Here is a 56117-nt window from a genome sequence, read left to right on the forward strand (position 1 = left end):
GATGCACGCATGGTAGACACGCCCGCTGCGGCGGGGCGGTTCGCCAGGGGCGCATCACGGTGTAGGACACAGCCGGCCTGACGGCGTTGCGCCGGCGCCTGCTTCCGCGCTGTCAGGCGCCCTTGGCCGCCCCGCTGACCCGGTACGGCGTAAAGCCCGCCATATCCTCGTTCACCTCCAGCGGCCGGCCCACCGGCGGAAACGCGCGCTGCGGGCATGCGGTGCGCTCGCACACCTTGCAGCCCATGCCGATGGGCACCGGCGCCTCGGGGTCGGCCAGGTCCAGCCCGCGCGCATAGACCAGTTGGCCCGCGTGCTGCACGTCGCAGCCCAGCGCCACCGAGAAGGTCTTGCCCGGCGCGCCCCAACCGCCGGTGCTGCGCGTGACGGTGCGCGCGATCCACAGGTACACGCGCCCATCGGGCATGCGCGCCAGCTGCCGCACGATGCGCCCGGGCTGGGCAAAGGCCTCGTACACGTTCCACAGCGGGCAGGTGCCGCCGATCTTGCTGAAGTGAAAGTGCGTGGCCGACTGGCGCTTGCTGATGTTGCCCGCCCGGTCCACGCGGATGAAGAAGAACGGCACGCCGCGCGCGCCGGGGCGCTGCAGGGTGGACAGGCGGTGGCACACCGTTTCGAAGCCCACGCCCCAGTGCTGGCCCAGGCGCTCGATGTCGTAGTGCAGCGCCTCGGCCGTCCGCAAGAAGGCGCCGTAGGGCAGCAGCAGCGCGCCCGCGAAGTAGTTGGCCAGGCCGATGCGCGCCAGCGTGCGCGCCGCCTCGCCCGACAGCGCCGCGCCCTGCACGCTGTGCTGCAGCAGGTGCGGCACTTCCAGAAAGGCCAGTTGCGTCGCCATCTGGAAAGCGCGCTGCGCGCCCTGCAGCGTGGGCGACAGGTACAGCACGCGTGCGGCGGCATCGAAGCGCCGCTGCACGGCGGCGCCCTCGCCTGCCTCATCGCCGTCGCCGCCCTGCAGCAGCGCGACACGCACACCGTGGGCCTGCTCCAGCCGCGCCTGCAGCGCGGCGCCGGCCGCGCCAGGCACCAGCCGCCACTGGGCGGCCAGGTGCTCGGCAGCGTCATCCAGCTCGGCGATGTGGTTGTGGCGCGCGAAGAAGAAGTCGCGCACCTCCTCATACGCCATGGGCGGGGTCTGCGCCGTGCTGGCCGCGCCGCCGCGCTCGTCGCCGTAGTGCGCGGCCAGCGCCTCCAGGCGCTCGCGCGCCTCGGCGCGGCCGCGGTGCAGCGCCAGCAGCACGCGCGCCACGGCGGGCATGTTGGCGGCCAGTTCGCGCACCTCGGCCAGCGAGACGGCATCGGCCGGCGCGCCGGGCGGCAGGTCGGCCAGCACGTCGCGCAACCCGGCGATCAGGCGCGCCTCGTCGCCCTCTGAAAAGTGCTGCACGTCCACGCCGAACACGGCGTTGATCTTGAGCAGCACCGGCACCGTCAGCGGGCGCTGGTTCTGCTCGATCTGGTTCAGGTAGCTGGCGGAAATCTCCAGCGCCCGCGCCAGCGCCACCTGGGTCAGGCCCCTCTCCTCGCGCAGGCGGCGCAAGCGCACACCCATGAAGGTTTTTTTCATTCCAATCTTTCGCAAACTTTGCAAAACACTCCGCAAGCCTTCGCAATCGTTCGCCAATTCAGGGCTTACGAGGGGCATCCATTGTGCGTAGATTGCGAAGCATGACAAGCCCCGCAGGCACCCTCGAAACCCGCGACATGGTCTTTCCCGCCCATGCCAACCACCACGGCACACTGTTCGCCGGCCAGGGGCTGGAGCGCATGGCGCGCGCCGCGTTCCTGGCCGCGCGCGCCGCCGCCGGCTGCGACGTGGTGATGGCCGCCGTCACCGGCGTGCAGTTCTGCGCCCCCGTGCCCGTGGGGCGGGCGCTGGCGCTGCGCGCCTGGGTCAGCCGCGTGGGGCGCAGCTCGCTCACCGTGTGCGTGCACGGCCTGGCCCAGGCACCGGGCTGCCCCGACGAGCTGGCCCTGCAGGGCGTCTTCGAGATGGTGGCCGTGAACGCCCACGGGCGGCCCACAGCCATCGCGCATACCTACCTGAACACCCCGCCACACCCCTTCCGACAGGAGACTCCATGAGCACCACCGACACCGCAACCGCCCTCCCGCGGGCCAAGAAATCCGTCGCCCTCTCGGGCGTGGCCGCCGGCAACACCGCGCTGTGCACCGTGGGCAGGAGCGGCAACGATCTGCACTACCGCGGTTACGACATCCTGGACATCGCCGAGGTCTGCGAGTTCGAGGAGATCGCCCACCTGCTGGTGCACGGCAAGCTGCCCACGCGCGCCGAACTGCGCGCCTACAAGGCCCGGCTGCGTGCGCTGCGCGGCCTGCCCGGCAGCGTGAAGGCCGCTCTGGAGCAACTGCCCGCGGCCAGCCACCCCATGGACGTGATGCGCACCGGCGTATCCGCCCTGGGCTGCGCCCTGCCCGAGAAAGACGACCACAGCCTGGCCGGCAGCCGCGACATCGCGGACCGGCTGCTGGCATCGCTGGGCAGCATGCTGCTGTACTGGTACCACTTCAGCAACTCGGGCCGGCGCATCGCGGTGGAGACACAGGACGACTCCATCGGCGGGCATTTCCTGCACCTGCTGCACGGCGACAAGCCCTCGGACGGCTGGGTGCGCGCCATGCACACGTCGCTGAACCTGTATGCCGAGCACGAGTTCAACGCCAGCACCTTCGCCGCGCGCGTGATCGCCGGCACGGGCAGCGACCTGTATTCCTGCATCGCCGGCGCCATCGGGGCGCTGCGCGGGCCCAAGCACGGCGGCGCGAACGAAGTGGCCTTCGAGATCCAGAAGCGCTACGACACGCCCGACGCGGCCGAGGCCGACATCCGCCGCCGCGTGCAGGCCAAGGAGGTGGTGATCGGCTTCGGCCACCCGGTCTACACCGTGAGCGACCCGCGCAACGGGGTCATCAAGGCCGTCGCCAAGCGCCTGTCGGATGCCGCCGGCTCGACCAAGATGTACGACATCGCCGAGCGGCTGGAGCGCGTGATGTGGCAGGAAAAGCAGATGTTCCCCAACCTGGACTGGTTCAGCGCCGTGAGCTACCACATGATGCAGGTGCCCACCGCCATGTTCACGCCGCTGTTCGTCATTGCCCGCACCAGCGGCTGGGCGGCGCACGTGATCGAGCAGCGCGCGGACAACAAGATCATCCGCCCCAGCGCCCACTACACCGGCCCCGTCGACCAGAAGTTCGTGCCCATCGAGGAACGCGTTTGACAAAAACCATAGCTGGCAGCGCTTGTCTTTACTAGATTTCCAGCACTTTTTGCATGAAATCTGTTGACAGGCAAGCGCCAGCAGCTATCACAACAAGAGCACCACGATGACCACGAACACCGCCCACCGCAAACCCCTGCCCGGCACGGCGCTGCAGTTCTACGACGCGCGCGAGGCCGTCGAGCGGCTCAGCCCCGGCGCCTGGGCCACGCTGCCCTACACCGCCCGCGTGCACGCCGAGAACCTGGTGCGCCGCGCCGACCCGGCGCAGTTGCCGGACTACCTGCGCCAGCTGATCGAACGCCGGCGCGACCTGGACTTTCCCTGGTATCCCGTGCGCGTGGTGTGCCACGACATCCTGGGCCAGACCGCGCTGGTCGATCTGGCGGGCCTGCGCGACGCGATCGCCCAGCAAGGAGGCGACCCGGCGGCCGTGAACCCCGTGGTGCCCGTGCAGCTCATCGTGGACCACTCGCTGGCCGTGGAGTGCGGTGGCCATGACCCCGACGCGTTCACCAAGAACCGCGCCATCGAGGACCGCCGCAATGAGGACCGCTTTCACTTCATCGAGTGGACGAAGAAGGCCTTCGCCAACGTGCAGGTCATCCCGGCGGGCAACGGGATCATGCACCAGATCAATCTGGAAAAAATGTCGCCCGTCGTGCACGTGCAGGACGATGAACAGGGCAAGGCCGCCTTTCCCGACACCTGCGTGGGCACCGACAGCCACACGCCCCATGTGGACGCGCTGGGCGTGATCGCCGTGGGCGTGGGCGGGCTGGAGGCCGAGGCCGTGATGCTGGGCCGCGCCAGCTGGATGCGCCTGCCCGACATCGTAGGCGTGCAACTGCGCGGCAAACGCCAGCCGGGGATTACCGCGACCGACATCGCGCTGGCGCTGACCGAGTTCCTGCGCCAGCAAAAGGTGGTGGGCGCCTATGTGGAATTCTTCGGCGAGGGCGCGGACAGCCTCTCGATCGGCGACCGCGCCACCATCAGCAACATGTGCCCCGAATACGGCGCCACCGCCGCGCTGTTCTACATCGACGCGCAGACCACCGATTACCTGCGCCTGACGGACCGCGCGCAAGACCAGGTGCGGCTGGTGGAGACCTACGCCCGCGCCGCCGGCCTGTGGGCCGATACCCTGCGCGAGGCGCGGTACGAGCGCACGCTGCACTTCGACCTGTCCAGCGTGGTGCGCAACATGGCCGGTCCCAGCAACCCGCACCGGCGCCTGCCGACCACCGCGCTGGTGGAGCGCGGCATTGCCGACGCCAGCAAACTGGAGAGGGCCCGCGCCGAGGAAGCCAGGGGCCTGCTGCCCGACGGTGCCGTCGTCATCGCCGCCATCACCAGTTGCACCAACACCAGCAACCCGCGCAACGTGATCGCCGCCGGCCTGCTGGCGCGCAACGCCCGCCGCCTGGGCCTGCGGCGCAAGCCCTGGGTCAAGACCTCGCTCGCGCCCGGCTCCAAGGCGGTGGAGCTGTACCTGCAGGAGGCCGACCTGCTCTCTGATCTGCAGGCGCTGGGCTTTGGCATCGTGGGCTTTGCCTGCACCACCTGCAACGGCATGAGCGGCGCGCTGGACCCGCGCATCCAGCAGGAGATCCTTGACCGCAAGCTCTACGCCACCGCCGTGCTCTCGGGCAACCGCAACTTCGACGGGCGCATCCACCCCTATGCGAGCCAAGCCTTCCTGGCATCGCCGCCGCTGGTGGTGGCCTACGCGATCGCGGGCACGGTGCGCTTCGACATCGAGCGCGACGTGCTGGCCGTGGTGGAGGGCCGCGAAATCCGCCTGAACGACCTGTGGCCCAGCGACGAGGAGATCGACGCCATCGTCGCCAGCGCCGTGAAGCCCGCACAGTTCCGCGCCGTGTACCAACCCATGTTCGCCCTGCGCAAGGGCGATGGCGAGCGCGCCGCGCCGCAGTACGACTGGCGCCCGCAGTCCACCTACATCCGCCGCCCGCCCTACTGGGACGCCGAAGGCGTGGGCGCGCTGGCCGCCTACCCGCGCACCCTCCAGGGCATGCGCCCGCTGGCGCTGCTGGGCGACAACATCACCACCGATCACCTCTCGCCGTCCAACGCCATCCTGCCCGCCAGCGCGGCGGGCGAATACCTGGCCCGCATGGGCGTGCCCGAGGAGGACTTCAACTCCTACGCCACGCACCGGGGCGACCACCTCACGGCGATGCGCGCCACGTTCGCCAACCCGCAACTCGTCAACGAGATGGCGGTGGTGAACGGCCAGGTGCAAAAGGGCTCGCTCGCCCGCATCGAGCCCGAGGGCCGCGTGACGCGCATGTGGGAGGCCATCGAGACCTACCTGCACCGCCGCCAGCCGCTGGTCATCATTGCCGGGGCCGACTACGGCCAGGGATCGAGCCGCGACTGGGCCGCCAAGGGCGTGCGGCTGGCGGGGGTGGAGGCGGTGGTGGCCGAGGGCTTCGAGCGCATCCACCGCACCAACCTCATCGGCATGGGGGTGCTGCCGCTGGAGTTCCCGCCCGGCACCAACCGCCACACGCTGCAGTTGGACGGCACCGAAACCTACGACGTGGCCGGCGCCCTCACGCCGCGCGCCACCGTCATCCTTGCCATCCGCCGCGCGCAGGGCGAGACGCAGCAGGTGCCCGTCACCTGCCGGCTGGACACGGCCGAGGAAGTCTCGGTCTACGAAGCGGGGGGCGTGCTGCAGCGCTTCGCCCAGGACTTTCTGGCCCAATCAGCCTCCAGCGCCCGTCTGGAAAGCGCAACCAGCTATTGAGACAAGAGCAAACATGGCACCACAGATCAGGATCCCCGCCACCTACCTGCGCGGCGGCACCAGCAAGGGCGTGTTCTTTCGCCTGCAGGATTTGCCCGCGGCGGCGCAGCAGCCCGGCGCAGCGCGCGACGCGCTGCTACTGCGCGTGACCGGCAGCCCCGACCCCTACGGCAAACAGATCGACGGCATGGGCGGCGCCACCTCGTCCACGTCCAAGGCGGTGATCGTCTCACCCTCCACCCGGCCCGGGCATGACGTGGACTATCTGTTCGGCCAGGTCGCCATCGACAGCCCCTTCGTGGACTGGAGCGGCAACTGCGGCAACCTGTCGGCCGCCGTGGGGCCGTTCGCCATCGCCAGCGGCCTGGTCGCGCCCGGGCGCATTCCGCACGACGGCGTGTGCACCGTGCGCATCTGGCAGGCCAACATCGGCAAGACCATCGTCGCCCACGTACCCGTCGTAGGTGGCCAGGTGCAGGAGACGGGCGACTTTGCGCTGGACGGCGTGGCCTTCCCCGCCGCCGAGGTGTTGCTCGAATTCCTCGACCCGGCCGATGGCGGTGAAGGAGGCGAAGGCGGCGGCAGTGCCCTGTTCCCCACCGGACAGCTGGTCGATACGCTGGACGTGCCAGGCGTGGGCCGCTTGCAGGCCACGCTCATCAACGCGGGCATCCCGACCATCTTCCTGAACGCCAGGGACGTCGGCTGCACCGGCACCGAGCTGCAGGACGCGATCAATGGCGATGCCGCGGCCCTGGCCCGCTTCGAGGCCATTCGCGCCTGGGGCGCAGTCAAGATGGGCCTGGTCCACGACGTGGCAGAGGCCGCCACGCGCCAGCACACGCCCAAACTCGCCTTCGTCGCGCCGCCGGCGGACTACGTCGCCTCCAGCGGCAAGGCGGTGCGCGCGGCCGACATCGACCTGCTGGTGCGCGCACTGTCCATGGGCAAGCTGCACCACGCCATGATGGGCACGGCGGCCGTGGCCATCGGCGCCGCTGCCGCCGTCCCCGGCACGCTGGTCCACCAGGCGGCCGGCGGGGGCCGGCGCACCGCCGTGCCGGGATCGGTGCGGTTCGGCCACCCCTCGGGCACGCTGCGCGTGGGGGCCGAGGCCGCGCTGGTGAACGGCCAGTGGCGCGTCACCAAGGCCCTCATGAGCCGCAGCGCCCGCACCCTGATGGAAGGCTGGGTGAGAGTGCCGCCAACCCCGTGAGCAACTTCGTCATGTCCCCCTTCTCCCCCGCTTCGCGCGGCAAGGGAGACGCCGCCAGCGCGGCAGCGCGGCGCGGCCGGCACAGGCCCCCGCGCCGCGGCCGCTAGCCCCGGCCGGGGGCGCACCCTATTTCAGCAATGCGTTCCATGCGCGCGCAGAGCACCCTCCCTGAAGGAAACAGCCATGCAGTCCACCAAGCAACAACTCAAGGCCCTGGCCGAAGCCCGGCGCGGCGTCATCGTGCCGGGCGCGTTCAACGCACTGTCGGCCAAGGTCATCGAAGATCTGGGCTACGAGGCCCTCTACATCACCGGCGCGGGCGTCACCAATATGGGGTTCGGCCTGCCCGACCAGGGCTTCATGGGACTGACCGACATCGCCAACCACACGGCCCGCATCCGCGACGCGGTGGAGCTGCCGCTGATCGTGGACGCGGACACGGGCTTCGGCAACGCCCTCAACACCTACCACGCCGTGCGCACGCTGGAGCGTGCCGGCGCCGACTGCATCCAGCTCGAAGACCAGGTGAGCCCCAAGCGCTGCGGCCACTTCAGCGGCAAGGCCGTGATCGAGACCAGCGAGATGGTGGGCAAGATCCGCGCCGCTGTGGATGCGCGGCGCGACGGCCTGCTGGTCATGGCGCGCACCGACGCCGCCGCCGTACACGGCTTCGACGCCGCCGTGGAGCGCGCGCAGGCGTACGCCGAGGCGGGCGCCGACATCCTGTTCGTCGAGGCCGTCACCACGGCCGAGCATGTGCGCGCCCTGCCCCAGCGCCTGCAAGTGCCCCAGCTCATGAACATGGTGATCGGCGGCAAGACGCCCATCGTGGGTGCCGACGAACTGGGCCGGCTCGGCTACGGCTTCGTGCTGTACGCCAACGCCGCGCTGCAAGGCGCCGTGGCCGGCATGCAAAAAGTGCTGGCCCAGTTGCGCGACGCGCGCGAGGTGCGCGAAGACCCCACGCTGGTCGCCCCGTTCGCCGAGCGCCAGCGGCTGGTGGGCAAACCGTTCTGGGATGCGCTCGAAAAGAAATACGCATGAAATCAGGCGCTAGCGCTTACCTGACAAGCGCAAGCAGCTATCAAAACTACAGCAACTCCACCCCCTTGAGCGTGACGAAACTCGTCTCGCGCGTCACCCGCACGAAGTCCTGCAGGAAGGGCCTGGGCGAGAGCTGCGGCAGGCAGGCCGCGTGCAGTTCGCCGCGCAGGCCCCGCGCGCCGATGGGGCGCGCGGCCACGTAGCCCCGGTCCAGGTAGCCTTGCACCGCCCACAGTGGCAGTGCGGCCACGCCCCGGCCGCTGGCCACGAGCTGCAGCATGGCCACCGTCAGCTCGGTGGTGCGCCGGGGCGGGCGCACGCCGGCGGGCTCCAGCACCTGGCGCACGAGGTCCAGCATCTCGTCGGGTACCGGATAGGTGATGAGGGTCTGGTCCGCGAAGTCCTGGGCCTGCAGAAAGGGCTTGTCCAGCAACGGGTGGCCGTGGGCCAGCAACGCGCGGATCTCGAAGCCGAACAGGGGGTGGTAGTCCACGGCGCCCGCCTCCCCGGCGTCCAGCTCGGAGACGATGGCCAGGTCCGCCCGGCCCTGGTGCAGCAGGCCCACGGGGTCGGCGTGGAAGCCGCTCACGATGTCCAGTTCCACCTCGGGCCAGCGTGCGCGGAAGGCGTCCATGGCGGGCATCAGCCAGTCGAAACAGGTATGGCATTCCACGGCGATGCGCATCTGCCCGCCCTGCCCTTGGGACAGGCGCGCCACGTCACGCTCAGCCGTTTCCACCTGCGGCAGCACGGCATCGGCCAGTTGCAGCAGCCGCGCGCCGGTGGCGCTGAACTGCGGCGGCACGGACTTGCGCTCAAACAGCGGCGTGCCGTAGCGGTCCTCCAGCAGCTTGATTTGGTGCGACAGCGCCGATTGCGTGAGGTTGAGCAGCTGCGCCGCCCGCACCAGGCTGCCGCTATCACGCAGGGCCTGCAGCGTGCGCAGATGGCGGATCTCCAGGATGGATTGCATCATTAAAACTATTCAAGTTGAAAAGACAAAACTTTCGTTTGAATCATAAACACGCTTAGCCGACCATCGCGTTTTTCTCTTGCACAAGGACTTCCGCACCATGGCCGCCTCCCCCATCCTCACCCATACGCTGGGCTTTCCCCGCATGGGCGCGCAGCGCGAACTGAAACTGGCGCTGGAGCGCCATTGGCGCGGCGAGATCGACGCCGCCGCGCTCGAAGCCGTGGGCGCCCAGCTGCGCGCACGCCACTGGCGGGCCCAGCGCGACGCGGGCCTGGCCTTCGCGACCGTGGGCGACTTCGCCTACTACGACCACATGGCCCACCACATCCAACTGCTGGGTTGCGAAAGCCCGCGGTTTGGCTTCACCCCCGGCACGCCGGAGCTGGCACGCTACTTCGCCATGGCGCGGGGCGTGCAGACGCTGTCGGGCCATGGCGACCACGCCCCCGGTAGCACCTGCGGCGCAGGCTGTGCGCACGCGCCGCATCCCGGCGAAGGCCAGCCCGCGCTGGAGATGACGAAGTGGTTCGACACCAACTACCACTACCTCGTGCCCGAACTGCACGCCGACACTGCGTTCCGCCTGGGCAGCGAGCGCCTGTTCGCCGAAGTGGCCGAAGCCCAGGCGCTGGGCCACCGCGTAAACGCGCAGCTTGTGGGGCCGCTCACTTTCCTCTGGCTGTCCAAGGAGAAAGGCGAAGCCCCATTCGACCGGTTGGACCTGCTGGACCGCCTGCTGCCCGTGTACGCGCAGATACTCGCGCGCCTGAAGGCCGAGGGCGTGGAGTGGGTGCAGATCGACGAGCCCATCCTGGGCCTGGACCTGCCTGCCAGCTGGACGCAGGCCTTCGAGCCCGCGTACTGGCAGCTCGGCAAGGCCGGCCCACAGGTGCTGCTGGCCACCTACTTCTCGCCCCTGGAGAACCATCTGCGCCTGGCCTGCCAGTTGCCCGTGGCCGGCCTGCACGTGGACGCCGTGCGCGCCCCGCAGGAGCTGACGGGCGTGGCCGACTGGTTGCCGGCCTACAAGGTGCTGTCGGTGGGCGTGGTGGACGGTCGCAACATCTGGCGTACCGACCCCGACGCGGCCCTGGCGCTGCTGCGCCCCGTGGCCGCCAAACACACCGGACCGCTGTGGGTGGCGCCCTCGTGCTCGCTGCTGCATGTGCCCGTCAGCCTGGCGGGCGAGGATGCGCTGGACCCCGAGCTGCGCGGCTGGCTCGCCTTCGCCACCGAGAAGCTGGACGAGGTGGCCCTGATCGCCGGCCTGCTGGACGGCCGCGTAGCCGACAGCGACCCGCGCCTGGCCGCCGCGCGCGCCGCCATCGCCAGCCGCCGTGCCAGCCCGCGCGTGCACCGCCCCGCCGTGGCCGCCCGCCTGGAGGCGGCACCCGAGGGCTGCGACCGGCGCCGCTCGCCCTTCCCCATACGCCAGCAGGCGCAGCGCGCGCGCCTGCGTCTGCCGCCGCTGCCCACCACCACCATCGGATCCTTCCCGCAGACCCCGGCCATCCGCGCCGCACGTGCAGCCCACCGCCGTGGCGTACTGGGTGAGCCCGAATACCAGGCACAGATGCGCGCCGAGATCGAACACGCCGTGCGCAAGCAGGAGGAACTGGGCCTGGACGTGCTGGTGCACGGCGAGGCCGAGCGTAACGACATGGTGGAGTACTTCGGCGAGCAGCTGGACGGCTTCGCCTTCACGGCCAATGGCTGGGTGCAGAGCTACGGCTCGCGCTGCGTCAAGCCCCCGGTGCTTTACGGCGACGTGGCCCGCCCGCATGCCATGACGGTCGACTGGACCGTCTACGCCCAAAGCCTCACGGACAAACCCCTGAAAGGCATGCTCACGGGGCCGGTGACCATCCTGCAATGGTCCTTCGTGCGCGACGACCAGCCGCGCAGCCGCACCTGCGAGCAGATTGCCTGGGCCATTCGTGACGAGGTGGCGGACCTGGAGGCGGCCGGGATCGCCATCGTGCAGATTGACGAGCCCGCCATCCGCGAAGGCCTGCCGTTGCGCCGCACAGGCTGGAAACCGTACCTGGACTGGGCCACGCGGGCCTTCCGCATCAGCGCCTGCGGCGTGCAGGACACGACGCAGATCCACACCCACATGTGCTACAGCGAGTTCAACGACATCCTGCCCGAGATCGCCGCCATGGACGCCGACGTCATCACCATCGAGACCAGCCGCTCCGACATGGAACTGCTGCGGGGCTTCGGCAGTTTCAAATACCCCAACGAGATCGGCCCCGGCGTCTACGACATCCATTCGCCACGCATACCCGGCTCGCAGGAGATGGTGCGCCTGCTGCGCAAGGCGGCCGAGGTGGTGCCCGCAGGCAACCTCTGGGTCAATCCTGACTGCGGCCTCAAGACCCGCAATTGGCCCGAGACCGAGCCCGCGCTGCGCCACATGGTGCAGGCCGCGCGGGCACTGCGCTCCGCCATGGCCTCCGCTTGACGGCGGGCAACCATCAACCCTGCGCCGCGTCAGTGCATGGCCCGCATCGACCGGCATGGCGGCACAATGCGCCGCCATGCTCTATAACGCCCTCAAGCTCACCCACGTGCTGTCGATCATCGTCTGGATCGGCGGCATGGTCTTCGCCCATTTCTTCCTGCGCCCCGCCGTACAGATGCTGGAGCCGCCGCAGCGCGTGGCGCTGATGCACGGCGTGCTGCAGCGCTTCCTGGGCGCGGTCGCCATCGCCATCGTGGCCGTGCTGACGAGCGGGCTGGGCATGATCGGCGCGGTGAGCATCGGCGCGGGCGGCGCGTTCTCGATGCCGCTGGACTGGACCATCATGGCGACCCTCGGCATCGTGATGATGGGCATCTTCGCCTACATCTACTTCGCGCTGCTCAGCCGCCTGGAGCAGGCCGTCGCCGCCTCCGACTGGCCGGCAGGCGGCCTGGCGCTGGCAAGCATCCGCACCTGGGTTGGCGTGAACCTGCTCATCGGCGTAGTGATTGTGGTGCTGACGCTGCTGATGTGAGACGCGCGGCGGCACCACATCGCCGCCGGCATAAAAAAACGCGCCGTGAAGGCGCGTTTTTTGTTTGGCGGAAACGGAGGGATTCGAACCCTCGATGAGGCTCTACACCCCATACTCCCTTAGCAGGGGAGCACCTTCGGCCACTCGGTCACGTTTCCAATCCCGCTATTGTAGCCTCATTTCAAGGCCATTTCGGCGAAACTTCAGGCGGCAGCCTGGTCCAGCTCGAACGCCTTGTGCAGCGTACGCACGGCCAGTTCCACGTACTTCTCGTCGATCACCACGGAGGTCTTGATTTCCGACGTGGAGATCATCTTGATGTTGATGCCCTCTTCGCTCAGCGCGCGGAACATCTTGCTGGCCACGCCCACATGGCTGCGCATGCCGATGCCAACGATGCTGACCTTGGCGATCTTGGCATCGCCCACGATTTCCTCGGCGCCCAGTTGGGGCAGCACCTTGTCTTTCAACAGATCGATGGTGCGTTGGTAGTCATTCCGATTCACCGTGAAGCTGAAGTCGGTCTTCCCTTCCTTGCCCATGTTCTGGATGATGACATCCACATCGATGTTGGCGTCGGCCACCGCGCCCAGGATCTGGTAGGCGATACCGGGGGTGTCGGGCACGCCGATCACGGAGATCTTGGCTTCGTCGCGGGTGAAAGCGATGCCGGATACGACGGCTTTTTCCATTTGTTCGTCTTCCTCAAAGGTGATCAGGGTGCCGGACTTGGCTTCCTCGTTGATGTCGATGTCCCAGGACGTGAAGCTGGAGAGCACGCGCAGCGGCACCTTGTACTTGCCGGCAAATTCCACCGAACGGATCTGCAGCACCTTGCTGCCCAGGCTGGCCATCTCCAGCATTTCCTCGAAGCTCAGCGTCGTCAGGCGCCGCGCCTCGGGCACCACGCGCGGGTCGGTGGTGTACACGCCATCCACGTCGGTGTAGATCAGGCATTCGTGCGCCTTCATCGCGGCGGCGATGGCGACGGCCGAGGTGTCGGAGCCGCCGCGGCCCAGCGTGGTGATGTTGCCGCCCTCGTCGATGCCCTGGAAGCCCGTGACGATGACGACCTTGCCCGCGTCCAGATCGGCGCGCACGCGCTTGTCGTCGATGGACTCGATGCGCGCCTTGGTATAGCTGTTGTCGGTGCGCACGGGCACCTGCCAGCCGGCGTAGCTCACCGACTCCATGCCTTCGGCCTGCAGCGCGATGGCCAGCAGGGCCGATGAGGCCTGCTCACCCGTGGCGGCCAGCATGTCGAGTTCGCGGTGGTAGGCGGAGGTAATGCGCGAGGGCGTGAGCTCCTTGGCCAGGCCCAGCAGGCGGTTGGTCTCGCCACTCATGGCGCTGGGTACCACCACCATCTGGTGGCCGGCCCGCGCCCACTTGGCCACGCGCTTGGCGACATTGCGGATGCGCTCGGTGGAGCCCATCGAGGTGCCGCCGTATTTATGAACGATCAGTGCCATGGAATTTCTGGAATGGCAGGGACGCAGATGCGCGGCGCTATTGCAAAAGCTGTTCTGGCGCGCCGCCGTCCCGTGCGGAAATGGGGACCAAAACCTGTTGATTGTACCAACCGAGCATCTCCGCCTCGCGGACCACATAGCCCCCGCCCACCTTCAGGTGAATGCGGTGCCCGCGCGTGGCACATGCGGCCAACTGGTCCAGCAATTCGTTCAGCTGTGCGGCCGTAGGCGTGGTGGCGTGGTGCACGCGCAGCCAGTGGCGCAGCACGTTCGCCTGGCGCGCCCTTCCCAATGCACGCAGCGCCGCAATGCGGGGCGGCTGGCCGATGGCCGCTGCATCGGCGGCGGCCAGTTCCTGCAGCAGCTCGCTGGCCTGCGCCGCGTGTTCGCAACTGCGCGCGAAGGTGTCACGAAACTGCGGGAACGCCTGCTGCAGCGCCGGCAGCAACTGGCGGCGGATGCGGTTGCGCGTGAAACGCTCGTCGGCGTTGGTCGGGTCTTCCACCCAGCGCTCGCCACGCGCGACCAGCCAGGCGCGCACGTCGGCGGCTGCCACGCGCAGCAGCGGCCTGCACCAGTCCAAGCCCGCGCGCTGCCACTGCGCCGGCATGGCGGCAAGCCCGGCCACGCCCGCGCCCCGCGATAGGGCGAGCAGCAATGTCTCGACCTGGTCATCCGCATGCTGCGCCAACGCTATTGTTTTTATAGCCATCTGCGCTTGACAGTCAAGCGCCAACGCCTCAAAAGCCTTGTAGCGTGCCTGGCGCGCCGCGTCTTCGGGGCTTTGTCCGGCAGCATGGCGCGCATCCACGCGGCGCACCCACAGCGGTATGCCCAGCCGCTCACACAAGGCCACGCAATGCTGCTCAAACCCGTCGGCCGCCGCCTGCAGTCCATGGTGCACGTGGAAAGCCACCACCTGCCCCGGCCAGCGCGCTGCGCAGGCCAACAGCAGTGCCGTCGAATCTGCGCCGCCGCTGAGGGCCACGGCCAGGGGCAGACGGGGCCGGAAGGCCGCGACTGCGGCGTCGAACGACTGGGTCAAGCGTCCCTCCTGCGGCGGCAGTGCGGGCGCGGTGGCGTATGGGCAGGCATGGCGGCCCGATTATCGGCGCGCGCCAGCGCCCCGCCACGCTAGCGCTGCAGTGCCAGCGGCGCCGACCGACCGGCGCTTGCGGCCTCGTCGTGCAACCGGAAGGTACCCACCACGTCGGACAGGCGCACAGACTGGTCTTTGAGGCTGGCCGCCGCTGCGGCGCTTTCTTCCACTAGTGCGGCGTTCTGCTGGGTCATCTGATCCAACTGCGCCACGGCTTGGCCCACCTCGCCAATGCTGGTGCTTTGCTCGTTCGTGGAGGCGGTGATCTCGGCCATGATGTCCGTGACACGCTGCACCGACTGCACGATGTCTGCCATGGTGGTGCCCGCATCGTTGACCAGCCGCGAGCCCTCTTCCACCTGTGCCACCGACGAGCCGATCAGCGCTTTGATCTCGCGCGCGGCCTCGGCGCTGCGCTGCGCCAGGTTGCGCACCTCGCCCGCCACCACGGCGAAGCCCCGGCCCTGCTCGCCCGCGCGCGCGGCCTCGACGGCCGCATTCAGCGCGAGGATGTTGGTCTGGAAGGCAATGCCATCGATCACGCCAATGATGTCGTTGATCTTGCGCGACGCAGCATTGATCTGCTCCATGGTGCTGACCACGTTGCCCACCACGGTGCCGCCGTGCTGGGCCACCCCCGCCGCCTGCGCCACCAGTTGGTTGGCCTGGCGGGCCGCGTCGGCGTTGTGGCGCACCGTCTCGGTGAGCTGCTGCATCGAGGCGGCTGTCTGCTGCAGGCTGGAGGCCGTCAGCTCGGTACGGCTGGACAGGTCCTGGTTGCCCGTGGCGATCTCTTCCGACGCCAGACGCACCGACTGGCTCGCATCCCGGATCTGCGCCAGCACACCCGAGAGCTTGGTGGCAAAGTTGTTGAAACTGCCCGCGATCTGCGCGAGTTCGTTCTCGCCCTGCGCGTCGATGCGGCGCGACAGGTCGCCGTCGCCCTCGCCAATCTGGTGCATGGCGTCGCGCACCTGGGTGAGTTGGCGCAGGCGCCGCGCCAGTACGCCAGCCAGCAGCAGGGTGGCGACCACCAGTACCGCAATGCCGGCCACCAGCGAAACGCGCAGCATGCTGGAGATGGCGGCCAGCGCCTCGTCACGGTCCTGGGCAATCACCAGCATCCAAGGGGTGTCCGGAACCTTGGAGACATGCAGCAGCATGGGCCGGCCCTGCAGTTCCATGGCCTGCAGCGCGCCGCTTTGCGCAATGCCGGCCAGGCCCTGCGCCGACAGCGCGGGGGCGATGTCGGTCGCCGGCTTCAGCGCCAGCTTGGCGTCGGGGTGGGCGATGATGGCGCCGTCGCCTCCGACGAGAAAGGCGTAGCTGGACGGCGTGGGCTTGATGGAGGTGACGTTGGCAATCACCGCAGCCAGCGAAACGTCCCCGGCCATCACGGCCTTGACGCGGCCCCCTTCGCGGGCGGCGCGCGCGAAGGTCACCACCAGGCCGTTGCCGCCCGCGTCCGCATACGGGGCGGTGAGAACGCTCCCGCTGGCCTGGGCGGCTTGCTGGTACCAGGGCCGCGTGGTCGGGTCGTAATCGGGCGGCAGGTTCTGGGGCGACGAAAACGCCGTCCGTTTGTCGGCGTAGCTAAAGTAGCTGACCAGGAAGTCCCCCGCCTTGGACAGCATCAGCAGCGCCTTGGGAGGCTGCTCGTCATCCAGCGCCGCGCCTGCGGCTTCCACGATGGCGGCCTTGGCGTTGGCCCAGGTGCGCAGCGTTTCCACATGGCTGTGCGCGAGCAGCTGCGTTTCGGACGCCAGCGACGCATGGGCGTGCGAGCGGGCAGTCCACAGATTCGCCGCCGAGAGCGCGACCAACGCCACCACCAGGCACGCCAGCGACACCAGCAGAATCTGGCCCTTGAGAGACTTCCACAGAGACATACGTAACCCTTCTTTCCTGCGCCGATGCGCGTCCGCACGAGGAAAGATAATACGTTTTGATACAAGTAAGTGACAAAAAAAGGCGGGGATTCCCCCACCTTTTTCAAGGATCGGCGCGTCGCTGACTGCGCGTGCGCCTCCCGCCTTAGCGGCTGTCCGCCTTGGTGTCCGTGAAACGGCCGTAGCTCTGCAGACGCTCGTAGCGGCGGTCCTGCAGTTCCTTGGGCTTGAGGTCCGACAGCTGGCGGTAGGCGTCGCCCAGGGCACGCTTGAGGAAGGCGGCCATCTGCTTGTGGTCGCGGTGTGCGCCCCCCACGGGCTCGTTCACGATCTTGTCCACCAGACCCAGGGCCTTCAGGCGGTGCGCCGTGATGCCCATGGCCTCGGCGGCATCCTGCGCGCGGTCGCTGGTCTTCCAGAGGATGGACGCGCAGCCCTCGGGGCTGATGACCGAGTAAATCGAGTATTGCAGCATGATGACCTGGTCGGCCACGCTGATGGCCAGCGCACCGCCGGATCCGCCTTCGCCGATCACCGTGGTGATGATCGGCACTTCCAGCTGGGCCATCTCGTAGATGTTGCGGCCGATGGCTTCGGACTGGCCGCGCTCCTCGGCGTCGATGCCGGGGTATGCACCGGGCGTATCGACGAAAGTGAACACGGGCAGCTTGAACTTCTCGGCCGTCTTCATCAGGCGCAGGGCCTTGCGGTAGCCCTCGGGCCGGCTCATGCCGAAGTTGCGCGCGGTGCGCTCCTTGGTGTCGCGGCCCTTCTGGTGGCCCAGCACCATGCAGGCGTGGCCGTTGAAGCGCGCGAGGCCCCCCACGATGGACTGGTCGTCCGCGAAGTGCCGGTCGCCGTGCATTTCCACGAAATCCGTGAAGATCTCGCGCACGTAGTCCATGGTGTACGGGCGCTCCGGATGGCGCGCGATCTTCGTGATCTGCCAGGGGGTCAGGTCACTGTAGATGTCCTTGGTGAGCTGCAGGCTCTTCTTGCTGAGCTGGTCAATCTCCTCGGAGATGTCCACCGCGCTCTCGTTCTGCACATAGCGCAGTTCTTCGATTTTGGATTCCAGCTCGCCAATGGGCTGCTCGAAGTCCAGAAAGGTCTTTTTCGCCAACTTGTTTTCTCCTCGGGGCGGTGCCCGGTACCGGCCGCCCTGCGTTGTTCAGTAGTCCACCGGCAGGGGGGCGAGCGACCGCCAAATATACCAACTCGCCACGCTGCACCAGGGTTTCCACGCATCAGCCACTTCGCGCGCATCGCTGCGGCTGACCGGATCGCCCGAAAAATAATGCTGGCTGATGCCCTGGATCAGCGTGGCATCGTCCAGCGGCAGCACGTTCGGCCGCGCCAAATGGAAGATGAGGAACATATCCGCCGTCCAGCGGCTGATGCCGCGGATCGCCACCAGCTCGGCAACGATGGCCTGGTCGTCCATCTGGTCCCACTGCTTCACGTGCAGCCGGCCGCTGTCGAAGTGCAGCGCCAGGTCCACCAGGTACTCCACCTTGCGGGCCGACAGGCCGGCCGCACGCATGTCGTCCACCTTGAGCTTGAGCACGCTGCGCGGCGTCATGCTGCGCGACAGCGCGGCGAACTGGTCCCACACCCGCTGCGCCGACGCCACCGACACCTGCTGGCCCACGATGGAGCGCGCCAGCGTGGTGAAGGCGTCGCCGCGCTGGCTCAGGGCCACGTTGCCCACCTGGGGAATCAGGCGACGCATCACGCGGTCCTTCTTGGTCAGATGCCGGCAGGCCTCTTCCCAATAGCTGGGGGGCGTGAGGGACGGAGGTGCATCCGCTATTTTTTTAGTAGCTGCCACCGATTACCCCACAAGCCCTACATGCCAATTTGAATCGAAACCCATTTACTGAGCCGCCTCCCAGGTCGTGCCCGTGGCGGAGTCCTTGAGCACGATACCCTGCGCCAGCAGATCATTGCGGATGCGGTCGGCCTCGGCGAAGTTCTTGGCTGCCTTGGCGGCGGCGCGCGCGGCGATCTGCGCCTGGATGGCCGCCTCGTCCAGCCCGGCGCCTGCTTTCAGAAAGTCCTGCGGGTCCGCCTGCAGCAGCCCCAGGTGGCCGCCCAGCGCCTTCAGCAAGCCCGCCGCGGCGAGCGACTTGCTGCGGTTCACCTCACCGGCCAGGTCGAACAGCACGGCCACCGCTTCAGGGGTGCCAAAGTCCTCGTCCATCGCCGCCTTGAAGCGGGCGGCGTAGCCTTCGGCCCAGTCCACCTCGACCGGGGCCGGTGCCACCAGGCTCAGCGCGGTGTACAGGCGCTTGAGCGCGGCACGCGCATCGTCCAGGTGCACGTTGCTGTAGTTCAGCGGGCTGCGGTAGTGGCTGCGGACCACGAAGAAGCGCACGGTCTCCGCGTCGTATTCCTTGAGCACGTCGCGGATGGTGAAGAAGTTGCCCAGGCTCTTGGACATCTTCTCGTTGTCCACGTTGATGAAGCCGTTGTGCATCCACAGCCGCGCGAACGGTTTGCCCGTGGCGCCCTCGCTCTGGGCGATCTCGTTCTCGTGGTGCGGAAACTGCAGATCGGCGCCGCCACCGTGGATGTCGAAGCTCTCGCCCAGCAGCGCGCAGCCCATGGCGGAGCATTCGATATGCCAGCCCGGGCGCCCCTCGCCGAAGGGGCTGCGCCACTTCACATCGGCCGGCTCTTCGGGCTTGGCGGACTTCCACAGCACGAAGTCCAGCGGGTCGTGCTTGCCGTCCTGCACGGCCACACGCTCGCCGGCATTCAGCTCGTCCAGCGACTTGCCCGACAGCTTGCCGTAGCCGGGGAACTTGCGCACCGCATAGTTCACGTCGCCGTTGCCCGCCTGGTAGGCCAGGCCCTTGCCCTGCAGCGTGCCGATCATGTCCAGCATCTGCGGCACATAGGCGGTGGCGCGGGGCTCGTGCGTGGGACGCTCGATGCCCAGCGCGTCGGCGTCCTGGTGCAGCGCGTCGATCATGCGGTCGGTCAGGCTGCGAATGGTCTCGCCGTTCTCCACCGCGCGCTTGATGATCTTGTCGTCGATGTCGGTGATGTTGCGCACGTAGGTCACCGCCAGGCCGGATGCGCGCAGCCAGCGCTGCACTACGTCAAAGGCGATCATGGAGCGCGCATGGCCCAGGTGGCACAGGTCGTACACGGTCATGCCGCACACGTACATGCGCACATGACCGGGTTCGAGCGGGGAAAACTCCTCCAATGCACGCGACAGCGTGTTGTAGATACGCAAGCTCATGGATGACGGGTCCAGGGAATCGGTGGGGGCGGATGGGTACGGTGCGCGCCCGGTGCGGCGCGCGACTCAGGGCGGGTGCGCGCGATGGGCGGTGCCGCGGGGCGTGCAGGCGGTCTGCCGCAAGGGCGGCGGGCCCGCCATCAGGAGCGGCAACAGCGTACCGGCATGACAAAACCCCTCCGCTACAATCGGCCGCAGTATAAGCCCGCACCGCGGCCCGACCGCGCTGCTCCGTCTCTCCAGCCCCTCCTCCATGACTCCTGCACGCCGACCCGCCCTCCGCTGCCTGCATCTGCTTGCCGCCACTGTGGCCCTGCTCGCAGCTTCATGGGCCCAGGCGGACGAGTACGCCGACATTTCCCGCCTGCTCCAGCTGGGCAAGCCAGCCGAAGCCATCGTGAAGCTGGACCAGCGCCTGGCCGCCACCCCGCGCGATCCGCAGTTGCGCTTCTTGCGCGCCGTGGCGCTGGCCGATTCCGGCAAGCCTGCCGAAGCCATCGATGCCTTCGTGCAGCTGACCGAGGACTACCCCGAGCTGCCCGAGCCCTACAACAACCTGGCCGTGCTCTACGCCAGCCAGAACCAACTGGAAAAAGCCCGCGCGGCGCTGGAGACGGCGATCCGCACCAAGCCCGACTACGCCACCGCCCACGAGAACCTGGGCGACATCCACGCCAAGCTGGCCAGCCAGTCGTATCTGCGGGCGCAACAGCTGGACCGTGCCACGGCCGCCTCGGTGGCGCCCAAGCTCAAGCTGCTGCGCGAGCTGTTCGCCGCCGAATCGAAACCCGCCGCACCCCAGGCCGCCACCCCGGCCAGCCGCTGAGGCACGCTGCCTTGCACACCGGCCCAGCCCCGCATAGCCGGGCGCCGCGGGTCCCCTATCCCTTTCGATCAAGGAGCAACCATGATTTCCAGAAGAAATATCACCCAAACGCTTGCTGGATGTGCGCTAGCAGCTATTTTTACAGTAGCAAATGCCCAGACCGCCGGTGCCGCAGCACCCCAGGTCAAGCTCGCCACCAGCCTGGGTGACATCGTGGTGCAACTGGACCCGGCCAAGGCGCCCAAGACGGTGGAGAACTTCCTGGCCTACGTGGCCGACAAGCACTATGACGGCACGGTCTTTCACCGCGTGATCGATGGCTTCATGATCCAGGGTGGCGGCTTCACGGCCGATATGCAGCAAAAGCCCACCAAGGCCCCGATCCCGCTGGAAGCCGCCAACGGGCTGAAGAACGACAAGTACACCATCGCCATGGCCCGCACGGCCAACCCCAATTCGGCGACCAGCCAGTTCTTCATCAACGTGGCGAACAACGCCATGCTCAACGCGCCCCAACCCGACGGCCACGGCTACGCCGTGTTCGGCAAGGTGGTGAGCGGCACCGAGGTGGTGGACAAGATCAAGGCCGTGGCCACCGGCAACCGCGGCATGCACCAGAACGTGCCCACGACCCCCGTGGTCATCCAATCTGCAACCCTGGTCAAGTAACCTGAAAGGACACCCGCCATGAGCAACCCGCAAGTCGAACTGCACGTCACCATCAACGTCGCCGAAACGGCCACCCAAGGCGTCATCACGCTGGAACTGGACGCCGTGAACGCCCCCAAGTCCACCGCCAACTTCCTGAACTACGTGAACAAGGGCTTCTACGACGGCACGATCTTTCACCGCGTGATCAAGAACTTCATGGCCCAGGGTGGCGGCTTCACGGCCGACATGAAGCAAAAGCCGACCGACGCGCCCATCGAGAACGAGGCCGCCAACGGCCTGAAGAACGACAAGTACACCATCGCCATGGCCCGCACCGGCGACCCGCACAGCGCCACGGCACAGTTCTTCATCAACGTGGTGGATAACGCCTTCCTGAACCACACCTCCCCCACACCCCAGGGCTGGGGCTACGCCGTGTTCGGCAAGGTGGTCAAGGGCGAGGACGTGGTCGACGCCATCAAGAAGGTGCGCACCACGCGCAAGGGCTTCCACGACGACGTGCCCTTCGACGCCGTGGTGATCGACAAGGCTGTGGCGCTGTAAGCCCTGCGATGACACCGTCCGTGCCGCCGATGGACGAGCTGGCCGCGCCAGCCGCGTGGCGCACGGTGGACTTCATCTCCGACCTGCACCTGGAGCCAGCCCAGCCCTCCACGGTGCAGGCCTTGCGGCAGTACCTGCACAGCACGCCCGCCGACGCGGTGTTCCTGCTGGGCGACCTGTTCGAGGTCTGGGTGGGCGACGACGCCATCGACGAGCCGGGCAGCTTCGAAGGCGCCTGCTGCGCCCTGCTGGCCCAGGCCGCGCACGCGAGGCCGCTGTATTTCATGCACGGTAACCGCGACTTCCTCGTGGGTGAGGGCTTCACGCGCCACACCGGTATACCCGTGCTGGACGATCCCACGGTGCTCACGTTCGCTGGCCGACGCTGGCTGCTGTCGCATGGCGATGCGCTGTGCCTGAACGATGTGGAATACCAGCGCTTTCGCATCCTGGCACGCAACCCGCAATGGCAGGCCCAGTTGCTGGCGCGCCCGCTGCACGAGCGCCGCGCACAGGGCCGCAGCGCCCGCAGCGAGAGCGAGGCGCGCAAGCAGGCCGGCGCCGCGGTCTATGCCGATGTGGACAGCCCGGCCGCCATCGAGTGGCTGCGCGCCGCGGGGGCCCAGGCGCTCATCCACGGCCACACCCATCTGCCGGCAGACCATGTACTGGCCCCCGGCCTGGCGCGCCACGTGCTCACGGACTGGGACCTGGACGCCCACCCGCCGCGCGCCGGCGTGCTGCGCCTGACGGCCGGGGGCTTGCAGCGCCTGCCGCTCGTCCCCACGTAGCGGCATGGCACGCACCCGCGCACCCCTGCACTTCCTTCGCCAACTGGCCCTGCGCATACGCGCCACCGTGGCTCCCCTCCCCGACATCTCCGCGCAACTGTGGTTGCAGACCCTGCGGCGCTACCCATTCCTGCAGGCGCTGCCACTGCATGACCAAGGCAAGCTGCGCGCCCTGAGTGCGCTGTTCCTGGACCGCAAGGAGTTCACCGGCGCCCATGGGCTGGTGGTGACCGATGCCATGGCGGTCTCGATTGCGGCCCAAGCCTGCCTGCCGCTGCTGCACTGGGGCTCGCCCGAGCGTGCGCTGGCCTGGTACGACGACTTCGTGGGCATCGTGGTGCATCCGGCCGAGGCCGTGGCGCGCCGCCAGGCCGTGGATGCCGCCGGCGTGGTGCACCACTACGACGAGGTGCTATTGGGCGAAGCCATGGAGCGCGGCCCCGTCATGCTGAGCTGGCCCGCCGTGGACGGGGCTGGCCAGGGCGGATCGGACGGGCAGCCGGTCGCCACCAGCGTGGTGATCCACGAGTTCGTGCACAAGATCGACATGCGCAACGGCCCGGCCGACGGCTGCCCGCCTTTGCCTCCGGGATTCATGGGCACGCGGGGCGCGCGCGCCGCGCACGCGGCCTGGCGCGACGCCTGGGAGCCCGCGTACGAGCAGTTCCGCGAGCAGGTCATCATCGCCGAGCGCTTCGGCGGTGCGTGGCCGTGGCTGGATGCGTACGGCGCCACCGCGCCCGCGGAGTTCTTCGCCGTGGCCTGCGAGGCGTACTTCGTGCACCGTGAACGTTTCGGGCAGGAATTCCCCACCCTGCTGCCCGTGCTGGATGCGTTCTTCGGCCGGCCACTGTCCGGCTGAGGCGGCTTCGTTCCCGCCCCTCAACCCGTCAGCGCGGCCCGCGCCGCCTGCGCAATGCTGGCGGCATCGACCCCAAAGTACGCACGCAGCGCCGCCCGCGTGTCGCTGCGGCCAAAGCCATCCGTGCCCAGCGCGCGGTAGCGGCGCCCCTCGGGCACATAGGCGCGCACCGATTCGGGCACGGCCCGCACATAGTCCGTGGCGGCAATGACCGGGCCACTCGTTCCCTCCAGTACCTGCGTAAGCCAGGGCTTGGCATCGCCTGCATCCCCCCTGTCACGCCCGGCCTCACAGGCCATGCCGTCGCGCGCCAGCTCGCTCCAGCTCGTCACGCTGACCACCGTGGCCGCGATGCCCTCCTCGGCCAACAGCTGCGCCGCCTTCACGACCTCGGTGAGGATCGCGCCGGAGCCCAGCAGGGCCACCGATTTTTGAGATGGAATCGGCTCCTCACGTCCTTCCGACGGGCGCAAATAGCTATTGAATACATAGCATCCACGCAGCACCCCTGCATGCGCCTCGGCCGGCAGGTCCGGCTGGGCATAGTTCTCGTTCATGAGCGTGACGTAATAGAAAACGTCGCGCTGCTCGGCGACCATCTCGCGCATGCCGGCGTCCACGATCACGGCCAACTCGCCCGCGAAGGCCGGGTCGTAGGCCTTGCAGTTGGGAATGGTGGCGGCCACGAGGTGGCTGGAGCCGTCCTGATGCTGCAGGCCCTCGCCGCCCAGCGTGGTACGACCCGAGGTAGCGCCCAGCAGGAAGCCGCGCGCGCGCTGATCGGCGGCGGCCCAGATGGCGTCGCCCACGCGCTGAAAGCCGAACATCGAGTAGTAGATGTAGAACGGCAGCATGGCCAGGCCGTGCACGCTGTAGCTGGTGGCGGCGGCCGTCCAGCTGGCGATAGCACCGGCCTCGCTGATGCCCTCCTCGAGAATTTGCCCATCGAGCGCCTCGCGGTACGAGAGCACCGAGCCGATGTCCTCGGGCGCATAACGCTGGCCCACGCTGCTGTAGATGCCCACCTGCTTGAACAGGTTGGCCATGCCGAAGGTGCGTGCCTCGTCGGCCACGATGGGGACGATGCGCGGGCCCAAGGTGGCGTCCTTGAGCAGCGTGCCGAGCATGCGCACGAAGGCCATGGTGGTGCTCATCTCCTTGCCATCGGCCGCCAGCGCGAACTGCGCATAGCTGGCGAGGGGCGGCACGGGCAGCACGTCGCACACCGTTTCGCGCCGGGGCAGGTAGCCGCCCAGGGCCTGGCGTTGGCGGCGCAGGTACTGCATCTCGGGGCTGTCGTCCCCCGGCTTGTAGAACGCCAGTCCGGTGGCCTGCGCGTCGCTCAAAGGCAGGTTGAAGCGGTTGCGGAATTCGATGAGGTCGGCGTCGTCGAGCTTCTTCTGGCTGTGCGTGGTCATCTTGCCCTGGCCGGCCTGGCCCATGCCGTAGCCCTTCTTGGTGTGCGCGAGGATCACCGTGGGTTGGCCGCGGTGGCGCGCGGCGGCAGCATAGGCCGCGTGGATCTTCACCAGGTCATGCCCGCCGCGCTTCAAGCGGTCGATCTGCTCGTCGGTCATGCCTTGCGCCAGCGCGGCCAGTTCGGGGGTCTGGCCGAAGAAGTGGTCGCGGTTGTAGCGCCCATCCTTGGCGGCAAAGGTCTGCATCTGGCCATCCACCGTGCCTTCCAGCGTGCGCACCAGCGCGCCCGTGAGGTCGCGGGCGAACAGGCCGTCCCAGTCGCTGCCCCAGACGAGCTTGACCACGTTCCAGCCCGCGCCAGCGAACAGGCGCTCCAGCTCGTCGATGATGCGGCCGTTGCCGCGCACCGGGCCGTCCAGGCGCTGCAGGTTGCAGTTGACGACCCAGACGAGGTTGTCCAGTCCCTCGCGCGCGGCGAGCGTGAGGGCGCTCATGGATTCGGGTTCGTCCATCTCGCCGTCGCCGAACACGCCCCACACCTTGCGTGCGGAGCAATCCAGCAGGTTGCGGTGCGTGAGGTAGCGCATGAAGCGCGCGTGGTAGATGCTGCTGATGGGGCCGATGCCCATGGAGCCGGTGGGGAACTGCCAAAAGTCCGGCATGAGCCAGGGGTGCGGGTAGCTGCTGAGGCCGCGCGCGCCCTGCGCCGGGGCGGTGATCTCCTGGCGGTAGTGCATCAGGTCCTGCTCGCTCAAACGCCCTTCGAGGAAGGCGCGCGCGTACACGCCGGGCGCGCTGTGCGGCTGGAAAAACACCAGGTCGCCCCGGTGCTGGCCTTCGCCCAGACCCTCGCGGGCGCGGAAGAAGTGGTTGAAGCCGCTCTCGAACAGGTCGGCCGCACTGGCGTAGCTGGCAATGTGGCCGCCGAGTTCTCCGTACGCCTGGTTGGCGCGCACCACCATGGCCAGCGCGTTCCAGCGCATGATGGACGCCAGACGTTCCTCGATCGCCAGGTCGCCGGGGAACACCCCCTGCTCCTGCACGGACACGGTGTTCACGTAGGGCGTATTCAAGCCGGGGCGCCAGTCCACGCGCAATTGGCCGGCCAGCCGGTTCAGCTCGTCCAGCAGAAAGCGCGCGCGCTCAGGCCCTCCCGTGGCCACCAGGGCCTGCAGGGCGTCACGCCATTCGGCGGTTTCCTGGGGGTCGGTATCGGGGCTGGCCGCGGCAGCGAGGGTAGCCAGTGTTGCGAGGGGCGTGGGGGCGTTCATCGCGCCACTGTAGGCCCCGCATACCGAAATAGGATGCCGATTCACATGATGTTTCACCCTTCATCAGCACAATATACTGCTCATGGAATGATTTTCAGCATATGAAGCTTGACGCTACCGATTTGCGCATCCTGGCCGAATTGCAGGCCGATGGCGCGCTGTCCAATGTGGAGCTGGCGCGGCGCGTGCACCTGTCGCCTTCGCCCTGCCTCGCCCGGGTCAAGGCGCTGGAGGCCGCTGGCGTCATCAGCCGGTATGTGGCGCTGGCCAATGCCACGGCGCTGGGGCTGGGGCTCAATGTGTTCATCAACATCAGCCTGAAAAGCCAGAGCAAGGAAGCGCTCTCGGCCTTCGAACAGCGCATCGCCGAGCATGACCAGGTGATGGAGTGCTACCTGATGACGGGCGACAGCGACTACCTGATCCGCGTGGCGCTGCCCGACATCGCAGCGCTGGAACGTTTCATTCTCGAGCAGCTCACGCCCATCCCGGGCATCGAGAAGATCCGCACCAGCTTCACGCTCAAGCAGGTGCGCTACAAGACGGCGTTGCCTCTGCCAACGCCGTAGCGGTCAGCGGCTGGCAGGCGGCGTCGCCTGCGCCGGTATGCGCGCGACGTTGCCCGCCACCATGTCTCCAGTGGCCACGCGGCGGCGCAGCTCGGCCAGCACGGCCTTCAGGCGGCGCGCATTCTCAGGGCCCATGCGCACCAGCATCTTCTGACCGCTGGAGAGTGCCTGCAGTTGGGGGTCCACGAATTCGTAGCGCACCCAGGGCCGGGTGGACGGCACCTCGCCCACCACGGGAACCAGCCGCACCTGCAAGGGCCCCGCCGGCTCGGGCGCGGCGCGCAGGTGGTCGAGTACCGCCACAAGGCGGTCGTTGAAGTAGCGCCCGGGAAAACCCAGTTCTTCATAGGCCGCCTGGAACAGCGGATACATGCGGGCATAGAGCTTCACCGCGGCGTCCACGGGCACGGCTTCGGCCAGCGTGACGAAGGCTTGGTAACGCGCCGCGTTGGCCGGTGCGATGGCCTGCGCAGGCGCATCCTGCGCCCCTTCCACCGTGAAACGGCCGGGCGTGGGCTGCACGGGCCACATGCGCGAGGGTGCCTGGGCGCGTGCCAGGTTGTCGATGGTCGCCACCATGCGACGCACCAGCCCCTCGGGCTGCAGCAGCGCCGCCGACTGCGGCCCCAGCAGTTCCGCCAGCGCGCGGGCGACGTAGGCGTCGGAATCGGCCAGCGCGGGCAGCGCGTCGGCCGGGGGTTCCAGCACTTCCACCGGGTTCTGCGGGCCCGACGCGGGTACCTGCGGCGCGGCGGCGGGGGGTGCGGCCTCGACGGAGGGGGCCGCGGGCGCGGGCTCGGGGGCCTGGGTGTGGCGCCACCCGAACCACCAGGCGGCGCCCGCGGCGGCGATCGCCACCAGGGCAATGACGGTCCAGACAGAGACCGAGGACTCCTGCCGGGGATGGAATTCGGCGGGGTCTCGTACAGGCATGGCGGTCCTTTCTCCACGAGGCCCCCTCGCACCGTGCAAGAGGCACCTTCGCTTCAATATTGATAGCTATTAGCGCTTGACCCGCCTATGCTACAGCCCTGTTTCATATAAAACCACGTTAAACCACCAGAGGTTACGAGGCTTACCACCGGGGTCAACCGGCGGCGCCTGCGGCCAGGCCGTGCAGCCAGGCCATGGAATCGCGCAGTTCCTCCGGGCGGATTTCGTGCATGCCCGGGTACTCGCGGTAGCTCAGCGCCAGCGGCAGCGTCCGGACATGGTCGCGTATGGCCTGGGCACTGGCCAGCGGAATGACGTTGTCCTGCACGCCATGGCTCACCCAGAGCTGGCGCCCCGCCAGCGCTGCCGGCTGCGCCGCATGGGGCAGCGCCTGCGGCAGCAGCCGGCTGTGCCAGACCATCGCGCCGTGCAGCAGTTCAGGCCGCGTGAGCAGCAGGGTCAGCGCCATGATGCCGCCCTGGCTGAAGCCACCCGCCACCACGCGCGCGGCGGGAATGCCCAGCTGGCGCGCCGCGGCGTCCACGGTCTGCGCCACCAGCGCGCGGCTGGCGGCCTCCTGCGGCTCGTTGATGCTGCGCGCGCCATCCGCCGCCACGGTAAATTCGAACCAGGCATTGGCCGTCGGCCCCATGCGGTACGGTGCGCGCAGGCTCAGCACGTGGTATTGCGGGGGTACATACGGGGCCAGGCCGAACAGGTCCTGTTCGTTACTGCCCACGCCGTGCATGAGCACCAGCAGCCACGGCTCGGAGCCGGGCGTCGCGGGGCGGTGAAGGAAGGAAAGGGGTAGGTCGAGCATGGGCAACGTCGTGATGGGGGAAGTGTCAGGCAGCCTGCAGCGCGAAGGCGTCCATGGCCAGCATGCCATACATGACTTCGCGGCTCAGATAGTGCGCCTCGGCGCCTTCGCCGGCAGCGCCCAGCGCAAAGAAGATGGGCAGGAAGTGGTCTTCCGTGGGATGCGCACGCCGGGCATGCGGCGCACGGGTGCGGTAGTCCAGCAGGGCCGCGGTGTCGCCCTGCTCCAGCTGCGCCTCGATCCAGCGGCTGAATTCCACCACATAGGGCGCGGGCTGGTCGGTGCCGCCGAAGAACTCGGCCAGGTTGTGCGTCATGCTGCCGGAGCCCACGACCAGCACGCCCTGCTCGCGCAGGCCGCGCAGCGCCGCACCCATCGCATACACCTCTGCCGGACCGGCACCCACGGGCAGCGCGACCTGCACCACGGGCACGTCGGCCTGCGGGAACAGATGCATCAGCGGCACCCAGGCGCCATGGTCGAAGGGGCGCGCCGCGTCGCCTCGCGCGTCGATGCCAGCCTGCTCCAGCAGGCCCAACACCTCCTGTGCCAGGGCGGGTGCTCCGGCAGCCGGGTACTGGAGCGCATAGAGCGGACGAGGAAAACCGCCGAAGTCGTGCCAAGTCTCGGGCTGCGCCCCGGTCATGACGGTGGCGCCGCGCGCCACCCAGTGCGGCGACATGATGACCACGCCGCGCAAGCGGGGGTACTGCGCCTTCAGTTCAGCGCCCCAGCGGGTGAGCGCCGGGCCGGTACTGCCGGGCTCCAGCGCAAACAGCGGCGCGCCGTGCGAGACGAACAGCACGGGCAGCGCGGCAGCGGTCGTCGAAGAGGTGACAGAAGGGGTATGGGGGGTGTTCATGGCAAAACCTCAGTCCAGATTGCAATCATGTGGGAGCGACATGCTTGATGCCAAGCGCCATAGACCCCATCACAGCGTCCCATCCATCGCACCAATGCGATGTGAAAGCAGCGTCACTCCCCTAGCTGGGGCCGCCCGCGCAATGCCTTGACACCTCCGCGCCGGCTTTTGGACTCCAGCCGCCGCTGCTGCGATCCCAGCGTGGGCCGCGTGGCACGTCGCACGCGCGGCGGCCGCGCGACGCTGTCCACCAGCGCCTGCAGGCGCGCCAACGCATCCAGGCGGTTGGCCTCCTGGGTGCGGTATTGCTGGGCCTTGATGACCAATACCCCCTGCTGGGTGATGCGGCTGTCGCGCAGGGCCAGCAGGCGCTGTTTCACATCTTCAGGCAATGAAGAGGCCGCGATGTCGAAGCGCAGGTGCACGGCGCTGGACACCTTGTTCACGTTCTGCCCGCCCGCCCCCTGGGCGCGCATGGCAGTAAGTTCGACCTCGGCCGGGTCCACGCGCACGCCGGAAGAAGGATTGCCGGAGGCCATGCCCGTCCGTCAGGCGGCCCCGGCGCGCAGGGCGTCGTCCAGCGCCTTCAGGAAGCGCTGCGGGCGCTCAAACTGCACCCAGTGGCCGGCTTCCTCGATCAGCGCCATGCCGCGAAAGTCCGGAGCCGCCGCCGCGTAAGCGCCCTCTAATGCACCAATCCACTCTTTATACAGAGCGTCACTGCGGCCATAGATCGCATGCACGGGGCACGGCACCAGCGGCAGAGCGCGCGCCAACGCATCGGTGTGCGCCAGGCGGCGGCGGGGCATGCGGTCGCGCACCACATTGGCCACGTGCGTGTTCAACGCCAGGCCGCCCAAACCGTCGATGAGCGAAGTGTCCTGGAGCATCAGCGCCGCCAGGTTGTAGCGGTGCGCCGCAATCTGCCCCTCCTGCGGCAGGTGGCGCCAGGCCTTGAGCTCGAATTGCCGTTGGGGCACCACCCCCATCGCCGGGGCTCCTACCAATACGAGCTGGCGGGCCAGTTCGGGGTGGGCTGCGAGCAGCAGGCCCGCCGTCAATCCACCAAAGGAAAATCCCACCAGGTCACACGGCCGTGGCCCGAACAGCGTACGCAGGCCTTCGGCCAGCGGCTCCACCAGGGCGTCCGCATCGCCCCCCACGGGTGGCGCGGCCGAATCTCCGAATCCCGGCAGATCGGGGACCCAGACCTCGCGACCACTGTCCTCCAGATCGTGGATGTTGCGCACCCAATGCGTCCAGCTGCCGCTGCCGCCATGCAGCAGTACCAGAGGCAGCGCACCATCCTGGGATGCCCCCCAGACATGCCAGACGATGTCGCCGGTACCGCAGGGGGTGGACTCGCGCCGTGCGCGTTGCTGCAACGCGGTGACTTCAGGAGGCAAGGGCAGCGTGGCGAGCGATGGCTCCTTCACCATTGGGCCAGCCCGTCAATGGCAAGGGCGTAGCCCTGCACCCCAAACCCGCACATCACCGCGCGGGCCGCGCCGGCCAGATAGGAGTGGTGGCGAAAGCTCTCGCGCGCATGCACGTTGCTGATGTGCAGCTCTACCACGGGCACTCCCGTGCCCTTCACGGCATCTAGGAGTGCCACGCTGGTATGGGTGTAGGCAGCGGCATTGAGCACGACGCCGGCCAATTGGCCCGCCACATGCAGCCGGCCGGCCTCGTGGATCCAGTCCACCAGAGCGCCTTCATGGTTGCTCTGGCGAAATACCAGCGCCAACCCGTGGCGTGCACATGCGGCCCTGCAGAGCTGCTCGACATCCGCCAGAGTCTGGGAGCCATACACCTGCGGCTCGCGCGTGCCCAGCAGGTTGAGATTGGGGCCGTTGAGAACGTAAACGGTTTTCGTCATGGAGTGCTAGCGCGGTTCTACCCGCCGCAACGGACCCGCGAATGCGCATTATCGCGGCCAGCACTCCGACTGGCGTGTCCGTGTCAGCGCCAATCGCGATGGCCGCGATGGTGCCGATGGCCGTGGCGGTACCCGTGCCCGTATCCGCGGTAGTACCCCACGGGCGGTGCCACGACCACAGGTGGCGCGTAATAGACCGTGCGAGGAGCCCTGTATACGGGCGGTGCGTACACCACGGGCGGCGGGGCGTAATACACGGGTGGAGGCGAGTAATACACAGGAGCGGCGTTGCCCACCCCCACGACGGCGCCGGGCACGCCCACGCCGACAGACCAGTACACGTCGCTACGTGCCTGGGCGGTGCCTGTGCCCACCAACAGGGCCAGCGCCACACCGGCCGAGGCGGCGGCGGCAAACCAAGAGCGATGTTGGATCATGAAAATCTCCTATATAAGGGTGCCGCGGCACCCGGGCGCCTGAACACAAGGCGTTTGGACGTCTAACGCGCCAGCACCGTGAAAGGATGGCATGAACAGATGTTCAGGTTGTTTCCGAACGTACCCCGCGCCGTTTCCATGCGTAACCGCAGCGGCCGCTCAACAAGCGCTCGCGCCGGTAGTACGCACCTATGCCGCCTAAAATCCCCCGCATGAGCACCCCCGTCCATCACGACACTTCTGCGGAAGCCGCAAAACCCAGCAACTTCCTGCGCCAGATCATCGAATCCGACCTGTCGCACGGTGTGCATGCCCAAAACCACTGGGCGGGCAGCCCAGGCGACGCAGCCCACCACGCTGCCGCAGCGGTTGACCCTGCCAAGATCCGCACGCGCTTTCCGCCCGAACCCAACGGCTACCTGCACGTGGGCCATGCCAAGAGCATCTGCCTGAATTTCGGCCTGGCGCGCGACTACGGCGGCGTGTGCCACCTGCGCTTTGACGACACCAACCCCGAGAAGGAAGATCAGGAGTACGTAGACAGCATCATCGATGCCGTGCGCTGGCTGGGCTTCGACTGGAAAGACCCCGACGGCCACGAGAACCTGTACTACGCCAGCAATTATTTTGGCTTCATGTACCGCGCGGCCGAGTACCTGATCGAGACCGGCAACGCCTACGTGGACGAGCAAACGCCCGAAGAGATGCGTGCCAACCGTGGCGACTTCGGCAAGCCCGGGGTGGACAGCCCCTATCGCAACCGCACCCCTGCGGAGAACCTGGCGCGCTTTCGCGAGATGCGTGACGGCAAGCTCCCCGACGGCGCCGCCGTGCTGCGCGCCAGGATCGACATGGGGCACCCCAACATCAACCTGCGCGACCCGGCCATCTACCGCATCAAGCACGCCGAGCACCACAACACCGGCAACCAATGGTGCATCTACCCCATGTACACCTTCGCGCACCCGATCGAGGATGCGCTGGAGTGCATCACCCACAGCATCTGTACGCTGGAGTTCGAGGACCAGCGCCCCTTCTACGACTGGCTGCTGGACCGTCTGGGGGAAGGCGGCCTGATCGCCCGCCCCCAGCCGCGCCAGTATGAGTTCGCGCGCCTGAACCTCACCTACGTCATCACCAGCAAGCGCAAGCTCAAGCACCTGGTGGACAGCGGCATCGTGAGCGGCTGGGACGATCCGCGCATGCCCACCATCGTGGGCCTGCGCCGGCGCGGCTATACGCCGGCCTCCATCCAGATGTTCTGCGAGCGCATTGGCGTGACCAAGGACTACAGCTGGATCGACTACGGCACGCTGGAGGGCTGCCTGCGTGAGGACCTGGAATCCAAGGCCCACCGCGCCATGGCCGTGCTCGACCCGCTCCCGCTCACGCTGACCAACTGGGCCGAAGTCTTCGGCAGCGACGGCCACGTCGAGGCCTGCAGCCTACCCGCCCTGCCGCACGCGCACGAAGGCCAGGCTGTTCCCGAGCGCCACTTCACCCTGGGCCGCGAGGTCTGGATCGAACGCGAAGACTTCGCCGAAGTGCCACCCAAGGGCTACAAGCGTCTTTATCCTCCCCGGCTCGGGGCGGACGGGCAAATGCTCCCGGGCAACACCGTGCGCCTGAAGGGCGGCTACGTCATCGAATGCACCGGCTGCGAGAAAGATGCGGGCGGCCACGTCACCCGCGTGCTCGCCACCGTGGTGCCCGACACCAAGAGCGGCACGCCCGGCGCCGATAGCGTGAAGGTAAAAGCCGCCATCACCTGGGTGGGGGTGCAGGACGGCGTGCAGGCCGAGGTGCGCCTCTACGACCGCCTGTTCACCGACGCCCAACCCGACGCGGGTGGCAAAGACTTTCTGGCCCTGCTCAATCCCGACAGCCTGAAGGTGGTGACCGCCTATGTGGAGCCATCACTGGCGGCCGCCCAGCCCGACGATAAGTTCCAGTTCGAGCGCTTCGGTTACTTCGTGGCCGACCGGGTGGACCACAGCGCTAGCCGCCCGGTGTTCAACAAGATCACCGGACTGAAGGACAGTTGGGCGAAATAGCCAGCCGCTGCTCGACAAGCAAATGCCCGCGTCCGCGGGCATTTTTTTCGTTTCAAACCGAACGCCTGCGCATTGCCGAGGCTGCACGACGGAAATTCTCCCTGCGCGAAGATGGATTCTTAATAACGATTCTCGTTTGCTTTATCATCCCACCACTTTATTGCCGAGAAAGACTTGAGCCTCATGTCCATGCCTATGAAATCCTTGGTTGTTGCATGTGTTCTGGCCGCTGCAGGCGCTGCAAGTGCGCAGGACCAGGTGGTCAACCTGTATTCCGCCCGCCACTACGCCACCGATGAAGCGCTGTACAGCGGCTTTACCAAGGCCACGGGCATCAAGATCAATCGCGTGGATTCTGATGATGCCGGGATCATGGCCCGTCTCAAGGCAGAAGGAGCCGCGTCCCCTGCCGACGTGATCCTACTGGTGGACGCCGCCCGCCTCTACCGTGGCGAGGCCGACGGCCTGTTCCTGCCCGTGCGCTCGAAGGTGCTGGAGGACGCCATTCCCGCCAACCTGCGCGCAACTCCGGTCGCCGACGGTGGCATTCCCTGGTTTGGCCTGTCCACGCGGGCGCGTGTGGTTGTCTACAACAAGACCAAGGTCAACAAGGACGATGTGGACACCTACGAAGAGTTGGGTGACCCGAAGAACAAAGGCAAGGTCTGCATCCGCTCCGGCTCCCACCCCTACAACCTGAGCCTGTTCGGCGCCGTGATGGAACACGTGGGCGAACAGAAAGCCGAAGCATGGCTCAAGGGCGTGGTGAACAACCTCGCCCGCGCGCCCAAGGGGGGCGACACCGATCAAATCAAGGCCGTCGCAGCCGGCGAATGCGATATCGCCGTGACCAACAGCTATTACCTCGCCCGCCTGATGCGCTCGGACAAGCCCGAAGACAAGGCCGTGGTGGACAAGGTGGCGGTGGTGTTCCCCAACCAGCAATCGTGGGGTACGCACATGAACATCGCAGGCGGCGCAGTGGCCCGCCACACCAAGAACCAGGCCAACGCCATCAAGTTCCTGGAATACCTGGCCAGCCCTGAGGCTCAGAACTACTTTGCCAACGGCAACAACGAATGGCCCGCCGCCAAAGGCGTGGATCCGGGCAACCCGGCCCTCAAGGCCATGACGGGCGGCCAACCGTTCAAGAGTGAAACCATCCCCATTGGCGCGGTCGGCGCCAACACCGTCAAGGTGCAGCAGATGCTGGACCGCGTCGGTTTCCGGTAAGCCCTCTGCCCCTTGCGCACAGCCCGGCCCTGCCGGGCTGTTGCTTTTCTAGGGAGTGCCGGATCGCTCGGTGATAATTAACGTTTACGTTAACGTAACTTTGGAGACAAACCATGGAAATCAAGGGCAAGGTGTTTATCGTCACCGGCGGCGCGTCAGGCCTGGGTGAAGGCACGGCACGCATGCTGGCTTCAGCGGGCGGCTTGGTGGTGATTGCCGACATGCAGGCCGACAAGGGCGAAGCCGTCGCGCGCGAGATCGGCGGGCGCTTCGTGCGCTGCGACGTGAGCAGCGAGGCCGATGGCCAAGCCGTGGTGGCGGCAGCGGTATCGATGGGCAAGCTCATGGGCCTGGTGAACTGCGCCGGCATCGCCCCTGCGGAAAAGACCGTTGGCAAGAACGGCGCGCACGCGCTGACTTCGTTCAGCAAGACCATCACGGTGAACCTGATCGGCAGCTTCAACATGATCCGCCTGGCCGCCGAAGCCATGTGCAAGAACGAACCCGAAGCCACCGGCGAGCGCGGGGTGATGATCTCCACCGCCAGTGTGGCGGCCTATGACGGGCAGATCGGGCAGGCGGCGTACTCTGCTTCCAAGGGCGGAATCGTGGGCATGACACTGCCCATCGCTCGCGACCTGGCACGCAACGGCATCCGCAACATGACCATTGCCCCCGGCATCTTCGGCACCCCCATGCTGTTCGGCATGCCCCAGGAGGTACAGGACGCGCTGGCCGCCGGCGTCCCCTTCCCCAGCCGCCTCGGCACCCCGCAGGATTACGCCAAGCTGGTGCGCCACATCTTCGAGAACGACATGCTCAATGGCGAAGTGATTCGTCTGGATGGCGCGATCCGCCTTGCACCGAAGTGATTTTTTGATAGTGCCTTGCGCTTGTCTGTATTGGGTTGGAGCCAGATTTCGTATATTTTCTTAACGAAACCAATGCGGACGCAGTCGGTGAGTAACTGCGGTTAGGGCTGGCGGCGCACGGACGCAGGCAAGCGCTGCAGTTCAGCCTCCAAGGCGCGGATGTTGCTCTGGTGGCGGTTCACCGCCAGCTGCGCATCCGCACCGCCCGCCCCCTCCTGCGCCTGCAGGCGCCGCAAGGCGTCGCGCTCCTTGTCCAGTTCATGGTTCAGGATCGCGCGGCGCCCATCATCATCGGGCTGCACAATCACGGGCGTGTGTCCTGGCGAAGCGGCATTGCCCACCTGTTCCACGGCGCTTCCCTTGCCTGGTGCCGAGGCATGCGCGCACATCCGGCTGCGCGCACCCGCAGCGCCCGTACCCCCCACCAGATATTCCACCCGCTGCTCAGTACAGCGAAGCTGTGCACCGGCAGTACTGGGCTGCAAGGCGGCCAGCACACCCCCTGCCAGCGCTAGCAGCACGGAGCCCTTCACGATCATCACCGGCCAGCGACGTAATTCACTCTGAAGATGGCTGTGTTCCCGATACTGTCAATGATGACAATGGGGATGGCCTGCATGCACCCACCCTTGAACGTGATCGTTACCCCTTCGCCCGAGCGGGCAATCGTGTCGCTGCTCAGGCCGATGGCATCCGGCAGCGGATTGCGCAGGCTGTAAGGGGCCGTTCCGCCCAGCGCAAACACCGTGGGCCCCGCCGCTGGCAAACACACGCCGGTGGAGCTGTTCAGCGTGACAGTCTCGGGAGAAACCGACAGCGGGGTCTGGCCATCGTCTATGGAGCCGCCCCCCCCACAGCCCGACAGGGTAAAGACTGCGGCACATGAGAGAACCAGAGGTAGGAGCAGAAAGCGTTCCATGGGCAATATCAAAGGAGTAAGTAAAGAAGGCATATCGCGGCTAGCTGCGCTCGGCCCGCGATTGCATCTGGACCGTAGCGAATGACACGATGGGCACGCGCCCCCGCAGGTAGTAGATGCAGTCCGACACATTGCCCAGCGGCAGCAGGCTGGGGCGGCTCCAGGCACGCACGTCGGAGTCCGCCACGCCGGGGCACATCACGCGCTTCACGATGGCCTGCATCAACGGCACCTTGAGCTCGTACGCATAGGTGACCTTGATGCGCAGGATGTTGGCGTCGCGGATCGAGATGCTGGCGCCCCCCATCGGCGTGGGGGTGCGGAACTCCAGGTTGTCATTCGGGATGTAGGTCGTTCCCCCCTTGCGGATGCCATACACCCGGAAGGCCTCCTCGGACGGGCTGAGCACCTCTAACTTCAGATTCCCCAGCGAGGTGTCCACAGCAGCCTTGGCCGCCGCGGCCGTGAGGCGGCTCACATCGTTCGTGTCGAAGGCGTTCTGATAGAACGGCACCAGCCCCTTGATCAGCGACAACCGGATCGACTGCGCATTGCCATTCGCCATGGAGCCGTGGCGCGCCGCCATGAACGTTGCGTTGTTCAGGGTGAGCTTGGCCATGTAGAGCATGCCCGCCTGGATGATGAGGAAGGTGATCAGGATCGCCAGCGGGCCGACGATCACGAACTCCGTCAGCGACGCTCCCCTCTGGCGCTGGCGTTGCGGCCGGCGGGTATTGCGTGCAGCGATAGCCATGGCTAGGTTCTCCGAGGCGGTTGTGGACTGGCGGAGCACACGGCGCGGCCCGTCATTGCTGCGGCGGGGTCACAGAAGCAGTGGGCAGTTGCACGCGCACTTCCGACGGTGGCATGCCCAGCAAGGCGCCCGAACGCGCGCCGCCCGCCGCAGCACGCGCTGGGTCCTGGGTGCGAAAGCCCTGCTGCACCGCCGCAGGGACCGCAGGCAGTTGCGCCTGTGGCGCCGATGCTGCGGGCCGGCTGAACACGGGCGCCAGGTCGCGGGACAGGCGGGCAATCTCCTGCTGAATATCTGCAGGTGCCGCGGCGCTGTGGCTGCGCGCCGCGTTCAGGGCGAGCTCGGCCTGTGACAAGCGAACCAGGCCAAGGTTGTATGCAGCACGCGCATCCTGCGGATCGATGCGCAGCACCGCCTCGAAGCCCTGCGCGGCATCCTCCAGGCTACCCGACAGGGCCGCCGCCGCGCCATAGCCAAACCACACCTGGCTATTACGCGGGTAGCTGTTGGTGAGCGCCTTGAACTCGCGCGCTGCCGTCACCCAGTCGCCCCGGGCGTAAGCGTTCTCGGCCGAGCGCAAGGCCCCCTGCGCGTCGGCCGAAGCCCTGGCGGCCGCAGCAGCCTGCTGCACGGCTTCCTGTGAAAGTGCCGGCGCCGCCGTGGCACTGGGTAGGGGCGCTGGCAGCGCCTGCGCCGGGGCGCCCAGCACGCCGGGCATCCCGTTCAGCGGATCGGTGGGGACTGCGACAGGCGCAGCACAGCCCGCCAAAGCAGATGCCGTCAGCACGGCGGCCAGCGGAGCGAGGAATGTGCGGTATGGATACATGGTGTAGTCAACCCATCAAACAATGAAACGGGTGGCTGCGCTGGCGGCGCCACCACCCGGCGAGGACACGGCAGATGTGCGCGTTGCCCCCTCTGGTGGCACGACCGCCAGCACCTGCCCGGCCAAAATGCCCAGCGCATGCGCCGCGCCCGCACGCAGTTCCACTACCGCAGCTGCTCCGCGGCACAGCCGGAACCGCAACGGCGGCACCGCGTGCGCCACACGCAGCACCTGGCCGCTGCGGCTGAGGAACACCACATCGATCGCGTAGCGCATGCCTACCGTGTGCACGCTGTCGCAACGCGTGATCCACAAGGCCTGGCGCGGCGTGAGCGGCGGGCGCGCCAGCAGGCCCAAGGCGCGCTGCAGGAAGCTGCGTGCCACCGCCACGTCGCAGCCCATGTCGCGGCCATCGGCATACAAGGCACCCGCATGGAAAGCACTGCCCACGACCATCCCTCCTTACAAGCCCGACGCCAGGAACTTCATCGCGATCGGAAAGCCGATGACGATGAAGGTGCAGGGGAAGATGAAGAAAATCAGCGGACCGAGCATCTTCACGGGCGCCTCCATGGCCAGCTTCTCCGCACGCAGAAAACGCTCGGTGCGGCGCTGCTCGGCCTGCGCACGCAGGATGGGGCCCAGGCTGGAGCCGGTTTTCTCGCCTTGCACGAGCGCACTCACAAAGCTGGTGATGGGCGTGAAATCCAGGCGTGCGGAAAAATCTCGCAAGGCATCGATGCGCGCCTTGCCTGCACGCACGTCACGCAGTACGCGGTTGATCTCCACCATCAGCGGCCCGCCCGCGCTTTTGGCCACGGCCTGTTGCATTGCGCCCGACAGATTCAGGCCCGCCTCGATCGACAGCGTCAACAGGTCGATGAAGAACGGCAGGGCCTTCAGGATGGCCAGATTGCGCTGCTTGGTGGTTTCCTTGAGCCACAAATCCGGGTAGAAGAACGCCAGCATGGCAATCACCACGACGATGGACAGACCGCCCTCCAGCATGCCCGACAGCATCACCCCCAGCAGCGCGCCCGCCACGGCCGACACCACCTTGCCCGCGAAGAACTGTCGGGGTGTCAGTGCGTAGTCCTGACCGGCACGGCGCAGTGCGGTGGTGTAACGCTCCTCGGCCTTGGTCGATAGCGCCCAGCCCAGACTGTTGGCCAGCAGATTGATCAACGGCCACAGCACCCGGAACAGCAGCGGCGGCTTGTCCTTGTAGGTACGGTCTTCGGTAGGCGCCTGGCGAAACAGGCTGTAGACCGACCACAGACCGACCAGAATGGCCAGCGCCAATACCAGAGAAGAAATCAGGCCCAGCATGGCCGCTCCGTGATCAGGGGGTTACACATCGATGGTCACGATCTTCTTGATGAAGACGCCCCCCATGATCAGCAGCACGGCCACCACGGCCATGACGGCCCAGCCGTAATACGTGCTGAACAGCGGCGCCATGGCCTCGGGTTCCATCTGGAACAATACGAACCCCAGGAACACCGGCAACAGGCCGACGACGATGCCCTGCAGCTTGCCCTGCGATGTCAGCGCCCGGATCTTGCCCTCCATGGCGGCCTTGGCGCGCAGCGTGCTTGCCAGACGCTCCAGCACCTCGGACAGGTTGCCGCCCACATCCTTGGAGATGGTGATGGCGGAAACCAGCAGGTTCACGTCTTCCAGATTGACCCGCTTGGCGAAACTTTCGAAGGCGTCTTCCAGCGACACGCCCAGCTTCTGCTCGCGCAGCACCAGCGACAGCTCCTGGCTGAACGGCGGCGGCGTCTCCGTTGCGACCAGATCCATCGCAATGGCCAGGCTGGCCCCCGAACGCAGTGACCCCGCCAGCATGTTGAGTGCATCAGGCATCTGCTCGATCAGCTTGGCTTCGCGCCGACGCTTCAGATAGCCATAGGCCATGCGTGGCAGCACGAAGATGCCCACCGCCGCCAATACTGCCAGGGGCACGGCTCCGGTCAGCAGGAGCACCAGCGCCGGCAGCACCAGCACCACGCCCACGTTGATGAAGAACAGGCGCTGCGGATCGATGAACAGGAACATGTCCTCCAGCGATACCCGTGCGTCCGAGGTGAAGCGCGCGCGGTAGTGGCCCCACGAGCGCGCAACGAAGAACACCAACATCACCACGCTGACCGCGACCGCGAAGGAGACAAGCAGGGAGGGATTCATTACTTCGCCCGTTTGAAGATCTCGAGATCCACCGCCACTCCGATCTGGCGCAGCTTCTCGTAGAACTCGGGCACGGCGTCGCAGCCGGTGAAGTAGCCGTCGGTCTTGCGCTCCGCTGTGAAACCGGTCTCGACGAATTCGAACAGATCCTGCAACTGGATCTTGCCGCTCTCCACCCCCGTGACCTCGGTGATGCGAGTGATCTTGCGGCTGCCGCAGGCAAAGCGCGTTTGCTGCACGATGATGTCCACGGCCGATGCCACCTGCTCACGGATAGCCGTCACGGGCAGATCCATGCCGGCCATCAGCACCATCACTTCCAGGCGTGCCAGCATGTCGCGCGGGCTGTTGGCGTGGGCGGTGGTCAGCGATCCATCATGGCCCGTGTTCATGGCCTGCAGCATGTCCAGCGCCTCTCCGCCACGGCATTCGCCCACCACGATACGGTCCGGCCGCATGCGCAGCGAGTTCTTCACCAATTCGCGGATGGCGATCTGCCCCTTGCCCTCGGCATTGGCCGGGCGCGACTCAAGCGACACCAGATGCTCGTGGTGCAGTTGCAGCTCGGCCGCATCCTCAATGGTGACGATACGCTCGCCTTCGGGAATGAAGTTGCTCAGGATATTGAGCAGCGTCGTCTTGCCGGAGCCGGTGCCACCCGAAACGATGATGTTCTTGTGCTGCTTCACGGCCATCTGCAAGAACTCCACCATCTGCGCGTTGGCGGAGCCGAACTTGATCAAATCCTCGGCACCCAGCTTGCGCTTGGAGAACTTGCGGATGGTCATCGATGGCCCTTTCAGGGCCAGCGGTGGAATGATGGCGTTGAAGCGCGACCCGTCCTTCAACCGCGCATCCACCAGCGGAGAGCTTTCGTCGATGCGCCGGCCCACCGGGGCCACAATGCGCTCGATCACCCCCATCATGGCCTTCTCACTGGAGAACGCTAGCGGCACTCGCACCAGTCGGCCGGCGCGCTCGACGAAAATCTCGTCCACCCGATTGACCATGATTTCAGTGGTCGTAGGGTCTGCCAGCAGCGGCTCCAGCAGGCCCAGCCCAATGGCCTCATCACGCACTTCCTCCAGCAGACGCTGCTTGTCCACGTCGGCGGGGATGCCCGCCGGCATGTGGAGGAAAATCTCGCGGATGGCCTGCTCGGTATGCTCGCGCAACTCCTTGTCGCCCATGCGGTGCACGTCGGTGCGGCGCATGTCGAAGGATTCGATCAATTTTTCCTGGATCAGTCGGCGGTAGCCCAGCCAGTCCTGGTCGATCTGCACACTGGCGGTCCGCACCTCCGAGGGAGCAATGGGTGCCCCGTTGTTCACTGGCTCTTCCCTGGTCCGCTCGGGCGTTGATGCCATGCGCTGGGTTACCGGTGCAGGCATGCGAGTCGCCGTGTGCGCACTGGCAGCCGACGCGGGAGCAGCAGGCATCGCCTGGGTCGCGCGTGGCGGGTCGACAGGCTCTTCGCCCCCTCCTTCCCGCATGCGCGCCCAGCGTGCATGCAACTGGTGCGACCCGATGCGGATGGCATCGGTGGGTTTGAGCGGCCCGAAGGTGGTCACCTTGGTGTCGTCCACATAAGTACCAAACATCGAGCCCAGGTCACGCACGAACACCTGTTCATTGGAGACAAAAATCTCCGCGTGTTCCTTGTGCACCTTCCAGCCGGAAAGCGTGACGTCGGCTCTCTCGCCGCGCCCGACCATGCAGCGCGTGGCATTGATGACCCGGGTATCAGCGGGCCCTTCGGCGGTCATGACTTGCAGATGCAGCATCGTGGTTATTCCGTGGGATCAGCGTGCCAGCTTGCTTTCGATCATGTCCTTGACTTCATTCAGGCGCTGGTAAGCGTTCTCGCTCGCCAGCACCTGGGCACGGTCTGTCGCGGGCGTATGGATACGCGGCGTCACGACCACGAGCATCTCTGTCTGTTCGTTGGTCATCTCCTGCGTTGAAAACAGCCGGCCCAGCACCGGCGCACGCCCGATGACGGGGATGCCTTCCTTGTTACGCGCTCCCACGCTTTTGAGCAGGCCGGAAATCACTAGCGTTTCGTTTTGCTTCAGACTGACTTCGGTCTCAGTGCGGTTGGTAGTAAACGCTACGAACTGCCCCTGCCCTGCGCTGCGATCCGGCTGGCTCACCTCCGCCACGATGGACGAGCGCACGTTGCCCGCCTTGTCGATCACCGGCTTGAACTCCAAAATCACGCCATACGGTTTGTAGACCACCGACAGTTGGCCGAAACCGGAACTTACCGGGATGGGTATCTCGCCACCCACCTGCACCTTTGACGATCCACCGCTGACACTGCTGATGCGCGGCTCGGCCAACGTCCAACTGTCTCCGTTAGACTCCAGAAAGTTCAGTACTGAAGTGATCTGCGTGGCCAGCCCCAGATAGGAGATAAAGGGTCGCGCCGGCGTAGTGATGGGGTATCCCTCCTGGTTCAGTCCCCGGAAGCTGGCCGAGTTGGCATAGAAGTATCCCGACGTGGCAAACGTCGGGCCAGCCACGCCCAGGTTGCTCCACTTCACGCCGATGTTGTCGAGCGCCTGCTTGCGCACCTCGACCACCTTCACGTCCAACTGCACCATCTGCTCGGGCACCACCAACTGATCCTCGGGCCGCTCGCGCACCAGATTGAGCACCTGCGGATAAGCCTTGACGATCTTCTGGATCTTGGCGGCCGAGTCTTGGTTCGCATACATGCCGTCCAGCACGACCTTGTCGCCAACGGCACTAACGTTGATGCCCTTGTCATGACTCAGCAGTTGGCGCAGTTCCATGGCCGTCTTGGCATAGTGATCCGCGCTCACCGTCACTTCGTAGTTGATCTGCGTGCCATTGCGCAGCCAGACATACAGCGACGTGACCCCCGCACTCTCACCCAGCAAAACGATTTGCTTATCGGCCACCACGGATGCTGTCAGCAGCGCCCCATTGCCAATGGCAACGCGCTCCACGCCCGCCTGCGGCAACACACGCACCTGTCCCGCATAAAGCGACAGTGCGATGGGGCTTGCATTGACCACGGCGAGGGGGCGCTGCGCGGACACGCTCGCCGGCCCGGCGCCTGCCATGGGCACAGCCAAGATACCTGTGAAGAAGACGAAAACGACGCACACAGCGGGCGCACGAAAAAGCAAAGAAGTGTTCATTGGAAACAACGGAGGCGTTCTTTAAATCTCAGGGATCAATGCGCCAGACCCGGCACTCCGCGGCTGGCTGCCGATGAAGACACCGGCATACGCGAACCCGCAGGCACCTGTGTCGGGGGCGGCGTGTCACGCAAAACTGGCGGCTGGGTGGGCATTGCAGTAGGCGCTGCCGCTGGCATGTCCCCCTGCGCCATGGCCTGCGCTACGCGCTCCGCGATGGCGCGGTTGTTCGGATCTTGCAGGGCTGCATCCAGCATGGGCGTGCGGCTCACCTTGCCCCCGCTGCCGGAGCCACCGATGATGAACTCCACCAGCCGCTGGCTGTTGCCATCTGCATCGCGCGGCGCAATGGAGGCCACCACATCGTCAATGGTCAATGCAGGGCTCGGGTTGGCCACCTGATCGGTGGGCGCGCGCAGCACGGCCGTGAGCTTGCCCCCCGCCTTGGCGGCGATCACGCGGGTGGCATCCTGCGGCGTGACATTGAGGGTGACATGCGAGTACGCGCGCGCTGCAGCTTCACCTGCGCTGGCCGTGCCCTTCTGGGCCTGGCCGGTCGCAAGCACCTCCACATTGGACAGCATGGGGAAGGTGAACTCCTTGGCGTTGCCGTCGCCGCCTGGCGGCTTGGCCGTCAGCATCAGGTCGATGCGATCGCCTGGGCGCAGCATGCCCGACATGGAGCTGATTTCGTCTACCTCGATGGTCAGCGCACGCCGCCCGTCCTTGAGTGTGGCCGCAAAGATCTCTCCGCCCCGACTGGCGGTGTAGGTAGTCATCAAAGGCTCGCCGCGCTGCACTTCCACAGTGAGAGGCTGCCCGTCCACTGCATCGTATGTGTCTGGAACCACCGTGTTCCGGTTGACGAACTCAGACGGAATCTTACGTACGGCCACCACACTCGCATCCAGCACATCGCCGGCCTGCAGGGGCCGGCTGGCCACCACCACCGGCACCAAGGTCTTGCCGCGGTTGGCTTCTTCCTCCAGCTCCGTGATCCGGGAGTTGATAGCCTTGTTACTTAGAAAGAACGCCAGTCCCCCCAATGCAATGGCGCCTGCGAGCAGCAGCCAATTTTTGTTGAGTGATACAGCCACGGAAAAAGCCTCAAGGAAGTGAAACGAAGAAAGTGAGCGTGCGATAGAAGGCTTTGACGGCATCCACCAGCATCTGGGGCGTATTCGGTGCCGCGAAGAGCACCATCACCACCAGCGCGCAGACGATGCAGTACTCCACCGTTGCAAAGCCACGGGAAACTGAAAAAACGATGCGTGCGGAGCGTTGCATGTCTGTGCGCCTTGCAGTCAGAACTGCACCAGATTGACCGTGACGATGGTGAGGCGCCGCTCTGCGTCCACCCCCATTGCCACATCGAGTTGCTGCTTGTCACGTCCGTACATCCGTACGATGGCGGGCCCCTGGCTCCCCTTCGCGCTGGCGTTCTGCTCCTGCAGCAACGACCAGCCGCTGGCCGCCAGCTGCGTCTGGTAGTAGCTGGCAATGCTGTCCAGCGCCTCGCGGCTCACCAACATCACCTGCTTGTTGCGCTTGCCGTTATCGATCGACTCGACCACATTGACAGGCGTGGCGCTGCGTGGCGCCGGAATGCCGCTGGCATCGATACGCGGCTCCACGCCCAGCAGCAGCGAGGTAGAAATCGTGCCTTCGGAGCCTCCATCGGAGGCACTACGCACCTTCACCAGGCTGTAATACGGCCCATGCGCACGCGCCACCAGGGTGTCCGGTCCGTGGGCAGTGACAGATGCGGGGGGTTTGGCCGGATCCGGCACCGCATTGACCGCAATGCGCCAATGCGCCATGTAGAACGCCACCACCTCGTCCTTGGAAGCTCGGCTCTGGAACGCCTGCACCTTCATAGGCACGCCGTTGACGCGCATGTCGTCCGACACCCACTGCACCTGAGCCCTCGGCGGCGGCGGCACATCGGGCCAAGGCGTGGCGGTGCGCGTGAACGACTCCTGCGCCAATACGGTCGCACAGGTCATGGTCAGCAGCAGGGCAATCAGTCGGACGAACATGACGGGACTCAGCAGCGCGTGCGCGCCTGGCGGCTGTAAGGTACGGCGTTGTCCGCCTTGTCGCGCACACTGCCCGGGATGTCGTACTCAGGCAGGATGAGCCCCACGTCGGGCGCCTTCTTTTCGAAGGACGGGGACATGAGCATTCCCAACACATCCGCCACCGGCTTGATATAAGAACCCAACACGGTCGGCTTTACCCGAGCGCAAACGCTTTCGCTGCCGTTGTTCGCACCGCTAGCGTTCCAGACCCCAGCGCCCAGCGCCGTCGCACCCGGCATTCCCACATTGACATCGCGCAGCGCGTCGTAATGCGCAATATTGCTGAGAGGCACCGTCACTTCGGCCTTGACGATGCCGCTGGTCGGCAGCTTGAACACGGGCGTCGCCATGGTTTGCTGCAACTTACCGACCAGCCCCGTGGCCAGCGGGCCCGTATCGACCTCGCGGATGCTCACATCCGCATAGCTTTGCAGCAGCGGCTGGTATGCGGCGTCGCTCCACAAGGGCACACGGTTGCCCTTCGCCGAGGCGTCCTGCCCCATCGTGCTATCGCGGTATTTGATCTGCCCGCCATTGCGCTCCACGGACATGAAGAACCGCGCGCGCGTCTCCTCTGCCAGTTGACCCGCGGTCTTGGCGCGGCTGTAGGGATCCCAACTGCGCTCGAAAGCCACATAGCGGCTGGCCTGAATGGCAGAGTGCTTCACATCCGCATACCGCGCAAAATAGAACACACCAAAGAACAGAGGAATGAGCACGAACAGGCTGACGATGAACTCGGTCGTCGCCTGACCGCGCTGTCGGGGTGGAGCGTTGACGATCATGAGAGTGCTTGTCGCATCACGGGTAAAGACATGCCGCGTCAGCCCCTGCCATCGCTGAGGGGAAACGCCTTGGCATCCGCCGGAACCTCGAACACCCCTGGTGCGATGGGCTTGCCGATCTCTACGCGCAGCGGGCGCTCCACCGTCGCCACCCCGTTGGCGATCATGGCCATGTCGTCTATCGGGAATTGCGCGGGAAGCGCTTGTCGCGCGGAGGTACTCATGACCACCAGATCAGCGCCGGTGGATGGGTAAAAATGCAGTGGATCCAGCAGGCAGGCCCGCGCGGGCGCCCCGCCTTCCGCCACATTCCAGCGGCACCGGTGGCCGGTTCCAGGTATATCCACCAATTCACCCATAGGCTCTGCAGATCCACGGCTGCGTGGCGCGCAGATGTCTTCCGCCTGTTCGCGGATACCGGTGCCCTCATCCAGGTCATACGCCACATCGATCTGCTTGCAACGGGTTGGCTGCAGCCGAATGTTGCGAATTCGCTTGGCGACAGGCCTGCAACTCTCGCCTTCGTTCGGACCCCATACTTCGGTTTTCAGCAAACTGCTGTTCACAACCTTTGCATAGCGATCGCCGTCAAAGTACTCCTCGATCACTTCCGTTTCGAGCTTCATCAACTCATCGTCCGACAGGGCCTCCGCCTGCGGGTCGTACGGCTTGCCTAATACCCGCGCCAGCTCTGCCTTGGTCTCCTGGCAGCGCGCCAAGGTGTTGCGCATCATCTTCAGATAGGCGGCAGGGTCCTCAGGCCGGCGCTCTCGCACGATGGTGATGGTTTGAGATTTGATGCCACCACCAGCCGTTTGGGCTGCCGAATCATTTGGCGAACACGCCGGCAGAACCAACAAGGCCGCCAAGACCGTGCCACCAATCGCGCACAGGCGGTGCCCAGAAAAACTCGTCATCATTGGGCAAACACCTCAAGCGCCGGATTGAGCCCGGCAGCGCCGTACACCAGCAAGCGCGTGGCCTGAGAAGGAGCCGACAAACGGACCTGCCAATAAGGGTTGTAGAGACTGGCGTACTCCTGAAAACTATCCGCACGAAATAGTCCGCTGCCCGTAATATCCAGGTTGTTGCGTACAGGCCGAGCGAAGAAAATGCGCGCCTCCGCCAGCGAAATCATCTGATCCTTGGCGAATCCCGCTTTCAGGTCGGGCGAGCCCAGCGGCCCCGCCATGGCACGGGATTCAAACCCCAGGCTCTCGTTGGTACGGATGTCCCCCTTGTACTTGGCCGCGGCAATAGCATAGGTAAAGTCTTCGCTACGCGGCTTGCCCTTGTTGTCACGTTCCACGTCGTAGAGCGATTTGATACCCGTCCATCCGCTATTTTTGTTGGTCGCCTTCCAGGCGAGCGCTCCTGCTCCGCCATCCGTGTTGATACGGGTACCATTAGTCTGGCCGCGCTGATCGGCCACCGAACGCCCCCACCCGATCGGCTCCGCCATGGTGCCTTTACCCCAGCTACACCCCCGGGGACCAATCTTCTGTTTGAACTCGAGAGTGTCCTGCGCTTCCCAACGATCAAAATTCACCAGACGGGTGGGTCCCTGCTTCTCAGAGCCAATCTTGAATGTAAACGGCACACACATAGAGCTATTACCGAACAATACATTCAGAAAAAATATTTCACTGCCCGGTCGGTTGGTCGAAAATTCGTCCCTGGAAGCCAGAATCAAGTCTCGCGCATACTTGCGGTCATTTCCCGTGTAATAACGAGTGGCGCGCTGCCACTCAAACTCATTACGAGCCATCAAAGTAGTGGTTTGGATGAGATGCGCGGCGGTATCCCTACGCCCTCCTTGGGTCGCAACATTCGCCTGCAACACAGCTGCTGACGCAGAACGCGCCGCCTGCGCCATTACCGGCGGCATGAATGCAGGGCGAATAACGCCTGTGTACCAGACCGCAAAGAGCCCTTCCCAGGAGCGAATCACTGAAGGCACCACCCCATTGAGAACTTTCTGCTGCACGACGACTATTTTGTTGAGCGCCTGCATCGTGACCGCCAACGCTTTGAACGCTGCACCAACATAAGGAATGCCACTCAATGCATTGAAAATAGTCTGGTAGTTGGACGTGGCGCGCTCAAAATAGTCTGTCCAGGACTGAAGGCTGACCATCTGCGCGATCAGCACCTCGTTGGCCACCACCGACCGATTGGTATAGGCAATAAGGTTCAAGGCCCGCGCCTCAACCAGCGCGCCCGAATAGGCCGCAGCATCCGCTGCATTCACTACTTTTTGCTTTTCGCTAGTAGCTTGGCCAACGCTATACACGCCCGCAAACACCACCGCCAATGTGGCAGCGAAGGCCAAAAACCAGACCAGCACCTGCCCTCGCTGCCCAGCACATGCCACGCGCGGCGGAATTGACCGCAGCGTACCGATATTCGGCATATCCGCCCTCCCTCGCAACATTGCACACAGCCCTGAGGGCCACAGTGCGCAGGGTGCAATCCCTACGCTGTTATTTCAGTTTGACCAGTTCCACCCGCCGGTTCTTGGCGCGGCCTTCTTCCGACCGGTTATCGGCAACCGGCACTTCGCTGCCAAAGCCCTTTGCCTGCAGGCGCTTGGCATCAATGCCGCTCGCCACCAGTGCCTTCACTACGCTCTGAGCCCTAGCCTGCGAAAGCGTTTTATTTGTCACCGCGTTCCCCACGTTGTCGGTATGCCCCTCAATCGACAGCCGCAGCACGCTATCAGCCTTGAGCAAGGCCACCACTTCTTCCATGGCAGGCTTGGCCTCAGGCTTTACGTCCGATTTGTTGTTATCAAAGTTGATGTAGAGAGTCGCAAAGCCCTGCTTGTGGATGGCATCTGCCAATTGCCCTGCTTTCACCACCTGCTGCAGAGGCTTGGCCTCGATATAGGTCAGTTGGTAGCCACTGTCGTATGCGTTGGACAGCACGATCCATACCTTTGCACCTTGTCGATCGATCAGAAAGACATTGGTCGTGTCATGCGTTGATGTATAGGTCAGGCGCCTGCCGCCCATTTCACGGATGGCATTTTCATAGTTCCGAAACACGGCAAGTGTCCCTGCCGGCTTTTCCGTCGAATAGCGCTGCACCGTGACTTTACCCTCGGCAACAAGCTTTCCTTCGTCGCTAAACCCAGGGTCGCCACTGGTGCACCGCTTACCAGGCTGGCAATAGAAAAGGTCGCCTTCCGTGTAACTACCAAATTCAACCACTTTGGGGGGCTGTACCTTGTATCCAGGCATACCGGAAAGGAGTGAATGGGTTTGCGCCCACGCGGGTGTCAATCCAACAAAAAGCAAAACAGACGCCAACCACTTCGCGCAACAAATACTTTTTGTTATTCCACCAATTACCCGCACTTCAAAACCTTTCACACACCCAAAATCATCATCACCGTTAAAACGGGACCCTGCTCGGTAGCCACTGGGCTACCAAGCAGATCACCGATATCAGCGACCCTTGGCTGCAGAATCTTGGAAATTCTCCAGAGTGTGCTTGGAAGAACCACGCGAACCAGCACCCTCTGCCTGCGTCTTCGCCAGATTGGCAGCACTTGAGCCATCCTTACCGCCCAGCTCAGCGGCCATGGCACCCGTCTGCCCCTTTACCACATTACCAAAAGCGCTATAAACACCGATAGCAGCAATGGCGATTAGCGCCACGATGATGATGTATTCAGTCATTCCCTGACCACGTACTTTGCGAAGCGACTGGTTCGTAGAAAAAAGCATATATCCCTCCTCAGAAGTAAAAATAAAACCACATGCTGGGCTCAACCCCGCGTGCGAAGCGCATCTTATGGACTCCTACCCCTGATGAATGTGACAAAACTAGCACGCTTACTTTGATTACGTTATGTTTCAAACATGCATCGGACAAATGTAATTTTTTGCCTATAAGTAGAGCAATAGTTTTCAAAGAGTTTCTATTTAACTCATATGTAAATTGATGATTCTCAAACTTCCATAGCGAGAATAGATCCTTCCCTCGTGGAGGTCGCTTGTGGTTCACCGTTGTTTCATCCCCAAGCGTTTTCTTAGAAAGAAAGCCATTTTTCACTACACGCTACATAAATCTGCAGTGGGGCATCGTCCGACCACCACTCTTAGCGTCGCACTATCCGGCGGGGCGGGGTTATGCGCCGGATTGGCCTTGTCCGAGCCCCGGGCTGCGGCGCCTATCGCTATCGCCGCCGCCGTCGTACTCTTGACGGTGCTCAGGCGGCAAAATTCTTTCCTGCATGAGCTGCGCGCTTTTTCTGTGTTCGCCTGCTCCTTTCTGATCGGAGCATTGTTTTGGGTGGGGCTTGGGATTTATCGACCACCCGCTAACGACCTCGGCGACACACTGCTGGTATGCGGCGTGCTGGTGGCTTTTCACACCGCTCTCTACTGCGTTTGCTTTGCAACTCTGCGCGCAGGCTGCCGTGCTCTGCAAAAGCGGGGTATGTTGGCACTGGCAGCGTGCACGGGCTTGGGCTGGACCTCTGCCGAAGTGATACGCACCATGGGGTTCTGGGCGCTGCCCTGGGGACTACTGGGTTACAGCCAGGTGGACAACGCCATATTGCGCGGCCTGTATCCCATAGCGGGTAGCGCTGGCATCGCGCTTGCCATATGGGCGATTGCAGCTGCTTGCATCCAATCTATTCAGAGCTTTCGCCAGAGCGGCCGTCTCTTCAAGCTCACCACCGCATGGGTTCTGGCCTGCATAGCCGGCTGGTCATTGCAGCATGTGGCTTGGACTCGCGCTATGGAGCACCCTATCACTGTCAGGCTCGTGCATACCCACTGGCCAGAAGACACCAAATACAACCCAACAGAACAATTGGAAGCAATGGCCGCGCTGTATGCCGCGGCACAGAATCCAGAGGCCAATATCGTCGTATTTCCAGAGTTATTTTTGGTACAGCGGCCAGGAGTGCTGCCGGCAAACTACCGCCGCGCCGTAGCGGAAGCCGCACGCATTTCGCGTGTATCGCTCCTGTTTGGGATGCCGGGGTTTGCGTTTCAAACCGATATGCCCGGTACAGAGGGAGGTGCACAGCAGAACACTTTGATTCACATCGACGGTGCAGGAACCGCCAAGACCTATGTCAAGGAGTTACTTCTGCCATTCACTGAATACTTGCCCGACACACCAGCCCTGAGTTGGGCTTATCCATATCTGTATCGATATCCTCTAGCCGATTTTCTACCTGGAGCATCGGTACAACCCCCGTTGATCGCTGCGGGCGTGCCACTTGGACCGACGATTTGCAGCGAACTCGCCTACCCCGGCAAAGCCGCCCGTCAAGCGATAGATGCAAGTCTTCTGGTCAACGTGTCGAGTGATTCGTGGATTGCGTCCAGTTTTTACGTGGCGCAAGCGCTGACAATTGCGCGCGTGCGCGCGGCCGAAGCACAAAAACCGCTAGTACGTGCAAATAACGTAGGGTTTAGCGCATTTATTGATGCGAATGGACAGATTCTCAGTAGCCTGATTGGGCATGCCGGGAATGGAACCATGGACATTCAGCCACGTAGCGGAGCGACGCCCTATGTCCGCATAGCTGCTTGGCTGTTGCAATAAATTCTGAAAACACAGAAAAAAAGCCGCTGCAAATTATTTGCAGCGGCTTTTTTGATATTGGCGGAGTGGACGGGACTCGAACCCGCGACCCCCGGCGTGACAGGCCGGTATTCTAACCGACTGAACTACCACTCCGCGTCGGTGTGACTTTTGCCCTGCTGCCAATGCAACCGAGCCAAGTGCCACAAAACTTGGCGACCCTACGGGGATTCGAACCCCGGTACTCACCGTGAAAGGGTGATGTCCTAGGCCTCTAGACGATAGGGTCAAAACCTAGAAACTTGCAAACCAACAAATCTTGGTGGAGGTAAGCGGGATCGAACCGCTGACCTCTTGCATGCCATGCAAGCGCTCTCCCAGCTGAGCTATACCCCCAAGATGGCGGAGTGGACGGGACTCGAACCCGCGACCCCCGGCGTGACAGGCCGGTATTCTAACCGACTGAACTACCACTCCGCGTCGGTAGCTGCTTGCATTCTTGCGAATCAAGTGCAGCCAAACTTGGCGACCCTACGGGGATTCGAACCCCGGTACTCACCGTGAAAGGGTGATGTCCTAGGCCTCTAGACGATAGGGTCAAAACCTAAGAACTTCCGTTCAAATTATCAGGTGGTGGAGGTAAGCGGGATCGAACCGCTGACCTCTTGCATGCCATGCAAGCGCTCTCCCAGCTGAGCTATACCCCCTTTGACTTCGACATTTAATTTCTTATCTGTCGTCATCACCTGAGCCTTGAATTATAGACAGGTTTTTAGCGACTTTTCAATCGCGCGAGGATTTTTTCGCGACCCAGGAGTTCCAGCACGGCATCCACCGACGGCGTATGCGCGGTACCCATGGTCAGCACCCGCACGGGCATGGCGAGTTGCGGCATCTTCAAACCCAGCTGCTTGAGGACATCCTTGATCGCAGCGTTGATAGCGTCCTTGTTCCACGCCACGGTTTCCATGGCGGCGGCAAAGGCGTCGAGCGCCGGTGCGGCGGTCTCAGTCACGTGCTTCGCGAAGTCGTCTGCATCGGGCTCGATGGCGTCCACATAGAACACGCGCGCCCAGCGTGCCAGGTCCACCAGCGTTTCGCAGCGGTCTTTGAACAGCGCGCAGATGCGCGGCAAGCGGTCATCAGCATCCAACTGCGCCTCTGGAACACCCGCCTGCACGACGAAGGGCCGGACGAGTGCTGCCAACTGCGCATCTTCCATGGCCTTGAGATGCTGTGCGTTCACCCAGCGCAACTTGGCCTCGTCGAACTGGCCGGCGCTGCGGCCCAGGTGATCCAGGTTGAACCATTCCAGGAATTGCGCGCGGCTGAAGATCTCATCATCGCCATGGCTCCAGCCCAGGCGCGCCAGGTAGTTGACCATGGCGTCGGGCAGATAGCCCTCGTCGCGGTACTGTGTCACGGCCTTGGCACCGTTGCGCTTGCTCATCTTCTCACCCTGCTCGTTGAGCACGGTGGGCAGATGAGCGAACACGGGCACCGTGGCGCCCAGGGCCTCGAAGATGTGGATCTGGCGTGGCGTGTTGTTCACATGGTCGTCCCCGCGAATCACGTGGGTGATGCGCATGTCCATGTCGTCCACGCAAACGCAGAAGTTGTAGGTGGGCGTGCCGTCCGGGCGCGCGATGACCAGGTCGTCCAGCTCGCTGTTCTGAAACTCGATGCGACCCTTGCACTTGTCGTCCCAGCCAACCACGCCGTCCTGTGGCGTCTTGAAGCGCAGCACGGGCTTGACACCTTCCGGCACGGGCGGCAGCACCTTGCCGGGCTCGGGGCGCCAAGTGCCGTCATAGCGGGGCTTTTCCTTCGCGGCCATCTGGCGCTCACGCAAGGCGTCGAGCTCTTCCACGCTCATGTAGCAGGGATAGACATGGCCTGCAGCCTGCAGTTGGGCCAGGACTTCCTTGTAGCGCTCCATGCGCTGCATCTGGTAGTACGGGCCCTCGTCATGGTCGAGCTGCAGCCAGGACATGCCCTCCAGGATGACGTCGACCGAGGCCTGGGTGGAGCGCTCCAGATCAGTGTCCTCAATGCGCAGGATGAACACGCCGTCGTTGGCACGCGCGAAGGCCCAGGGATAGAGCGCGGAGCGGATGTTGCCCAGGTGGATGAAGCCCGTGGGCGACGGGGCGAAACGGGTGCGTACTTGTTGTTGTGTCATGGCAGGGTGTCCAGGCCTCGGCAGAGGTCGGTCTTCAGGTCGTCGATATGTTCCAAGCCTACGGAGACGCGGATCAGCCCCTGGCCGATGCCGGCCGCCTGGCGCTGCTCTTCCGTGAGGCGCCCGTGCGAGGTGCTGGCCGGATGGGTGATGGTGGTCTTCACGTCGCCCAAGTTGGCGGTGATGGAGCACACGCGCGTGCTGTCGATGACGTGGAAGGCATTCGCGCGCAGCTGCGCCGCGCCTTGCCCCACCACGTCGAACGCCAGCACCGGGCCGCCCATGCCGCCCTGCTGACGCATGGCCAATGCATGCTGCGGATGGCTGGCCAGGCCCGAATAGTGCACGCGCGCCACCTTGGGATGTGTGGCCAGCCAGGTCGCCAGTTCCAGAGCCGCAGCGCTTTGCGCGCGCACGCGCAACGACAGCGTCTCCAGCCCCTTGAGCACGACCCATGCATTGAACGGCGACAGGTTCAGCCCCGCGCTGCGCATGAAAGTGCCCATGACCTTGTCCACCAGCGCAGTGGTGCCGCACACGGCGCCCGCCATCACGCGGCCCTGGCCGTCCAGCAGTTTGGTGCCCGAGTAGACCACCAGGTCAGCGCCCAATTGCGCCGGGCGCTGCAGCGCGGGCGAGCAGAAGCTGTTGTCCACCGCCAGCAGCAGGCCGCGCGCATGCGCGATCTGCGCCAGTGCGGCGATGTCGCACAGGTCGCCCAGCGGGTTGGTCGGTGTCTCGGCAAACAGCAAGCGGGTATTCGGGCGGATGGCCGCCTCCCACGACTGCAGGTCGGTCTGCGAGACAAAGGTCGTCTCTACGCCGAAGCGCGCCATCTCCGACCCGAGCAGCTTGAGCGTGGAGCCGAACATGGACTGCGAGGCCACCACGTGGTCGCCGCTCTTGAGCACGGTGAGCGCCATCAGCAGGATGGCCGACATGCCGGTGCTGGTGGCCACCGCGCATTCCGTGCCCTCCATGGCCGCCAGGCGGCGCTCGAAACTGCTGACCGTGGGGTTGGCGGTGCGGGTGTAGGTGTAGCCCGGCTCTTCGTTGGCGAAGCGGCGTGCGGCGCTTTCGCAGTCGCTCTGCACGAAGCTGCTGGTCATGTACAGCGCCTCGCTGTGCTCGCCCCACTGGCTGCGCGCGACGGCCTCGCGAACGGCGAGGGTCTCAGGGCGCAGCCCCTCGGGCAGGGGTTGATCGGTCACGGTGGCGGTCCTTGTTCTAAAAAATAGGAGCTGATAGCGCTTGCTGTACCTGGACTTCAGGCATTTTTTACACTAAAACCCAGTACCAACAAGCGCAAGGCGCTCATCTTTTTGATGAGCGCGAGTGTACTCACGCCTCCTGGGCGTTGGGCAGGGACAGTCGGGAGGTGTCTTCCTGCTCCTCTTCACCACCCCGGTTGCGGCCCTCGTTGAGCGCGGTCACTTCCTCGTCGGAGATGTCGCCGGTGATGTACACGCCGTCGAAGCACGAGGCCTCGAACCCCTCCACCTTGCGGTTGATCTTGCCCACGGCCTGCTTCATGGCCTCGACGTCTTGGTAAATCAGTGCGTCGGCGCCGATCAGCTGGCGGATCTCCTCCACCGTGCGGCCGTGCGCGACCAGCTCGGAGCGCGTG

At 65.5% G+C, this 56117-nt stretch carries 53 protein-coding genes and 7 tRNA genes (1 of these 60 cut by a window edge); 17 read left to right on the forward strand and 43 right to left on the reverse strand.

What is annotated here, in order from left to right:
- Positions 1-112: 112 nt before the first annotated feature.
- Complete coding sequence (locus AC1PPL_RS10880) at positions 113-1585, reverse strand: short-chain fatty acyl-CoA regulator family protein (RefSeq protein WP_172207137.1); 1473 nt, start codon at positions 1583-1585, stop codon at positions 113-115.
- A 101-nt stretch (positions 1586-1686) separates the two neighbouring features.
- Between AC1PPL_RS10880 and AC1PPL_RS10885 the strand changes: the two genes are divergently transcribed.
- The 5 genes from AC1PPL_RS10885 (at position 1687) to AC1PPL_RS10905 (ending at position 8299) form a co-directional block, all read left to right on the forward strand.
- Positions 1687-2103 carry an acyl-CoA thioesterase gene (locus AC1PPL_RS10885; RefSeq protein ID WP_103737978.1) on the forward strand — a complete coding sequence of 139 codons (417 nt, stop codon included), beginning with the start codon at positions 1687-1689 and terminating at the stop codon, positions 2101-2103.
- Positions 2100-3260 (forward strand): bifunctional 2-methylcitrate synthase/citrate synthase, encoded by a 1161-nt coding sequence (gene prpC / locus AC1PPL_RS10890; RefSeq protein WP_479973266.1) that lies wholly within the window; start codon positions 2100-2102, stop codon positions 3258-3260. The genes AC1PPL_RS10885 and prpC overlap by 4 nt, the downstream gene beginning before the upstream one ends.
- Positions 3261-3366: 106 nt before the next feature.
- A complete protein-coding gene (gene acnD, locus AC1PPL_RS10895) occupies positions 3367-6039 on the forward strand; it encodes a Fe/S-dependent 2-methylisocitrate dehydratase AcnD (RefSeq protein WP_479973267.1) in 2673 nt (890 codons plus the stop codon).
- A gap of 13 nt (positions 6040-6052) precedes the next feature.
- On the forward strand, positions 6053-7255 hold the full coding sequence (gene prpF, locus AC1PPL_RS10900) for a 2-methylaconitate cis-trans isomerase PrpF (protein WP_479973268.1): 1203 nt from the start codon (positions 6053-6055) through the stop codon (positions 7253-7255).
- A gap of 183 nt (positions 7256-7438) precedes the next feature.
- Positions 7439-8299 carry an isocitrate lyase/PEP mutase family protein gene (locus AC1PPL_RS10905; protein WP_287802648.1) on the forward strand — a complete coding sequence of 287 codons (861 nt, stop codon included), beginning with the start codon at positions 7439-7441 and terminating at the stop codon, positions 8297-8299.
- Between the two features lie 46 nt (positions 8300-8345).
- Here the strand turns inward: AC1PPL_RS10905 and AC1PPL_RS10910 are convergent, their stop codons facing one another.
- Positions 8346-9275, reverse strand: a complete 930-nt coding sequence (locus AC1PPL_RS10910; RefSeq protein WP_011804903.1) for a LysR family transcriptional regulator — start codon at positions 9273-9275, stop codon at positions 8346-8348.
- Between the two features lie 97 nt (positions 9276-9372).
- Between AC1PPL_RS10910 and metE the strand changes: the two genes are divergently transcribed.
- Positions 9373-11742, forward strand: coding sequence for a 5-methyltetrahydropteroyltriglutamate--homocysteine S-methyltransferase (gene metE, locus AC1PPL_RS10915; RefSeq protein WP_479973269.1), 2370 nt, complete (start codon positions 9373-9375; stop codon positions 11740-11742).
- Between the two features lie 76 nt (positions 11743-11818).
- Positions 11819-12277, forward strand: coding sequence for a CopD family protein (locus AC1PPL_RS10920; protein WP_187148577.1), 459 nt, complete (start codon positions 11819-11821; stop codon positions 12275-12277).
- A 65-nt stretch (positions 12278-12342) separates the two neighbouring features.
- Here the strand turns inward: AC1PPL_RS10920 and AC1PPL_RS10925 are convergent.
- From AC1PPL_RS10925 to cysS, 7 genes are all read right to left on the reverse strand, one after another.
- A tRNA-Ser gene (locus AC1PPL_RS10925) sits at positions 12343-12435 on the reverse strand.
- Between the two features lie 45 nt (positions 12436-12480).
- Positions 12481-13749: an aspartate kinase gene (locus tag AC1PPL_RS10930; RefSeq protein ID WP_047351420.1), complete on the reverse strand. Its 1269-nt coding sequence runs from the start codon at positions 13747-13749 to the stop codon at positions 12481-12483.
- A gap of 37 nt (positions 13750-13786) precedes the next feature.
- On the reverse strand, positions 13787-14794 hold the full coding sequence (gene tilS / locus AC1PPL_RS10935; RefSeq protein WP_479973270.1) for a tRNA lysidine(34) synthetase TilS: 1008 nt from the start codon (positions 14792-14794) through the stop codon (positions 13787-13789).
- Between the two features lie 89 nt (positions 14795-14883).
- On the reverse strand, positions 14884-16737 hold the full coding sequence (locus AC1PPL_RS10940) for a methyl-accepting chemotaxis protein (protein ID WP_479973271.1): 1854 nt from the start codon (positions 16735-16737) through the stop codon (positions 14884-14886).
- Between the two features lie 145 nt (positions 16738-16882).
- Positions 16883-17860, reverse strand: coding sequence for an acetyl-CoA carboxylase carboxyltransferase subunit alpha (locus tag AC1PPL_RS10945; protein ID WP_011804898.1), 978 nt, complete (start codon positions 17858-17860; stop codon positions 16883-16885).
- A gap of 48 nt (positions 17861-17908) precedes the next feature.
- A complete protein-coding gene (locus AC1PPL_RS10950; protein WP_047351447.1) occupies positions 17909-18568 on the reverse strand; it encodes a DNA-3-methyladenine glycosylase family protein in 660 nt (219 codons plus the stop codon).
- Between the two features lie 45 nt (positions 18569-18613).
- Positions 18614-19990: a cysteine--tRNA ligase gene (gene cysS / locus AC1PPL_RS10955; protein ID WP_479973272.1), complete on the reverse strand. Its 1377-nt coding sequence runs from the start codon at positions 19988-19990 to the stop codon at positions 18614-18616.
- A gap of 253 nt (positions 19991-20243) precedes the next feature.
- On the opposite strand from cysS, the gene AC1PPL_RS10960 reads away from it, so the two are divergent.
- The 5 genes from AC1PPL_RS10960 to AC1PPL_RS10980 all read left to right on the forward strand — a co-directional run bounded on the left by AC1PPL_RS10960 (position 20244) and on the right by AC1PPL_RS10980 (position 23684).
- The gene (locus tag AC1PPL_RS10960) at positions 20244-20816 is read left to right on the forward strand and encodes a tetratricopeptide repeat protein (protein WP_047351424.1); all 573 of its coding nucleotides are present in this window, start codon (positions 20244-20246) and stop codon (positions 20814-20816) included.
- An 81-nt stretch (positions 20817-20897) separates the two neighbouring features.
- Positions 20898-21485, forward strand: a complete 588-nt coding sequence (locus AC1PPL_RS10965) for a peptidylprolyl isomerase (protein ID WP_015913572.1) — start codon at positions 20898-20900, stop codon at positions 21483-21485.
- An 18-nt stretch (positions 21486-21503) separates the two neighbouring features.
- Complete coding sequence (locus AC1PPL_RS10970; protein WP_015913573.1) at positions 21504-22031, forward strand: peptidylprolyl isomerase; 528 nt, start codon at positions 21504-21506, stop codon at positions 22029-22031.
- An 8-nt stretch (positions 22032-22039) separates the two neighbouring features.
- Positions 22040-22822: a UDP-2,3-diacylglucosamine diphosphatase gene (locus AC1PPL_RS10975; protein ID WP_479973273.1), complete on the forward strand. Its 783-nt coding sequence runs from the start codon at positions 22040-22042 to the stop codon at positions 22820-22822.
- A 4-nt stretch (positions 22823-22826) separates the two neighbouring features.
- Positions 22827-23684: a M90 family metallopeptidase gene (locus tag AC1PPL_RS10980; RefSeq protein ID WP_479973274.1), complete on the forward strand. Its 858-nt coding sequence runs from the start codon at positions 22827-22829 to the stop codon at positions 23682-23684.
- Between the two features lie 20 nt (positions 23685-23704).
- On the opposite strand, the gene mdeB is transcribed toward AC1PPL_RS10980, so the two are convergent.
- Positions 23705-26374, reverse strand: a complete 2670-nt coding sequence (mdeB, locus tag AC1PPL_RS10985; RefSeq protein WP_479973275.1) for an alpha-ketoglutarate dehydrogenase — start codon at positions 26372-26374, stop codon at positions 23705-23707.
- Positions 26375-26475: 101 nt separating this feature from the next.
- On the opposite strand from mdeB, the gene AC1PPL_RS10990 reads away from it, so the two are divergent.
- Positions 26476-26943, forward strand: a complete 468-nt coding sequence (locus AC1PPL_RS10990; protein ID WP_011804889.1) for an Lrp/AsnC family transcriptional regulator — start codon at positions 26476-26478, stop codon at positions 26941-26943.
- Positions 26944-26946: 3 nt separating this feature from the next.
- On the opposite strand, the gene AC1PPL_RS10995 is transcribed toward AC1PPL_RS10990, so the two are convergent.
- The 7 genes from AC1PPL_RS10995 to AC1PPL_RS11025 all read right to left on the reverse strand — a co-directional run bounded on the left by AC1PPL_RS10995 (position 26947) and on the right by AC1PPL_RS11025 (position 31874).
- Entirely contained in the window at positions 26947-27876 is a 930-nt protein-coding gene (locus AC1PPL_RS10995) for a DUF3014 domain-containing protein (RefSeq protein ID WP_479973276.1), read from the reverse strand.
- Positions 27877-28030: 154 nt separating this feature from the next.
- Entirely contained in the window at positions 28031-28696 is a 666-nt protein-coding gene (locus tag AC1PPL_RS11000; RefSeq protein WP_015913579.1) for an alpha/beta hydrolase, read from the reverse strand.
- A 25-nt stretch (positions 28697-28721) separates the two neighbouring features.
- The gene (locus AC1PPL_RS11005; protein WP_479973277.1) at positions 28722-29558 is read right to left on the reverse strand and encodes a DODA-type extradiol aromatic ring-opening family dioxygenase; all 837 of its coding nucleotides are present in this window, start codon (positions 29556-29558) and stop codon (positions 28722-28724) included.
- A 113-nt stretch (positions 29559-29671) separates the two neighbouring features.
- Positions 29672-30097 carry an alternative ribosome rescue aminoacyl-tRNA hydrolase ArfB gene (gene arfB / locus AC1PPL_RS11010; RefSeq protein ID WP_288011753.1) on the reverse strand — a complete coding sequence of 142 codons (426 nt, stop codon included), beginning with the start codon at positions 30095-30097 and terminating at the stop codon, positions 29672-29674.
- A 9-nt stretch (positions 30098-30106) separates the two neighbouring features.
- Complete coding sequence (locus tag AC1PPL_RS11015; protein WP_011804884.1) at positions 30107-30997, reverse strand: alpha/beta fold hydrolase; 891 nt, start codon at positions 30995-30997, stop codon at positions 30107-30109.
- Entirely contained in the window at positions 30991-31437 is a 447-nt protein-coding gene (aroQ, locus tag AC1PPL_RS11020; protein WP_287802685.1) for a type II 3-dehydroquinate dehydratase, read from the reverse strand. Before aroQ ends, AC1PPL_RS11015 begins: the two co-directional genes overlap by 7 nt.
- Before the next feature lie 83 nt (positions 31438-31520).
- Positions 31521-31874 carry a hypothetical protein gene (locus AC1PPL_RS11025; protein WP_479973278.1) on the reverse strand — a complete coding sequence of 118 codons (354 nt, stop codon included), beginning with the start codon at positions 31872-31874 and terminating at the stop codon, positions 31521-31523.
- A gap of 212 nt (positions 31875-32086) precedes the next feature.
- Between AC1PPL_RS11025 and AC1PPL_RS11030 the strand changes: the two genes are divergently transcribed.
- The 3 genes from AC1PPL_RS11030 (at position 32087) to AC1PPL_RS11040 (ending at position 36033) form a co-directional block, all read left to right on the forward strand.
- Entirely contained in the window at positions 32087-33928 is a 1842-nt protein-coding gene (locus AC1PPL_RS11030; RefSeq protein ID WP_312305049.1) for a glutamine--tRNA ligase/YqeY domain fusion protein, read from the forward strand.
- Positions 33929-34111: 183 nt separating this feature from the next.
- Positions 34112-35161, forward strand: coding sequence for an extracellular solute-binding protein (locus tag AC1PPL_RS11035; protein ID WP_172207208.1), 1050 nt, complete (start codon positions 34112-34114; stop codon positions 35159-35161).
- 113 nt (positions 35162-35274) lie between these two features.
- On the forward strand, positions 35275-36033 hold the full coding sequence (locus AC1PPL_RS11040; RefSeq protein ID WP_135148718.1) for a 3-hydroxyacyl-CoA dehydrogenase: 759 nt from the start codon (positions 35275-35277) through the stop codon (positions 36031-36033).
- A gap of 101 nt (positions 36034-36134) precedes the next feature.
- Here the strand turns inward: AC1PPL_RS11040 and AC1PPL_RS11045 are convergent, their stop codons facing one another.
- The 17 genes from AC1PPL_RS11045 to AC1PPL_RS11125 form a co-directional block, all read right to left on the reverse strand.
- A complete protein-coding gene (locus tag AC1PPL_RS11045; protein WP_479973279.1) occupies positions 36135-36572 on the reverse strand; it encodes a hypothetical protein in 438 nt (145 codons plus the stop codon).
- Complete coding sequence (locus AC1PPL_RS11050; protein WP_312792331.1) at positions 36572-36952, reverse strand: hypothetical protein; 381 nt, start codon at positions 36950-36952, stop codon at positions 36572-36574. The genes AC1PPL_RS11045 and AC1PPL_RS11050 overlap by 1 nt, the downstream gene beginning before the upstream one ends.
- Before the next feature lie 40 nt (positions 36953-36992).
- Complete coding sequence (locus tag AC1PPL_RS11055) at positions 36993-37706, reverse strand: TadE family protein (protein ID WP_312792333.1); 714 nt, start codon at positions 37704-37706, stop codon at positions 36993-36995.
- A 52-nt stretch (positions 37707-37758) separates the two neighbouring features.
- Positions 37759-38532, reverse strand: coding sequence for a tetratricopeptide repeat protein (locus AC1PPL_RS11060; protein WP_287802698.1), 774 nt, complete (start codon positions 38530-38532; stop codon positions 37759-37761).
- 15 nt (positions 38533-38547) lie between these two features.
- Complete coding sequence (locus AC1PPL_RS11065) at positions 38548-38982, reverse strand: DUF192 domain-containing protein (protein WP_287802701.1); 435 nt, start codon at positions 38980-38982, stop codon at positions 38548-38550.
- A gap of 12 nt (positions 38983-38994) precedes the next feature.
- Positions 38995-39861 carry a type II secretion system F family protein gene (locus tag AC1PPL_RS11070; RefSeq protein ID WP_287965939.1) on the reverse strand — a complete coding sequence of 289 codons (867 nt, stop codon included), beginning with the start codon at positions 39859-39861 and terminating at the stop codon, positions 38995-38997.
- Between the two features lie 21 nt (positions 39862-39882).
- A complete protein-coding gene (locus tag AC1PPL_RS11075; RefSeq protein ID WP_015913592.1) occupies positions 39883-40722 on the reverse strand; it encodes a type II secretion system F family protein in 840 nt (279 codons plus the stop codon).
- Positions 40722-42506, reverse strand: coding sequence for a TadA family conjugal transfer-associated ATPase (locus tag AC1PPL_RS11080; protein WP_287802706.1), 1785 nt, complete (start codon positions 42504-42506; stop codon positions 40722-40724). The genes AC1PPL_RS11075 and AC1PPL_RS11080 overlap by 1 nt, the downstream gene beginning before the upstream one ends.
- Before the next feature lie 18 nt (positions 42507-42524).
- Positions 42525-43892, reverse strand: a complete 1368-nt coding sequence (locus tag AC1PPL_RS11085) for a type II and III secretion system protein family protein (protein WP_312792339.1) — start codon at positions 43890-43892, stop codon at positions 42525-42527.
- A 35-nt stretch (positions 43893-43927) separates the two neighbouring features.
- Positions 43928-44989 (reverse strand): Flp pilus assembly protein CpaB, encoded by a 1062-nt coding sequence (cpaB, locus tag AC1PPL_RS11090; protein ID WP_162844538.1) that lies wholly within the window; start codon positions 44987-44989, stop codon positions 43928-43930.
- A 10-nt stretch (positions 44990-44999) separates the two neighbouring features.
- Positions 45000-45179, reverse strand: a complete 180-nt coding sequence (locus AC1PPL_RS11095; RefSeq protein ID WP_148061001.1) for a hypothetical protein — start codon at positions 45177-45179, stop codon at positions 45000-45002.
- 17 nt (positions 45180-45196) lie between these two features.
- Positions 45197-45931 (reverse strand): hypothetical protein, encoded by a 735-nt coding sequence (locus tag AC1PPL_RS11100; protein WP_123675623.1) that lies wholly within the window; start codon positions 45929-45931, stop codon positions 45197-45199.
- A gap of 8 nt (positions 45932-45939) precedes the next feature.
- Positions 45940-46758 carry a TadE family protein gene (locus tag AC1PPL_RS11105; RefSeq protein ID WP_088886472.1) on the reverse strand — a complete coding sequence of 273 codons (819 nt, stop codon included), beginning with the start codon at positions 46756-46758 and terminating at the stop codon, positions 45940-45942.
- Between the two features lie 38 nt (positions 46759-46796).
- On the reverse strand, positions 46797-47678 hold the full coding sequence (locus AC1PPL_RS11110) for a hypothetical protein (protein WP_123675622.1): 882 nt from the start codon (positions 47676-47678) through the stop codon (positions 46797-46799).
- The gene (locus AC1PPL_RS11115; RefSeq protein WP_162844537.1) at positions 47675-49171 is read right to left on the reverse strand and encodes a pilus assembly protein TadG-related protein; all 1497 of its coding nucleotides are present in this window, start codon (positions 49169-49171) and stop codon (positions 47675-47677) included. Before AC1PPL_RS11115 ends, AC1PPL_RS11110 begins: the two co-directional genes overlap by 4 nt.
- A gap of 70 nt (positions 49172-49241) precedes the next feature.
- The gene (locus AC1PPL_RS11120) at positions 49242-50132 is read right to left on the reverse strand and encodes an OmpA family protein (protein WP_312792343.1); all 891 of its coding nucleotides are present in this window, start codon (positions 50130-50132) and stop codon (positions 49242-49244) included.
- 75 nt (positions 50133-50207) lie between these two features.
- Positions 50208-50489, reverse strand: a complete 282-nt coding sequence (locus AC1PPL_RS11125) for a hypothetical protein (RefSeq protein WP_088886468.1) — start codon at positions 50487-50489, stop codon at positions 50208-50210.
- A 349-nt stretch (positions 50490-50838) separates the two neighbouring features.
- On the opposite strand from AC1PPL_RS11125, the gene lnt reads away from it, so the two are divergent.
- Positions 50839-52329, forward strand: coding sequence for an apolipoprotein N-acyltransferase (lnt, locus tag AC1PPL_RS11130; protein ID WP_479973304.1), 1491 nt, complete (start codon positions 50839-50841; stop codon positions 52327-52329).
- Positions 52330-52387: 58 nt separating this feature from the next.
- Here lnt and AC1PPL_RS11135 read toward each other — a convergent pair.
- The 9 genes from AC1PPL_RS11135 to purF form a co-directional block, all read right to left on the reverse strand.
- Positions 52388-52464: transfer RNA gene (locus AC1PPL_RS11135), tRNA-Asp, on the reverse strand.
- A gap of 57 nt (positions 52465-52521) precedes the next feature.
- Positions 52522-52597, reverse strand: a tRNA-Glu gene (locus AC1PPL_RS11140).
- A 31-nt stretch (positions 52598-52628) separates the two neighbouring features.
- A tRNA-Ala gene (locus AC1PPL_RS11145) sits at positions 52629-52704 on the reverse strand.
- A 4-nt stretch (positions 52705-52708) separates the two neighbouring features.
- Positions 52709-52785: transfer RNA gene (locus tag AC1PPL_RS11150), tRNA-Asp, on the reverse strand.
- Between the two features lie 46 nt (positions 52786-52831).
- A tRNA-Glu gene (locus AC1PPL_RS11155) sits at positions 52832-52907 on the reverse strand.
- A 32-nt stretch (positions 52908-52939) separates the two neighbouring features.
- A tRNA-Ala gene (locus tag AC1PPL_RS11160) sits at positions 52940-53015 on the reverse strand.
- Positions 53016-53080: 65 nt separating this feature from the next.
- Positions 53081-54490, reverse strand: coding sequence for a glutamate--tRNA ligase (gltX, locus tag AC1PPL_RS11165; RefSeq protein WP_088886466.1), 1410 nt, complete (start codon positions 54488-54490; stop codon positions 53081-53083).
- Positions 54487-55701: an O-succinylhomoserine sulfhydrylase gene (locus tag AC1PPL_RS11170; protein WP_220637603.1), complete on the reverse strand. Its 1215-nt coding sequence runs from the start codon at positions 55699-55701 to the stop codon at positions 54487-54489. Before AC1PPL_RS11170 ends, gltX begins: the two co-directional genes overlap by 4 nt.
- A gap of 130 nt (positions 55702-55831) precedes the next feature.
- A protein-coding gene (purF, locus tag AC1PPL_RS11175) for an amidophosphoribosyltransferase (protein WP_011805892.1) crosses the window boundary here: on the reverse strand, positions 55832-56117 show its 3' portion. 1223 nt of this gene lie beyond the right edge of the window; the window shows 286 of its 1509 coding nt (coding positions 1224-1509); its start codon lies off the right edge, out of view — the gene reads right to left on this strand; it ends in the stop codon at positions 55832-55834.

It is taken from the genome of Diaphorobacter sp. B2A2W2 (assembly GCF_056730635.1).

Bases quoted from the DNA above. Each gene is read 5' to 3' on its own strand.
- cysS (WP_479973272.1), bottom strand. From the start codon at position 19,990: ATGAGCTTGCGTATCTACAACACGCTGTCGCGTGCATTGGAGGAGTTT.
- AC1PPL_RS11100 (WP_123675623.1), bottom strand. From the start codon at position 45,931: ATGTTCGTCCGACTGATTGCCCTGCTGCTGACCATGACCTGTGCGACC.
- AC1PPL_RS11105 (WP_088886472.1), bottom strand. From the start codon at position 46,758: ATGATCGTCAACGCTCCACCCCGACAGCGCGGTCAGGCGACGACCGAG.
- AC1PPL_RS10905 (WP_287802648.1), top strand. From the start codon at position 7,439: ATGCAGTCCACCAAGCAACAACTCAAGGCCCTGGCCGAAGCCCGGCGC.
- AC1PPL_RS11030 (WP_312305049.1), top strand. From the start codon at position 32,087: ATGAGCACCCCCGTCCATCACGACACTTCTGCGGAAGCCGCAAAACCC.
- aroQ (WP_287802685.1), bottom strand. From the start codon at position 31,437: ATGACGAAAACCGTTTACGTTCTCAACGGCCCCAATCTCAACCTGCTG.
- AC1PPL_RS10910 (WP_011804903.1), bottom strand. From the start codon at position 9,275: ATGATGCAATCCATCCTGGAGATCCGCCATCTGCGCACGCTGCAGGCC.
- prpF (WP_479973268.1), top strand. From the start codon at position 6,053: ATGGCACCACAGATCAGGATCCCCGCCACCTACCTGCGCGGCGGCACC.
- AC1PPL_RS10995 (WP_479973276.1), bottom strand. From the start codon at position 27,876: ATGCCTGTACGAGACCCCGCCGAATTCCATCCCCGGCAGGAGTCCTCG.
- AC1PPL_RS11035 (WP_172207208.1), top strand. From the start codon at position 34,112: ATGTCCATGCCTATGAAATCCTTGGTTGTTGCATGTGTTCTGGCCGCT.
- AC1PPL_RS11085 (WP_312792339.1), bottom strand. From the start codon at position 43,892: ATGAACACTTCTTTGCTTTTTCGTGCGCCCGCTGTGTGCGTCGTTTTC.
- AC1PPL_RS10975 (WP_479973273.1), top strand. From the start codon at position 22,040: ATGACACCGTCCGTGCCGCCGATGGACGAGCTGGCCGCGCCAGCCGCG.
- AC1PPL_RS11080 (WP_287802706.1), bottom strand. From the start codon at position 42,506: ATGCTGCATCTGCAAGTCATGACCGCCGAAGGGCCCGCTGATACCCGG.
- AC1PPL_RS11000 (WP_015913579.1), bottom strand. From the start codon at position 28,696: ATGCTCGACCTACCCCTTTCCTTCCTTCACCGCCCCGCGACGCCCGGC.
- AC1PPL_RS10930 (WP_047351420.1), bottom strand. From the start codon at position 13,749: ATGGCACTGATCGTTCATAAATACGGCGGCACCTCGATGGGCTCCACC.
- AC1PPL_RS10920 (WP_187148577.1), top strand. From the start codon at position 11,819: ATGCTCTATAACGCCCTCAAGCTCACCCACGTGCTGTCGATCATCGTC.
- AC1PPL_RS11055 (WP_312792333.1), bottom strand. From the start codon at position 37,706: ATGGCTATCGCTGCACGCAATACCCGCCGGCCGCAACGCCAGCGCCAG.
- AC1PPL_RS11115 (WP_162844537.1), bottom strand. From the start codon at position 49,171: ATGCCGAATATCGGTACGCTGCGGTCAATTCCGCCGCGCGTGGCATGT.
- AC1PPL_RS11070 (WP_287965939.1), bottom strand. From the start codon at position 39,861: ATGCTGGGCCTGATTTCTTCTCTGGTATTGGCGCTGGCCATTCTGGTC.
- AC1PPL_RS11025 (WP_479973278.1), bottom strand. From the start codon at position 31,874: ATGATCCAACATCGCTCTTGGTTTGCCGCCGCCGCCTCGGCCGGTGTG.
- AC1PPL_RS11005 (WP_479973277.1), bottom strand. From the start codon at position 29,558: ATGAACACCCCCCATACCCCTTCTGTCACCTCTTCGACGACCGCTGCC.
- AC1PPL_RS11095 (WP_148061001.1), bottom strand. From the start codon at position 45,179: ATGCAACGCTCCGCACGCATCGTTTTTTCAGTTTCCCGTGGCTTTGCA.
- metE (WP_479973269.1), top strand. From the start codon at position 9,373: ATGGCCGCCTCCCCCATCCTCACCCATACGCTGGGCTTTCCCCGCATG.
- AC1PPL_RS10940 (WP_479973271.1), bottom strand. From the start codon at position 16,737: ATGTCTCTGTGGAAGTCTCTCAAGGGCCAGATTCTGCTGGTGTCGCTG.
- arfB (WP_288011753.1), bottom strand. From the start codon at position 30,097: ATGGCCTCCGGCAATCCTTCTTCCGGCGTGCGCGTGGACCCGGCCGAG.
- AC1PPL_RS10880 (WP_172207137.1), bottom strand. From the start codon at position 1,585: ATGAAAAAAACCTTCATGGGTGTGCGCTTGCGCCGCCTGCGCGAGGAG.
- AC1PPL_RS11125 (WP_088886468.1), bottom strand. From the start codon at position 50,489: ATGCTTTTTTCTACGAACCAGTCGCTTCGCAAAGTACGTGGTCAGGGA.
- gltX (WP_088886466.1), bottom strand. From the start codon at position 54,490: ATGACACAACAACAAGTACGCACCCGTTTCGCCCCGTCGCCCACGGGC.
- AC1PPL_RS11015 (WP_011804884.1), bottom strand. From the start codon at position 30,997: ATGGTGAAGGAGCCATCGCTCGCCACGCTGCCCTTGCCTCCTGAAGTC.
- AC1PPL_RS10960 (WP_047351424.1), top strand. From the start codon at position 20,244: ATGACTCCTGCACGCCGACCCGCCCTCCGCTGCCTGCATCTGCTTGCC.
- AC1PPL_RS10990 (WP_011804889.1), top strand. From the start codon at position 26,476: ATGAAGCTTGACGCTACCGATTTGCGCATCCTGGCCGAATTGCAGGCC.
- AC1PPL_RS10980 (WP_479973274.1), top strand. From the start codon at position 22,827: ATGGCACGCACCCGCGCACCCCTGCACTTCCTTCGCCAACTGGCCCTG.
- AC1PPL_RS10970 (WP_015913573.1), top strand. From the start codon at position 21,504: ATGAGCAACCCGCAAGTCGAACTGCACGTCACCATCAACGTCGCCGAA.
- acnD (WP_479973267.1), top strand. From the start codon at position 3,367: ATGACCACGAACACCGCCCACCGCAAACCCCTGCCCGGCACGGCGCTG.
- AC1PPL_RS10885 (WP_103737978.1), top strand. From the start codon at position 1,687: ATGACAAGCCCCGCAGGCACCCTCGAAACCCGCGACATGGTCTTTCCC.
- AC1PPL_RS11040 (WP_135148718.1), top strand. From the start codon at position 35,275: ATGGAAATCAAGGGCAAGGTGTTTATCGTCACCGGCGGCGCGTCAGGC.
- AC1PPL_RS11045 (WP_479973279.1), bottom strand. From the start codon at position 36,572: ATGATCGTGAAGGGCTCCGTGCTGCTAGCGCTGGCAGGGGGTGTGCTG.
- AC1PPL_RS11110 (WP_123675622.1), bottom strand. From the start codon at position 47,678: ATGATGACGAGTTTTTCTGGGCACCGCCTGTGCGCGATTGGTGGCACG.
- AC1PPL_RS11050 (WP_312792331.1), bottom strand. From the start codon at position 36,952: ATGGAACGCTTTCTGCTCCTACCTCTGGTTCTCTCATGTGCCGCAGTC.
- AC1PPL_RS11060 (WP_287802698.1), bottom strand. From the start codon at position 38,532: ATGTATCCATACCGCACATTCCTCGCTCCGCTGGCCGCCGTGCTGACG.
- AC1PPL_RS10965 (WP_015913572.1), top strand. From the start codon at position 20,898: ATGATTTCCAGAAGAAATATCACCCAAACGCTTGCTGGATGTGCGCTA.
- mdeB (WP_479973275.1), bottom strand. From the start codon at position 26,374: ATGAACGCCCCCACGCCCCTCGCAACACTGGCTACCCTCGCTGCCGCG.
- prpC (WP_479973266.1), top strand. From the start codon at position 2,100: ATGAGCACCACCGACACCGCAACCGCCCTCCCGCGGGCCAAGAAATCC.
- AC1PPL_RS11075 (WP_015913592.1), bottom strand. From the start codon at position 40,722: ATGAATCCCTCCCTGCTTGTCTCCTTCGCGGTCGCGGTCAGCGTGGTG.